At 63.7% G+C, this 54,510-nt stretch carries 57 protein-coding genes and 1 riboswitch (1 of these 58 only partly in view); of the genes, 16 read left to right on the plus strand and 41 right to left on the minus strand.

The features are described 5' to 3' along the window. Positions 1 to 161 precede the first annotated feature (161 nt). The 3 genes from ACIQUG_RS05190 to ACIQUG_RS05200 all read right to left on the minus strand — a co-directional run bounded on the left by ACIQUG_RS05190 (position 162) and on the right by ACIQUG_RS05200 (position 1,837). A complete protein-coding gene (locus ACIQUG_RS05190; protein WP_402318142.1) occupies positions 162 to 602 on the minus strand; it encodes a thioesterase family protein in 441 nt (146 codons plus the stop codon). After that, a complete protein-coding gene (locus ACIQUG_RS05195) occupies positions 599 to 1,273 on the minus strand; it encodes a class I SAM-dependent methyltransferase (RefSeq protein ID WP_402318145.1) in 675 nt (224 codons plus the stop codon). The genes ACIQUG_RS05190 and ACIQUG_RS05195 overlap by 4 nt, the downstream gene beginning before the upstream one ends. 72 nt (positions 1,274 to 1,345) lie before the next feature. Beyond that, a complete protein-coding gene (locus ACIQUG_RS05200) occupies positions 1,346 to 1,837 on the minus strand; it encodes a MarR family transcriptional regulator (RefSeq protein WP_402318148.1) in 492 nt (163 codons plus the stop codon). Between the two features lie 199 nt (positions 1,838 to 2,036). On the opposite strand from ACIQUG_RS05200, the gene acpP reads away from it, so the two are divergent. Beyond that, entirely contained in the window at positions 2,037 to 2,291 is a 255-nt protein-coding gene (gene acpP / locus ACIQUG_RS05205) for an acyl carrier protein (RefSeq protein WP_402318151.1), read from the plus strand. A 335-nt stretch (positions 2,292 to 2,626) separates the two neighbouring features. On the opposite strand, the gene ACIQUG_RS05210 is transcribed toward acpP, so the two are convergent. The 5 genes from ACIQUG_RS05210 to ACIQUG_RS05230 all read right to left on the minus strand — a co-directional run bounded on the left by ACIQUG_RS05210 (position 2,627) and on the right by ACIQUG_RS05230 (position 7,257). After that, entirely contained in the window at positions 2,627 to 3,484 is an 858-nt protein-coding gene (locus tag ACIQUG_RS05210) for a transporter substrate-binding domain-containing protein (RefSeq protein ID WP_402318154.1), read from the minus strand. Between the two features lie 64 nt (positions 3,485 to 3,548). Continuing rightward, positions 3,549 to 4,325: an ABC transporter ATP-binding protein gene (locus ACIQUG_RS05215; protein WP_402320577.1), complete on the minus strand. Its 777-nt coding sequence runs from the start codon at positions 4,323 to 4,325 to the stop codon at positions 3,549 to 3,551. Between the two features lie 2 nt (positions 4,326 to 4,327). Beyond that, positions 4,328 to 5,050: an ABC transporter permease gene (locus tag ACIQUG_RS05220; protein WP_402318157.1), complete on the minus strand. Its 723-nt coding sequence runs from the start codon at positions 5,048 to 5,050 to the stop codon at positions 4,328 to 4,330. Then, the gene (locus ACIQUG_RS05225) at positions 5,050 to 5,769 is read right to left on the minus strand and encodes an ABC transporter permease (protein WP_402318159.1); all 720 of its coding nucleotides are present in this window, start codon (positions 5,767 to 5,769) and stop codon (positions 5,050 to 5,052) included. The genes ACIQUG_RS05220 and ACIQUG_RS05225 overlap by 1 nt, the downstream gene beginning before the upstream one ends. Positions 5,770 to 5,802: 33 nt before the next feature. After that, positions 5,803 to 7,257: a M20 family metallopeptidase gene (locus tag ACIQUG_RS05230; protein WP_402318162.1), complete on the minus strand. Its 1,455-nt coding sequence runs from the start codon at positions 7,255 to 7,257 to the stop codon at positions 5,803 to 5,805. 271 nt (positions 7,258 to 7,528) lie between these two features. On the opposite strand from ACIQUG_RS05230, the gene ACIQUG_RS05235 reads away from it, so the two are divergent. Next, positions 7,529 to 8,185 (plus strand): GntR family transcriptional regulator, encoded by a 657-nt coding sequence (locus ACIQUG_RS05235; RefSeq protein ID WP_402318165.1) that lies wholly within the window; start codon positions 7,529 to 7,531, stop codon positions 8,183 to 8,185. 24 nt (positions 8,186 to 8,209) lie between these two features. On the opposite strand, the gene ACIQUG_RS05240 is transcribed toward ACIQUG_RS05235, so the two are convergent. Both ACIQUG_RS05240 and ACIQUG_RS05245 read right to left on the minus strand, forming a co-directional pair. Next, on the minus strand, positions 8,210 to 8,854 hold the full coding sequence (locus tag ACIQUG_RS05240) for a VIT1/CCC1 transporter family protein (RefSeq protein ID WP_402318168.1): 645 nt from the start codon (positions 8,852 to 8,854) through the stop codon (positions 8,210 to 8,212). A gap of 83 nt (positions 8,855 to 8,937) precedes the next feature. Next, positions 8,938 to 9,828 (minus strand): LysR substrate-binding domain-containing protein, encoded by an 891-nt coding sequence (locus tag ACIQUG_RS05245; RefSeq protein WP_043619755.1) that lies wholly within the window; start codon positions 9,826 to 9,828, stop codon positions 8,938 to 8,940. Between the two features lie 112 nt (positions 9,829 to 9,940). On the opposite strand from ACIQUG_RS05245, the gene ACIQUG_RS05250 reads away from it, so the two are divergent. From ACIQUG_RS05250 to ACIQUG_RS05265, 4 genes are all read left to right on the plus strand, one after another. Further along, the gene (locus ACIQUG_RS05250) at positions 9,941 to 10,219 is read left to right on the plus strand and encodes a hypothetical protein (protein ID WP_052201885.1); all 279 of its coding nucleotides are present in this window, start codon (positions 9,941 to 9,943) and stop codon (positions 10,217 to 10,219) included. Positions 10,220 to 10,318: 99 nt separating this feature from the next. Then, positions 10,319 to 10,522, plus strand: a complete 204-nt coding sequence (locus ACIQUG_RS05255) for a hypothetical protein (protein WP_043619754.1) — start codon at positions 10,319 to 10,321, stop codon at positions 10,520 to 10,522. A gap of 884 nt (positions 10,523 to 11,406) precedes the next feature. Then, positions 11,407 to 12,411: a GlxA family transcriptional regulator gene (locus ACIQUG_RS05260; protein ID WP_034788530.1), complete on the plus strand. Its 1,005-nt coding sequence runs from the start codon at positions 11,407 to 11,409 to the stop codon at positions 12,409 to 12,411. Positions 12,412 to 12,827: 416 nt separating this feature from the next. Further along, positions 12,828 to 13,427 (plus strand): YdeI family protein, encoded by a 600-nt coding sequence (locus ACIQUG_RS05265; RefSeq protein WP_402318174.1) that lies wholly within the window; start codon positions 12,828 to 12,830, stop codon positions 13,425 to 13,427. 161 nt (positions 13,428 to 13,588) lie between these two features. Here ACIQUG_RS05265 and ACIQUG_RS05270 read toward each other — a convergent pair whose 3' ends face one another. The 6 genes from ACIQUG_RS05270 to ACIQUG_RS05295 all read right to left on the minus strand — a co-directional run bounded on the left by ACIQUG_RS05270 (position 13,589) and on the right by ACIQUG_RS05295 (position 19,042). Then, entirely contained in the window at positions 13,589 to 14,023 is a 435-nt protein-coding gene (locus ACIQUG_RS05270) for a DUF805 domain-containing protein (RefSeq protein WP_402318177.1), read from the minus strand. A gap of 211 nt (positions 14,024 to 14,234) precedes the next feature. Next, on the minus strand, positions 14,235 to 14,711 hold the full coding sequence (locus ACIQUG_RS05275; RefSeq protein ID WP_043619793.1) for a VOC family protein: 477 nt from the start codon (positions 14,709 to 14,711) through the stop codon (positions 14,235 to 14,237). A gap of 122 nt (positions 14,712 to 14,833) precedes the next feature. Then, positions 14,834 to 16,126 carry a diguanylate cyclase gene (locus tag ACIQUG_RS05280; protein ID WP_246764997.1) on the minus strand — a complete coding sequence of 431 codons (1,293 nt, stop codon included), beginning with the start codon at positions 16,124 to 16,126 and terminating at the stop codon, positions 14,834 to 14,836. 284 nt (positions 16,127 to 16,410) lie between these two features. Then, a complete protein-coding gene (locus tag ACIQUG_RS05285; protein WP_402318181.1) occupies positions 16,411 to 17,244 on the minus strand; it encodes a response regulator in 834 nt (277 codons plus the stop codon). A 185-nt stretch (positions 17,245 to 17,429) separates the two neighbouring features. Then, positions 17,430 to 18,503: a cyclic nucleotide-gated ion channel gene (locus ACIQUG_RS05290; RefSeq protein ID WP_402318184.1), complete on the minus strand. Its 1,074-nt coding sequence runs from the start codon at positions 18,501 to 18,503 to the stop codon at positions 17,430 to 17,432. 128 nt (positions 18,504 to 18,631) lie between these two features. Beyond that, entirely contained in the window at positions 18,632 to 19,042 is a 411-nt protein-coding gene (locus tag ACIQUG_RS05295; RefSeq protein WP_402318187.1) for a GFA family protein, read from the minus strand. A gap of 130 nt (positions 19,043 to 19,172) precedes the next feature. Here ACIQUG_RS05295 and ACIQUG_RS05300 point away from each other — a divergent pair, with 130 nt between their 5' ends. Both ACIQUG_RS05300 and ACIQUG_RS05305 read left to right on the plus strand, forming a co-directional pair. Further along, positions 19,173 to 19,589 carry a nuclear transport factor 2 family protein gene (locus ACIQUG_RS05300; protein WP_402318190.1) on the plus strand — a complete coding sequence of 139 codons (417 nt, stop codon included), beginning with the start codon at positions 19,173 to 19,175 and terminating at the stop codon, positions 19,587 to 19,589. A gap of 110 nt (positions 19,590 to 19,699) precedes the next feature. After that, a complete protein-coding gene (locus ACIQUG_RS05305) occupies positions 19,700 to 21,109 on the plus strand; it encodes an adenylate/guanylate cyclase domain-containing protein (RefSeq protein ID WP_402318193.1) in 1,410 nt (469 codons plus the stop codon). Positions 21,110 to 21,150: 41 nt separating this feature from the next. Here ACIQUG_RS05305 and ACIQUG_RS05310 read toward each other — a convergent pair whose 3' ends face one another. The 11 genes from ACIQUG_RS05310 to ACIQUG_RS05360 form a co-directional block, all read right to left on the minus strand. Then, entirely contained in the window at positions 21,151 to 22,908 is a 1,758-nt protein-coding gene (locus ACIQUG_RS05310) for an adenylate/guanylate cyclase domain-containing protein (protein ID WP_402318196.1), read from the minus strand. Between the two features lie 162 nt (positions 22,909 to 23,070). Continuing rightward, positions 23,071 to 23,832, minus strand: a complete 762-nt coding sequence (locus tag ACIQUG_RS05315; protein ID WP_402318198.1) for an MBL fold metallo-hydrolase — start codon at positions 23,830 to 23,832, stop codon at positions 23,071 to 23,073. Between the two features lie 156 nt (positions 23,833 to 23,988). Beyond that, complete coding sequence (locus tag ACIQUG_RS05320) at positions 23,989 to 25,545, minus strand: caspase family protein (protein WP_402318201.1); 1,557 nt, start codon at positions 25,543 to 25,545, stop codon at positions 23,989 to 23,991. Positions 25,546 to 25,846: 301 nt separating this feature from the next. After that, positions 25,847 to 26,125, minus strand: a complete 279-nt coding sequence (locus ACIQUG_RS05325; RefSeq protein WP_034788099.1) for a hypothetical protein — start codon at positions 26,123 to 26,125, stop codon at positions 25,847 to 25,849. 167 nt (positions 26,126 to 26,292) lie between these two features. Then, a complete protein-coding gene (locus ACIQUG_RS05330; RefSeq protein WP_402318205.1) occupies positions 26,293 to 29,070 on the minus strand; it encodes a mechanosensitive ion channel domain-containing protein in 2,778 nt (925 codons plus the stop codon). 126 nt (positions 29,071 to 29,196) lie between these two features. After that, positions 29,197 to 29,757: a DUF924 family protein gene (locus ACIQUG_RS05335; protein WP_402318207.1), complete on the minus strand. Its 561-nt coding sequence runs from the start codon at positions 29,755 to 29,757 to the stop codon at positions 29,197 to 29,199. Positions 29,758 to 29,849: 92 nt separating this feature from the next. After that, positions 29,850 to 30,917, minus strand: a complete 1,068-nt coding sequence (locus ACIQUG_RS05340; RefSeq protein WP_402318210.1) for a FecCD family ABC transporter permease — start codon at positions 30,915 to 30,917, stop codon at positions 29,850 to 29,852. Positions 30,918 to 30,920: 3 nt separating this feature from the next. Then, complete coding sequence (locus ACIQUG_RS05345; RefSeq protein ID WP_402318213.1) at positions 30,921 to 31,874, minus strand: ABC transporter substrate-binding protein; 954 nt, start codon at positions 31,872 to 31,874, stop codon at positions 30,921 to 30,923. Next, positions 31,871 to 32,674, minus strand: coding sequence for an ABC transporter ATP-binding protein (locus ACIQUG_RS05350; RefSeq protein WP_402318216.1), 804 nt, complete (start codon positions 32,672 to 32,674; stop codon positions 31,871 to 31,873). The genes ACIQUG_RS05345 and ACIQUG_RS05350 overlap by 4 nt, the downstream gene beginning before the upstream one ends. Positions 32,675 to 32,696: 22 nt before the next feature. After that, positions 32,697 to 33,110, minus strand: a complete 414-nt coding sequence (locus ACIQUG_RS05355) for a DUF1636 family protein (RefSeq protein WP_402318219.1) — start codon at positions 33,108 to 33,110, stop codon at positions 32,697 to 32,699. A gap of 104 nt (positions 33,111 to 33,214) precedes the next feature. Then, a riboswitch (cobalamin riboswitch) is annotated at positions 33,215 to 33,431 on the minus strand. A 184-nt stretch (positions 33,432 to 33,615) separates the two neighbouring features. Continuing rightward, on the minus strand, positions 33,616 to 34,092 hold the full coding sequence (locus tag ACIQUG_RS05360; RefSeq protein ID WP_402318221.1) for a RidA family protein: 477 nt from the start codon (positions 34,090 to 34,092) through the stop codon (positions 33,616 to 33,618). 485 nt (positions 34,093 to 34,577) lie between these two features. Here ACIQUG_RS05360 and aspT point away from each other — a divergent pair, with 485 nt between their 5' ends. From aspT to ACIQUG_RS05380, 4 genes are all read left to right on the plus strand, one after another. Then, positions 34,578 to 36,266: an aspartate-alanine antiporter gene (aspT, locus tag ACIQUG_RS05365; RefSeq protein WP_402318224.1), complete on the plus strand. Its 1,689-nt coding sequence runs from the start codon at positions 34,578 to 34,580 to the stop codon at positions 36,264 to 36,266. Between the two features lie 57 nt (positions 36,267 to 36,323). After that, on the plus strand, positions 36,324 to 37,976 hold the full coding sequence (locus ACIQUG_RS05370) for a bifunctional aspartate transaminase/aspartate 4-decarboxylase (protein ID WP_402318227.1): 1,653 nt from the start codon (positions 36,324 to 36,326) through the stop codon (positions 37,974 to 37,976). A gap of 177 nt (positions 37,977 to 38,153) precedes the next feature. Beyond that, entirely contained in the window at positions 38,154 to 39,833 is a 1,680-nt protein-coding gene (locus ACIQUG_RS05375; protein ID WP_402318230.1) for an aspartate:alanine exchanger family transporter, read from the plus strand. 175 nt (positions 39,834 to 40,008) lie between these two features. Further along, entirely contained in the window at positions 40,009 to 40,224 is a 216-nt protein-coding gene (locus ACIQUG_RS05380) for a 4-oxalocrotonate tautomerase family protein (RefSeq protein WP_402318232.1), read from the plus strand. Here ACIQUG_RS05380 and ACIQUG_RS05385 read toward each other — a convergent pair. From ACIQUG_RS05385 to ACIQUG_RS05405, 5 genes are all read right to left on the minus strand, one after another. Then, the gene (locus ACIQUG_RS05385) at positions 40,221 to 40,700 is read right to left on the minus strand and encodes an SRPBCC family protein (RefSeq protein ID WP_402318235.1); all 480 of its coding nucleotides are present in this window, start codon (positions 40,698 to 40,700) and stop codon (positions 40,221 to 40,223) included. The genes ACIQUG_RS05380 and ACIQUG_RS05385 overlap by 4 nt on opposite strands. A 211-nt stretch (positions 40,701 to 40,911) precedes the next feature. Next, complete coding sequence (locus tag ACIQUG_RS05390) at positions 40,912 to 41,190, minus strand: hypothetical protein (RefSeq protein WP_402318238.1); 279 nt, start codon at positions 41,188 to 41,190, stop codon at positions 40,912 to 40,914. Positions 41,191 to 41,241: 51 nt separating this feature from the next. Beyond that, a complete protein-coding gene (locus ACIQUG_RS05395; protein ID WP_402318241.1) occupies positions 41,242 to 43,017 on the minus strand; it encodes an SLC13 family permease in 1,776 nt (591 codons plus the stop codon). Between the two features lie 209 nt (positions 43,018 to 43,226). Beyond that, positions 43,227 to 44,453, minus strand: a complete 1,227-nt coding sequence (locus ACIQUG_RS05400; RefSeq protein WP_402318244.1) for an RDD family protein — start codon at positions 44,451 to 44,453, stop codon at positions 43,227 to 43,229. Between the two features lie 86 nt (positions 44,454 to 44,539). Continuing rightward, complete coding sequence (locus tag ACIQUG_RS05405) at positions 44,540 to 45,784, minus strand: RDD family protein (RefSeq protein ID WP_402318247.1); 1,245 nt, start codon at positions 45,782 to 45,784, stop codon at positions 44,540 to 44,542. Positions 45,785 to 46,068: 284 nt separating this feature from the next. Here ACIQUG_RS05405 and ACIQUG_RS05410 point away from each other — a divergent pair, with 284 nt between their 5' ends. Next, positions 46,069 to 46,371: a hypothetical protein gene (locus tag ACIQUG_RS05410; protein WP_043626645.1), complete on the plus strand. Its 303-nt coding sequence runs from the start codon at positions 46,069 to 46,071 to the stop codon at positions 46,369 to 46,371. Positions 46,372 to 46,389: 18 nt separating this feature from the next. Here the strand turns inward: ACIQUG_RS05410 and ACIQUG_RS05415 are convergent, their stop codons facing one another. Beyond that, complete coding sequence (locus ACIQUG_RS05415) at positions 46,390 to 47,283, minus strand: LysR substrate-binding domain-containing protein (protein WP_402318251.1); 894 nt, start codon at positions 47,281 to 47,283, stop codon at positions 46,390 to 46,392. 141 nt (positions 47,284 to 47,424) lie between these two features. Between ACIQUG_RS05415 and ACIQUG_RS05420 the strand changes: the two genes are divergently transcribed. After that, positions 47,425 to 47,817: a RidA family protein gene (locus ACIQUG_RS05420; RefSeq protein ID WP_192446452.1), complete on the plus strand. Its 393-nt coding sequence runs from the start codon at positions 47,425 to 47,427 to the stop codon at positions 47,815 to 47,817. Position 47,818: 1 nt separating this feature from the next. After that, entirely contained in the window at positions 47,819 to 48,931 is a 1,113-nt protein-coding gene (locus ACIQUG_RS05425; protein WP_402318254.1) for an NADH:flavin oxidoreductase, read from the plus strand. Between the two features lie 71 nt (positions 48,932 to 49,002). Here the strand turns inward: ACIQUG_RS05425 and ACIQUG_RS05430 are convergent, their stop codons facing one another. After that, positions 49,003 to 49,968 carry an MBL fold metallo-hydrolase gene (locus tag ACIQUG_RS05430; RefSeq protein ID WP_402318257.1) on the minus strand — a complete coding sequence of 322 codons (966 nt, stop codon included), beginning with the start codon at positions 49,966 to 49,968 and terminating at the stop codon, positions 49,003 to 49,005. Positions 49,969 to 50,042: 74 nt separating this feature from the next. Continuing rightward, positions 50,043 to 50,876: an alpha/beta fold hydrolase gene (locus ACIQUG_RS05435; RefSeq protein WP_402320580.1), complete on the minus strand. Its 834-nt coding sequence runs from the start codon at positions 50,874 to 50,876 to the stop codon at positions 50,043 to 50,045. Positions 50,877 to 51,177: 301 nt separating this feature from the next. Here ACIQUG_RS05435 and ACIQUG_RS05440 point away from each other — a divergent pair, with 301 nt between their 5' ends. Further along, positions 51,178 to 52,206 carry a GlxA family transcriptional regulator gene (locus ACIQUG_RS05440; protein ID WP_402318259.1) on the plus strand — a complete coding sequence of 343 codons (1,029 nt, stop codon included), beginning with the start codon at positions 51,178 to 51,180 and terminating at the stop codon, positions 52,204 to 52,206. Between the two features lie 108 nt (positions 52,207 to 52,314). Here the strand turns inward: ACIQUG_RS05440 and ACIQUG_RS05445 are convergent, their stop codons facing one another. The 6 genes in view from ACIQUG_RS05445 to ACIQUG_RS05470 are tightly spaced (at most 26 nt apart) and all read right to left on the minus strand, a layout consistent with a single transcriptional unit that may run on beyond the window. Further along, the gene (locus tag ACIQUG_RS05445) at positions 52,315 to 52,689 is read right to left on the minus strand and encodes a DUF1515 family protein (RefSeq protein ID WP_402318262.1); all 375 of its coding nucleotides are present in this window, start codon (positions 52,687 to 52,689) and stop codon (positions 52,315 to 52,317) included. Next, entirely contained in the window at positions 52,676 to 52,879 is a 204-nt protein-coding gene (locus ACIQUG_RS05450) for a hypothetical protein (RefSeq protein ID WP_402318265.1), read from the minus strand. The genes ACIQUG_RS05445 and ACIQUG_RS05450 overlap by 14 nt, the downstream gene beginning before the upstream one ends. Further along, the gene (locus ACIQUG_RS05455; protein ID WP_402318268.1) at positions 52,812 to 53,054 is read right to left on the minus strand and encodes a hypothetical protein; all 243 of its coding nucleotides are present in this window, start codon (positions 53,052 to 53,054) and stop codon (positions 52,812 to 52,814) included. The genes ACIQUG_RS05450 and ACIQUG_RS05455 overlap by 68 nt, the downstream gene beginning before the upstream one ends. After that, a complete protein-coding gene (locus ACIQUG_RS05460; protein ID WP_402318271.1) occupies positions 53,054 to 53,257 on the minus strand; it encodes a hypothetical protein in 204 nt (67 codons plus the stop codon). The genes ACIQUG_RS05455 and ACIQUG_RS05460 overlap by 1 nt, the downstream gene beginning before the upstream one ends. Continuing rightward, complete coding sequence (locus tag ACIQUG_RS05465; RefSeq protein ID WP_402318274.1) at positions 53,254 to 54,087, minus strand: hypothetical protein; 834 nt, start codon at positions 54,085 to 54,087, stop codon at positions 53,254 to 53,256. Before ACIQUG_RS05465 ends, ACIQUG_RS05460 begins: the two co-directional genes overlap by 4 nt. 26 nt (positions 54,088 to 54,113) lie before the next feature. Continuing rightward, positions 54,114 to 54,510, minus strand: the 3' portion of a protein-coding gene (locus tag ACIQUG_RS05470) for a hypothetical protein (RefSeq protein ID WP_402318277.1). The gene runs 92 nt beyond the window's last position; only the last 397 of its 489 coding nucleotides appear in the window; the start codon falls outside the window, past its right edge; its stop codon occupies positions 54,114 to 54,116.

Here is a 54,510-nt window from a genome sequence, read left to right on the forward strand (position 1 = left end):
TCGATTGGACAAGACCTTTGAGGCCGCAGGCGATTGGTCAATCCGCTTGGCGGCGACCGGAAGCTCCCTACAGGCAGCATGGCCCGATCGGCATTGGGCTACCCGACAAAGAGGGTACACTTCGGTCGCTCTGAACCGACTGTAGATTCCCAGCGCCTTCCTCACCGCCCGATCGAGGCGGACTTTTCCTTCAGCCGCTCCATGAACCGGCCATAATCGATGATGGTGCGCTGGTGGGTGCCTTCGCCGATGAGGCCGGCTTCGTCGCGGCAGGTTGCCTTGAACGACAGCGCTCGTCCTGAAATCTCGACAAGCTCGATTTCGGCCGTGACTGCCATGCCGACCGGTGTGGCTGCAACGTGCGAAACATTGACGGATGTGCCGACGGTTCTCTGGTGCGGGGCGAGATAGGGGCGCAAGGCCCGCACGCAGGTCTCTTCGATGAAGGCGACCATCATGGCCGTTGCGAACACCGGCGGCATGTCGCGGAAGCCCGGCCACGTGTCATCGATTTCCGGCACCGTGTGCAGCGCCACCACCACCAGGGTTTCGGCATGCAGCAGACCGGCGGTGAGCACCGGAGGCTGGTCGATCTCAGTCATATCCGCCCCAATCGCATCTTGATCGGCCACGACACGGGGCGCTTCTTCATCGGATCGCCCCAGATATCCGAGAGGTCGCGAACGAAGATGTCGAGAATGTCGTCGCGCCCGGCCTCGTTGACGCGGCGAACCGCCGACCAGGTCGAGAGATAGCCGAGGAATTCGCCGAAATCCCAGGCCCGCTCGATGTTCATGTCCGGGTAAGCCATCTCCTCGAACGGGAATTCGATGCCGGCATAGCCGCCATCGACCAGCTTGCGCTCGGGCGGCCAATAGGGGCCGATCTCGTCCGTGTAGAAGGTTGCAAACCGCGCCTGCAGTTCGGCCGGCTCCAATTGCAACACGCCGTAACTGACGAGCGCAATCACCGCACCCTCCGCCGCGATCCGGCGCGCTTCCCTGTAGAAGGCCGACCGGTCGAACCAATGGGCAGCCTGTGCTGCGGCAATGAGGTGCACGCTCCGAACGGCAAGGGGAAGGCGTTCCGCGGGCGCGCAGACGTATTCGACGTGTCGATGCGGCGTCGCATGCGCGATCTGGTCCTCGCTTGAATCGATCCCGACGACCGTGGTGAAATGGTCGGCGAGTTGGCAGGTGAGTTGGCCGTTGCCGCAGCCGACGTCGACCGCGCGGCCCTGCCCCTTTACCGTGCCCGCCAGGAACGTCGCCAAGCCCGCAGGTATTCCGGCCGGAACAGGGCATAGGCGCTGCCTCCGGCATCAAACCAGTTTCTGGTCCCGACTTCAGCGGCCATCGGAAACCTCCTTCTCCTGACGGTGCGAGGCCGCCTCCAGGCGGCTCGCGAACCCTTCCCGCTCGAGCGCCGCCCCGAGCGCCTGCAGCACCTCGAGGACCGGATAACCGATTTCCTCCTCGAGGCCCCGGATCGCCAGAAATGTCGTCTGCCAGTGCGGCTCCAGGAGTTTCAGGAGCGCCGCGCCCTTCTCCGTCAGCCGCAGGCCAGTCTTCCTGCCATCGTCGAGGCCGTGCCGGGCAACTAGCCTGTCCTTCAGCATCAGGCTCACGGTCTGGCTGATCGCGCCCTGGGTGAGACTGCTGCTGCTGGTGATCTCGGTGACGGTCTCGGCGCCCGCGGCAAGCGCGCGCAACACGGGCGTATAGCGCGGCCGGTAGTCGATCTTCAGGGTTTCATATCGCTCGGCCGCTCCCTGGTCGACGAGTTCGCCGACATATCGCAGGAGTTCGCCGAGCCCGGGTTTGTGTTTCGTGCTCATGTCATCGAAATACATTAGCGCTAATGTAATTTCAAGTGCGTTTCAAAATGCCGGGTGAGGCACCGATAACGGCCGGTCAAGCTTCCTGACCGAAGTGGCCTAACCCATTTGGATCATGGCGAAATCGGCGAATGATCCGATAGGCCTAGACGGTTGTTCACCGACCTTTGTGTTATGCTTTATGGGAGGGAGTAGATCCATGGCACCCACACGATCCGATATTTCCGAACGCGTGAAGGCGATCCTCGTCGAGCTGCTCGGCGTCAAGCCGTCCGAAGTGACAGACGATGCCGAGATCGAAGACGATCTGGGCGCCGACTCGCTCGAAGTGTCTCAATTGGCGATGCTGGTGGAGGAGGAGTTCGAGATCTACCTGACCGACGACTCGGCCGAAAAGCTCATCACGGTCGGCGACCTGGTCGACTTCGTGCTGGCGTCGAAAACGCTGAAGTGATCATCCGGCAATAAAAAAGGCCGGGGCGAAACCGCACCGACCTTCCTCATCATCGCTCTTACACCAGTGCCAGTACATCCGTGGTCAAAAGTCTAAAGCGACGCGACAGTTGCGAGCGGCGAACACATTCAGCGCTCATAAGCAAACGTCGACAGATGGGCTTGTACGCAGCGATTGTGTCCGAAAGATGACCGCACGCGCTGCGCGCTGCTATAAATAGAACAGCCCGACCAAACCGCTTCGCAAGCACACGAGCACCGGACACTCCGAACACCAAAAGCGCCGCGCGTTGGCGGAACACGCGGCGCTTCGGTTGAGGGGCGAACCGACCCGGCTTATTGCGGTGTCAGGTCGAATCCGAACCACTTCTCCGACAGGCGCTTGATGGTGCCATCCGCCTTGGCAGCTGCAATCGCATCGTCGAACAGCGCCTTCAGTTCCGGGTCGGTCTTGCGCAGGCCGACGGAGCTGCCGGCGCCGAGGAAGCCGCCCTGGAAGCGCGGACCGGCGATGACCATGTCGGCATTGGCGGGCTTTTCGACCGTGGTCTTCAGGTAGCCCATCGAGGCCATGACGAAATCGACGCGGCCGGCGACGAGATCGAGATCGTGCTGCTCGGTGGTCTTGTATTCACGCACCTCGACGACGTCCTTCAGGTATTCGTCGATGAAGCGGGCGGCGATCGAGGCCGTCTGGACGCCAATGGTCTTGCCTTCGATCAGCGGCTTCAGCTCGTCGACCGCCTTGCGCGCGCCGGCCTCGTTCGAGGCGAGCGAGAACAGCTGACCCTTCATCGGCAGGGTTTCGAGGTCGCCACCCTTCAGCGTCGCGAAGGCCTGGCCGGTGCTGCCATAGGAAATCGAGAAGTCGATAACTTCCTTGCGCTTCTCGGTGGCCGACATGCCGGCCATGATCGCGTCGAACTTGCCGGCGTTGAGCGCCGGGATCATGCCATCGAAGGATTGCGCGATGACGGTGCACTCGACCTTCATGTGGTCGCAGAGGATCTTGCTGAGCTCGATCTCGTAACCGTCGAGCGTGCCGTCGGCCTTGGTCAGGTTGTAGGGCGGAAAGGCGCCTTCGGTGGCGATGGTCACCTTCGTCCACTTGTTGTCCTCGGCCTGCGCCGGCATGGACATCAGCCCCGCGGCAACGGCAAGCGCCGATGCCATGATTGCGGTGGTCTTTTTCATTACAGCATTCCCCTTTTGTGGATGTTGGTTGCTTTGTTTTTCGGCCCGCCGATCACGGCAGGCTTCAACTCTTGATGAACTGGCGGAAGCGCTCCGACTTCGAATGGGTGAAGACCTCGTGCGGCGGCCCCTCCTCCTCGATCGTGCCCTTGTGCACGAAGACGACGCGACTGGAGACGTCACGGGCAAAACCCATCTCGTGGGTGACGACCAGCATGGTGCGCCCCTCCTCGGCGAGCCCGCGCATGACGCGCAGCACTTCGCCGACGAGTTCCGGGTCGAGCGCCGAGGTCGGCTCGTCGAAGAGCATCGCCTTCGGGCGCATGGCCAGCGCCCGGGCGATCGCGGCGCGCTGCTGCTGGCCGCCGGAGAGATGCGAGGGATAATGGTTGCGCTTGTCGGCGATACCGACCTTGGCAAGCAGGGCTTCCGCCTCCTCGATCGCTTCGGCGCGCGGGCGCTTCAGCACATGCACCGGCGCCTCGATGATGTTTTCAAGCACGGTCTTGTGGGACCAGAGATTGAAGCTCTGAAACACCATGCCGAGTTCCGAGCGGATGCGGTCTACCTGCTTCTGGTCAGCCGGGCGGCTGCGCCCGTCACTCGACGCCTTCAGCCGGATCGCCTCGCCCGCCACCTCGATGGTGCCCGAATTCGGCACCTCCAGCATGTTGATGCAGCGAAGCAGCGTCGACTTGCCGGAGCCGGAGGATCCGAGGATGGAAATCACCTCCCCTTCGCGCGCATCGAGCGACACGCCCTTCAGCACCTCGACCGGGCCGAAACTCTTGTGAAGGTCGTGCACGCGGATCGCGACCGGTGCGGTGACCGAAGCGGACATGTTCAATGGGTTTCTCCCTTGAGTTCGGCGGCGATCGGCAGCGGCGCGCGCAGTTGCGGGTTGAACCGGTGTTCAGCCAACGCAACGAGCCGGGTCAGCGCGAAGTTGATGGCGAGATAGATGAGACCGGCGACGACGAAGACCTCGATCACCCGATAGCTCTCCGAGATCAGCTTGGCGGCGACGCCGGTGATTTCCATCAGCGTGATGATCGAGGCGAGCGAAGTGGCCTTCACCATGGAGATCATCTCGTTGCCATAGCCCGGCAGCGCCTGGCGCAGCGCCTGCGGCATGACGATGCGTCGGAAGATCATCAGGCGACCCATGCCGCAGGCCCGCGCTGCCTCCACCTGCCCGTGCGGCACCGAGAGCAGCCCGCCGCGAATGATTTCGCTGGCATAGGCGGCCGTGTTCAGCATCAGCGCCAGCACGGCGCACCAGTAGGGCTCGCGCAGGAGCGGCCAGAAGATGCTGTGGCGCACGGCCGGAAACTGGCTGAGACCGTAATAGATCAGGAAGATCTGCACGAGCAGCGGCGTTCCGCGGAAGAGGAACACATAAGTGCGGGCAAAGAGATCGAGCGCGAGGATGCCCGACAGACGCGCGAGCGCCAGGCCGAGTGCCAGCACCGAACCGAGCGCGATCGAGGTTACGGCGAGCTCCAGCGTCAGCGGCAGGGCCGCCGCCAGGCTCCAGAAGGTTTCGAGGGCAAATTTGATATCCATCAGCCCCTCCTGACGCCGCGCGAGAACCGACGCTCGGTGACCTGAAGGATGAGGCCCGAGACGGTGGAAATCGCGAGATAGATCATCGCTGCTATAAAGAAGAAGTCGAAGGGACGACTGGTCGATCCGGCACCGATCTGCGCCTGGCGCAAGAGTTCGACGACGCCGCTGACCGAGACCAGTGCGGATTCCTTCAACACCACCTGCCAGACATTGCCGAGGCCCGGCAGCGCATAACGCAGCGTCAGGGGCGCGGTGATGCGGCGGAACTTGAGGAGCCGGCCCATGCCGCAGGCGGTTGCCGCCTCCAGCTCGCCCGGATGCACGGCGCGAAAGGCGCCGCGATAAACCTCGGTCTGCTGGGCGCCGGAGGTGATGCCGACCGCAAGCGCGCCGGCGATGAAACCTGGAAAGCTGACGAAACCCTCCGCGCCGAACAATTGGCCGACCGCCGTCACCACGGCGCTGCCGCCGAAATAGAAGAGATAGATGACCAGGAGGTCGGGAATGCCGCGAAGGACGGTGGTATAGGCCTCGGCGCAACCGCGAACGACCGGGCCGCCGGAGATCTTCGCCCAGGCGCCGAAGGTACCGATGAAGCCACCGATCGCAAAACCGGCGACGGCGATCAGGATCGTCATCCAGGCGCCGGCGGCAAGCGCCGCCCCCCAGCCGTCCGACCCGAAGCTGATGATGTCAAGGAAACCGGGCTCAGTCATCGCAGCGCCTCCCTTCGCTTATCGATCGATGACTTAACCATGGGCTGCCCCGGGGATCGGCGCTTTCACGTCGCCAACCCCGGGGATCGGCGGATCGACATCGTCAGGAATGGGATTGACGAAGGGCGTGCCCTCCAGCCTTGCAGCATGATCTGCCTTGGCCTCAGCGATCAACGTGGGATCGAGGATAAGCTCGACCGCCGTGCTCGCCATCACCTTGGCCGCATGCTCCATGCCCTTGTGCGCGGCCGGCAGCTTGCCCTGCGCAACCAGCTGCCAGGAGTGGCCGGGCGTGCCGATCGCGTAAGTCGCGCCGCGCATCTGCACGGTCGGCACCACCCAGCTGACCGTCCCGACGTCGGTCGAACCGACGAGCGTTCCCGCGCCGTTTTCCGGCGGGAAGATCGTGTCGCAGAGGGAGATGCCGCGGCGCAGCTTCAGCCCGAAGCGCTCGAAGGCAGAGGCGATATCCTCTTGCGTGAAGGTGTCTTGAAACTTGGCCGCCATCCGCCGGTCGTCCGCGTCGAACTCAGGCGGTCCCAGACGTTCCAACTGGCGATGCATTAGCGCTTCCAACGGCGTGTTGCCGACAAGGTTGGCGTCGCCGCTGACGATTTCGTCGGTGACCGTGGTGCCGGTCATCATCGCGGCACCCTTGGCGACGCTGCGGACGCGTTCGACGAGATCGAGCAGTTCCGGCAGGCTGCGGGCCCGCACGAGATAGCGCGCCTTGGCGCGGGCCTGGACCACGTTCGGCGCATTGCCGCCCGTATCGGTCACCGCATAGTGGATGCGCGCCGATGACGGCATGTGCTCGCGCAGATAGTTGACGCCGACATTCATCAGTTCGAGTGCATCGAGCGCGCTGCGGCCGAGATGGGGGGCGGCCGAAGCGTGCGACGCCCGGCCGCTGAAGCGGAAGTCGAGTTCGTTGCAGGCCAGCGAGATCGGGTTGTTGACGCCGGCAAAGGGTGCCGGGTGCCAGGAGATCGCGATATCGACATCGTCGAACACGCCGGCGCGCACCATGAAGCCCTTGGACGATCCGCCCTCTTCCGCCGGGCAGCCGTAATAGCGCACCCGCCCCTTGATGCCGTTGGCAGCGAGATAATCCTTGACGGCGGCCGCCGCCATCATCGCGCCGGCGCCAAGCAGGTTGTGGCCGCAGCCATGGCCGTTGCCGCCGTCGACCAGCGGCCGCTCCTCGGCAATGCCTGCTTCCTGGCTGAGGCCCGGCAGCGCATCGAACTCGCCGAGGATGGCGATGACCGGTCCGCCCTCGCCCGCCTCGCCCATGACGGCCGTCGGCATGCCGGCTATGCCGCGCGACACGTGGAAACCTTCGGCCTCCAGCAACGCGGCGTGTTCGGCCGATGAGGAAAACTCCTCGTAATTGGTTTCCGGCGTATCCCAGACCCGGTCGCTGAGCACGAAAAACCGGTCGCGCTTGGCTTCGAGCAGGTCCCAGACGTCACAGGCATTTTTCATCGTTTCTTGACTTCCGCAACAATAGTAACCAGAATTGGCGCCAATTTATGATAACATTTTTGGATACACAAGAGGGCCCTGAAACATTTCGCACAATGTGCACAACGGCGAGAGGCAGGCTCGCAACGCCGCTCTCGCGCATTGAATTGTTCGGGACGGCATCATAGTTTCTCCAAAAATGGAGCCAATTCCGCCGCAGCAGGCAGCCTGGGACATGCATCAGAACCATGCGGCAAGCCGGCGACAGGCGGAAAGAGAGTGTAAGGCAGGAATGAGCGACGATCTGACGGAAATGCTGGCGCCCGAGGAAAAGGCAGGGGACAAGAGGGACGTTACCGACCTCCTGCTGCACGACATTCTGACAGGAACCCTGCCGGCCGGCGCCTGGCTGAAGCAGATCGACCTGGAGCGCCGCTACGACTGCACGCGGCCGGAGGTGCGCCGGGCGCTCGACCGGCTGTCACAGCGCCGGCTGGTGCAGCACAATCCCAACCGCGGCTATCAGGTCTACGAACTCGACGACCAGCGCACGCAGGAAATCAGCGACATCCGCGTGATTCTCGAAACCGGCGTCGCCGACCGCATGGTCGCCAATGCAACGCCCGCCACCATCGCCGAGTTGCGGCAACTTGCCCGGCAGTTCGACGAGATGTCGTTTCGCGGCTCCATCATGGAGCATTACGACGCCAACCTCGCCTTCCACCGCGCGCTTCTCATGCTCGCCGGCAATTCCGAACTCGTCGACGTCGTCGCCGAGATCCGCCAGCGCACCGTATCCGCCCCGGTGTCGCAATGGCGCACCCGCGCCCGCATCGAACAATCGGCCCGCGAGCACCACTTGATGGTCGACGCGCTGGAAGCCCGGGACCTGCCCGAATTGAAACGGCTGATCGAGATCCATATCCGCCAGGCGCCGATCAAGATCTGAGCCTTGGCGGCACCCTGGACTTGACTATCCGCCGAAGAGGATCGTCACCGCCACCAACACGGCGCCGATCGCCGCCATCGCGAAGGCCATTGGCCAGGGGCTGCGGCCCATGTAACGGCCAAGGCGCGCGCCAATGACGAAGAGCATGGCGAGCGCGATGGCGTTGGAGGCGCGCATGGCGAGCGCCACATTGTCCGTCAGCAGGAACGGAATGCTTGGCGGCAGGGTCGAGGCGACGACGAGCAGGAAGATCGCGACGGCCGCCTTCAGGTCGCGCGCGGTCACCACCCTGTGCCTGGGATCGGGGGAAAGCGCCCTCACCCGGACGAGCAGCGCTTCCGTTTCCTTGGGCGAAGAGACGCGACGCACATCGTCGGGCAGGCTTTCGAGAAACAATTCGCGGGCGCGATCGAGCCGCTCATGCCTGAGCCGATCGAGGAAACCGCGCCGTCGGACGCGCTCCACCACCGTCGTCAGCACATACATGACGCCGTCGACGATGCCCCAGGCGATGTTGCAGCCGAGCGCGGCAACCAGCACGGCATTGACCCCGCCCTCGCCGCCCGAAACCGAACTCATCGTTCCCGTGAAGGACAGCGCCATCAGGAGCCCGAAGATGATCTCCGACAGGCGATCGATCGGATCGAGAATGCGCGACCGCTCGCTCATGCCCGGGCACTCGCTGAACGTGACCGGGACGACAGGGAGGCGTCGGGCAGCGACCGGGAAGCGCGCAACCGCGATACCTCCCCTTACTGGACCTGCAGATCGGCGAAGGCGTCACGCACATGGTCGGCAACCGCCAGCACCGGCGCCGGCGCATCCGAGATCACCTGCAGGCCGATATTGTAGTGGCCGAGATCCGGCAGGCCGTCGCGCTCGCCGAGTTGTACCATTTCCCCCTGGACGAGGTAACGCGGCAGCGGCGCGATCGCGAGACCGGCAAGCACGGCGGCGCGCTGCCCGGTGGTATAGGCGCTGAGGAACGCGATACGGAACTTGCGGCCGGCCCGCGCCAGCTTTTCCACCGCATCCGCCCGCCAGACGCAGCCGTCCTCCCACATCGACACCGGCAGCGGATCCTTCAGGTGCGCGCTGCCGCACTTGGCGCCGGCCCAGACCAGTTTCTCCTGCATCAGGATTTCGCCGTTGCGCGGCACACCCTCGGTCAGGCTGTTGAAGATGGCGATATCGAGCCGGTGCTCGTCGACCTTCTTGCGCATGGCGTTGCTCATGCCGATCGACACATCGACCGTGACGTTCGGGTAGGATTCGGCGAAACGCTTCAGCACCTCGGGCAGGATGCGCTCACCCACGTCCTCGGGCGCGCCGACGCGCACGACGCCGTTCATGTCCGGCAACAGGAAGCGCGACACCGTTTCGTTGTTGAGCGACAGCAGCCGGCGGGCAAAGCCGAGCAGTAGCTCGCCCTTGGGCGTCAAGGTGACCGAGCGCGCGTCGCGCAGGAAGAGCGTGCAGCCGAGCATCTCCTCGAGCTTCTTGATCTGCATCGAGACAGCCGACGGCGTGCGGTAGACAGTTTCGGCGGCAGTGGTGAAGTTGCCGGTCTCGGCAATCGCGATGAAAGTCTTCAGCACGTCCATTTCGAGAAGCGGAAGCGCATGGCGCATCAGCATGTTCATGGCGTCAACCTCATTCAAAAAAACTGAAAGAAAGCTTCACTTCATTTCGTTTGATTGAACATCAGCGATGATCGATAGTCAAGCTCAAGGACGACGCAGGAAGGAGAAACGCATGTCCACCGCAGCCCTTGTTATCGCCGCTTCGAAGAGTTCCCTCCGTAACAGCTGCCTGCCGCAGGCAGTGGTAAAAAAGGAGCATAGCAGGAGCAACGACATGGTCCTCAACGCCCTCAACCAGATGATCGCCGTCCTCGACGGTGTTGCACGGCAACGACGCGAAAAACAGATCGCGCGGAATCGGGTGGAAGCCCGGCGCGAACTCGCCAAACTGCCCCAGAGAGTCCGTGACGACGTGATGTTTGCGGACCCGCTAATCAATCACCATGTTTGATGGAAGGCATCAAACATATTCGTTGGAATGATAAGTCAGGTTAGGCCATAAATATCATCATGGTCGCGACCTGCTGAGACACTCAGAAGGAGCCATGAAATGTCCAACACTCATCTTTCATCGGCCTCGGAACGGGCATCCTCCCACTCGTCCCTTCCGGGTCTCTTCAATCTGCAGGTTCGTGCCTGGGCAGCGTGGAAGCGTCATCGCCAGGAACGGGCTCTCGAAAACCTGTCCTATGACACGCTGAAGGACATCGGCTTCCCGTCGGTGGACGATGCGGTGCATAAGACCGAGCAATGAATGACGGCGTGACCTGTCTCTTCTGAGCGTCACGTTAACGATCGATCGAAGGGCATCGCCGAGGAGGCGATGTCCTTTTCGTTTGCGCGGATGGTTCTGGTATGGCCCCAACCGTTGTCACCATATTGCCTGTGACAACTGCACCGATCTCTCTCGTGATCATAAGTTGTGCATCGGGGGCGCCCGCGCTTGCAGCGAAACTGCCGACCCATCACAATTGCCGGATGCAACAGAAGCACTCGGATTTCCTTGCCTGTGAGATAGACGCTGTCCACCTTGACGCGTGGTCAGACCTCCTGCCCGTACCGTGCCGTATCTTGCGGGCTAACCTTTTCGGAGATGTGTTCCTCGCGGATGCCGCTGGAGCAATCCACATGTTGGAGGTCTCCGCTGCCTCGATCGCGCTGATCGCGGCTTCCGAGGACGAGTTCCGTCAACGTTGCATCGACGACGCTGAAGGGTGGCTGCTACGCCGACTGGTGGATCGATGCTTTGCCGATTTTCAGTCATGCGCTTCGAGCCGTTGCTTCCCAATGGGCCCAAGCGGGGAGCAATCGTCAGCGCGCAGCCCCCGGACTTGTCTCTTACCGACACCCGCAGTATCCGCGAAAAGAGTCGCAATCGGCAAACACAACCCTTGCGCGCACTTTGCAGATGTTGCGTATCTCTGGCAGTTCTTGTCCGATAGCGTCAACGGCACAGTAAAAACTGTCGCTTTCCTTACAAAAGCCGGAAAGCGGGGCCGAACCGCCTTTTGCCGCGCGATGTCGCAATGCGAAATCTCTTTGCGGTCGCTGCTATCCATGCGAATGTCGCAAACAGACAAGCCGAAGAGTATCTTCCAAGCGACGAATATACCCGCATCGCCAAGCATGGGAAGCCTCATGAACAAGCCACTGACCAAAAAGCGTTCTCTCGTCTTCTTCCTGGTGCCGAACTTTTCCATGCTGCCCTTTTCGGCGGCGATCGAAACGCTCCGCATCGCCAACCGCATGCTCGGCTACGAGGCCTATTCCTGGCGCCTCGCTTCGTCGGACGGCGAAAAGGTCCTGTCGTCGAGCGGCATCGCCCTCGAGGTCAATTCGTCGCTCGCCGACGAGCGCAAGTTCCTGGGCGGCGAAAACCGCCCCTCGATGGTGCTGGTCTGTTCCGGCATCTACGTCGAGGACTTCAACAACAAGTCGGTCAATGCCTGGCTGCGCGAGGTTTATAACCGCGGCGTGGCCGTCGGCAGCCTCTGTACCGGCGCCCATGTGCTGGCCTCCGCCGGTCTTCTGACCGGCAAGCGCTGCGCCATCCATTGGGAGAACCTGCCGGGCTTTTCCGAAAGCTTCCCGCAGGTCGACGTCTATGCCGATCTCTACGAGATCGACAGCAACATCTACACCTGCGCCGGCGGCACCGCCTCGCTCGACATGATGCTGAACCTGATCGACCAGGATTTCGGCGAGAGCCTCGTCAACCGCGTCTGCGAACAGGCGCTGACCGACCGCGTGCGCGGGCCGCATGACCGCCAGCGCCTGCCGCTGCGCGCCCGCCTCGGCGTACAGAACGCCAAGGTGCTGTCGATCATCGAGTTGATGGAGGCCAATCTCGCCGAGCCGCTGTCGCTCTTGGAAATCGCCGAGGGCGCCGACCTTTCGCGGCGCCAGATCGAACGCCTCTTCCGCCAGGAAATGGGCCGCTCGCCCGCCCGCTACTACCTGGAGATCCGCCTCGACCGCGCCCGGCACCTGCTGATCCAGTCGTCGATGCCGGTGGTCGAGGTGGCGGTTGCCTGCGGCTTCGTCTCCGCCTCGCACTTCTCCAAGTGTTATCGCGAACTCTACAACCGCTCGCCGCAGCAGGAGCGCGCCGACCGCAAGCTGACGCTGCAGATGGCGCGGTAACGGCCGATAGAAGGAAACACTCAAAGGGCGGAGCGATCCGCCCTTTTCGTTTGCCTTTCGCGTACAGGCAGCGTTGCTCGCAGACGCTTCCTCTTCCTCGCTGTCATGCTCGGGCTTACCCCAGCATCGGCTAGGCGCGAGTATCCAGGCGCCAAACCGTCGCTCGGCATGGATCCTCGGGTCGAGCCCGAGGATGACGAATCGAGAGGTCATCACGCGGGTTGTCGTCTTGCTCACAGCCTGCCTTTGATTGTTTGCGGTTCCGCTCCGTTTGCCGATACCACAACCGGCACGGCGTGCATGACGGAGCTTGCACCCGCACAACTTAGATAGGAATGTCGGTGCGCACCGGGAATCGGCGTGTCCGTCACATGCCGCGACCAGACCCGCCGCCATCACCACGAGCAGGAGCCGACATGGCACCCGTTGAAATCGATCCCGCCAAGGTCCACGAATTCAAGGATTTCCAGAGCTTCTACAACTGGCTCGCCGCCCACCACCAGAGCGAAACAGAAGTCTGGATCAAGACGCACAAGGTCGGCTCCGGCCTTGCTTCGATCACGCCCAAGGGGGCAATCGACGCGGTGCTCTGCTGGGGCTGGATCGACGGCGTGCGCAAGGGGTTCGACGACAGGAGCTTCCTGCAGCGCTATACGCCGCGCGGGAAGAAGAGCATCTGGAGCAAGATCAATGTCGACAATGTCGCGCGACTGATTGCCGAAGGCCGCATGACCGAGCATGGCCTGGAACAGGTGGATGCCGCTAAGGCCGACGGCCGCTGGGACCGTGCCTATGCGAGCGGCAAGGAGATGAAGATCCCCGACGACCTGCAGACGGCGATCGACGCTGAACCCGAAGCCCGAGACATGCTCGCCAGACTCAGCGCCCAGAACCGCTTCGCGCTCGCCTTCCGCACCCACAACATGAAGACCGAAGCGGGCCGCAAGAAGAAGATCGAGACCTTCGTCGAGATGCTGAAGCGCGGCGAGACGATCTATCCGCAGAAACTGAAATGACGGTGTACGAGTGACGCGAAAGCCGTGTGCACCGGCGCACACTCAAAACGGCTCTGCCGGATCATGCCGGCCCCGCCACGCGCTCGGCACGTGCAGGGGTGAAAATCAGCGCGACGACAACGCGCAAGCGGCGCCGTAGCCTTTTGACCTAGCGCCCGGCTTCACTGACCGGCGCGGCCGAAGCGCTGTGCATCGTCTCCGGCGTAGCGAACGGCCAGCGGGCCGAACCGATTGTCACCCTCCTCGCCTGCGAGAAAGCCCAGCATAACGAGGCCCAGCAGCGGCCCGACCACCGGGACGAACAGCGCAAGGTTCCACCATCCGGAACGGCCATGGTCGTGCCAGCGCTTGGTGTTGACCGTGAAGCTGAAATAGAGAGTCGCGGCGATGATGATGGAGGCAAGCATATGCATAAGGCTGAAGCCCGCGGCATAATTGTCGACGCCCGAAAGCGCCAGCAACGCCGCGCCCGCGAAGCCAGCGACCACTGCCGCAACGCAGATAACGATCTGCGCCAACCACCAGGCCTGACGTCCGATGCGGCCATCAGCACTCGTAAACATCTGCAAATTCACGTCGTTTCCCCCAACAACCAATGCGCTTCCAAGCGCCCTCGCGCAGGCCAGCCTTGTGATCCTATAAACGCTTCGCTCACAAACGGGTAGATGTCATGGCGACCAAAAAACGCCCCATGGTTGCGCCGATGGCGGGCTTGTGCGTGACATCCTGAGCGTCGTCGGAAGCGGGCCAAAGCCCGCTTGCCGCCCCCGCCGCTCACGGGCCCCGCACCCACGAGACAGCCATCCCCTAGCCGTGGAACGCCCGCTCCAGTTCGGCGATGTCGAGCTTGATCATGCCGAGCATCGCTTCCGTCACGCGCTTGGCGCGCGCACGGTCGGAATGGGCGACCATGTCGCCGAGCACCCGTGGCACGATCTGCCAGCACAGCCCCCAGCGGTCGCGGATCCAGCCGCATTGTTCGATCTGTCCGCCGTTTTCGCTGATCGCGTTCCAGATCCGGTCGATCTCCTCCTGGGTATCGCACTGGATCATGATCGAGAATGCATGGTTGAACGGATCGAGCGGCCCGGCTTCCAGCGCCAGGAATTCCTGATTGCCGAGCGTGAACTCAATGGTCGTCACGCTGCCGGGTGGCCCACTCGGGCTTTCCGCCGGCAAGGTGGTGACGCGGATGATCGCCGAATTGGGAACGAGCGAAATGTAGAAGTCGACCGCTTGGCGCGCCTCCTTCGCAAACCAGAGATTTGAAACGACATTGGTCATGATTTGGTCCTCCTCGTGCCGCCTGATCATGTGCGGTAACCGAAGGACGATCGACTTCGTTCCAAGCCGACAGGTGGCAGATCTTTATTTCTGAAGGTGGGCCCGCCGGCTTGCCCGGCAGTTTACGACGCCAGCGCGTCGAGCAGCGCCAGTTCGGAAATCACCCGGTTCCGGCCGGCATGCTTGGCCATGTAGAGAAACTGGTCTGCGGCGTGCAGGTAGTTCTCGAAGGCTTCCGAGCTCTCGATGGTGGCAAGGCCGATCGAGACCGTGATCGTCAGTTCTTCGTCGTCGGCGACGATGCGGGATTTTGCGAGTTCGAGCCTCAGCGCGTCACAAAAGGCGAAGGCGCGCCGCACGTCGCAGCCGTTAAAGAGGATGCCGAACTCCTCGCCGCCGAGGCGGGCAAGCAGATGATCCTCGCCGACAAGCGCGGACAGGCGCTTGGCCACGTGCTTCAGCACGATGTCGCCGATCTCGTGGCCATAGGTGTCGTTGAGGCGCTTGAAATGATCGATGTCGAGCACGGCTATTGCCGTCGGCTCGCCGCGCCTGAGGCACTGCTCGACCACCCGCGGACCCGCCACGAAAAAGTGACGCCGGTTGTAGAGGTCGGTGAGATAGTCGCTGGCCGCCTGCCGCTGCAGTGTCTGCAGCCGCTTCTGCACGCCTGCGGCCTGTGCAATGCGCCCGTTGAACTCCGCTTCGAGGAAGGGCTTCTGGATGAAATCCGTACCGCCTGCTTCCAGGAAACGTGCGCCGGCGCGCCGGTCGCCACTGTCGGAGAGGCCGATGACCGGCACCGCACCATCGCCCCGCCGCCGCTCCACCTCGGCAAGCAGCGCTGCGCCGGACATGTCGGAGAGATCAAGGTCGGTGACGACAAGATCCACGGCTTCGCCGCTATCGAGCACCTGCAGCGCATCGGCGGCGGACGCGACCTCGCAGACGGAAATCCGCTGCCGCCTCAAGATGCCGGCCAGTTCGCTGCGTGAGGCGGAATCGGAATCGGCAAGCAGCACCGTCGTCTTGCCGTTGGTCAACGCCCGGTCGACGGCGCCGATCAAAAGATTGATCGATTCCGGCTGGTGCTTGATGACGCAATCGAGCGCGCCGCGCCTGAGGATCTCCTCGCGCGTATGGTCGTTGAAGGCCGCGGTGAAGACGACGGCCGGAACCTGGTTGTCGAGGATGAAGTCGAGCGCCTCGCAATTGGGCGCATCCGGCAGATTGAGATCGAGAACGGCGAGAGAGAAACTGTCCGGCGCCTGTTCCAGCGCTTCTCTCAGCGCCGCCAGCGAGCTGCAATGGGTAACGCGAATGCCGTGGACGGATTCGAGCCCGTACTTCAGCGCCGTCGCGAACATCCGGGAGTCCTCGACAAGCAGCATGCGCTTGTCGCTGTGCTTTTGCACAGAATTCACCCGGCCTGGCGTGCGGCGCAATCTCACGTCCCTGCAACCCCTCTCGAGCCGCAGGCGTGCTTCCCTCAAGGGGTGACGCTGGCTCCCGATATCTTCAACCCGGCCACTTGCCGCGCCTGGCCGGCGTGATCCGTGTGACCGGGCTCCCCGCTCCTGCTGCGGCGGATTGAAGACCGATCGGATTGCAATTTCGTTAATGCAGCAACCTGTGCGCGGCATTTTTGATGCACGCGCCCAATAATTCTAAGGGGTTTTCGCCCTTCTTGTTTTGATGGTTAAGCAGGAACCCTAACTTTTTCACTGAGTGTGCGGATCTTCGTCAGCGTGTCCAGGTTCTGGTTGACGCGGCAGTAGAACTCCTCGTTGACGAAGGGGCGAACGACGAAGTCGTTGCCGCCGGCTTTGAGGAACCGCGCCGACAGAAGCCGGTTGGTCGACGACGAAACGCCGATGATGCGCAACTGGTGCGGCCCGTAGGAACCGCGGATGCGCCGCGTCAGCTCGAAGCCGTCGATATCGGGCATGTTGTAGTCGGTGATGACGAGGCCGATATCCGGATTGTTCTTCAGAAGCTCCAGCGCCATCGCGCCGTTTTCGGCCGAGCTGGTGCGGAAGTTGTAGCGCTTCAGCTGCGTCGTCAGCAGTGCGCGTGCGGTCGGGCTGTCGTCGACGATCAGCACGTGGTGCTTGTGGTTGGTGAGGAAGCGGCAGACGGATTCCGCCAGCATGTCGACGGCAAAGACGCTGTCCTTGATGACGTAGTCGACGATCTCCTTGGCAAGAATCTTCTCGCGCGTCGATTCCTGGAACGAGCCGGTGAAGACGACCGTCGGCACGCTCATCTCGATCAGATAGTTGAGCGCCTCGCCGTTCTCGGCCCCCGGTAGGTTGATGTTGGAGATGGCGAGCGAAGCCGGGAATGTCGCGTTTTCAACGGCGAACTGCAGATCGTCATAATCGCGGCAGACGATGACATCGATGTCGAACAGCTCTTTCAGCCGCTTCGAGACCATCGAGGAAAAGAGGTTGGAGTCCTCGGCGAGCACGATGCGGTGCTCGGCAAGGGATTCGCCGGAATAATACATCCCGGAAACGCCAAAAAATGACATTGAACGCCTATGTAAAAGAGTGTCCCCCTACAGCTCCGCGCGTTCTTCATGCCCGCCTAGTCGCTGTAACTTGCAGGTTCCATGCTAGAGGAGAAAGGCTTTCTTCGGTGTTAATGGGCGGCCGGCGAATTAATGAGAAGGGCGTGCCGCGTTGAGACGCCAACGGCTCCGGACGCCTGCATTCCTCATGCCTCCGGGGTTCGGCCACGCCGCGTCTCGGCGGTCCGGCGGATGACCTCGGCGATCTCCGGATTGCTGCTCGACAGCATCTGGAAATCCTCCGAATAGAGCGACAGCAAGGAGACCTCGGTGGCGGCGGTGACGGTCGCAGAGCGCGGCTCGCCCGATATCAGCGCCATCTCGCCGAAGAAACTGCCAGGCCCGAGCTCGACCGGCGTCGGCGACGGCGTTGCGATCGTCACACGCCCTTCTACGATGAAGTACATCTGGTCGCCCGGCTCGCCCTTGCGGCAGATGATGCTCCCTGCCGGCACCACGCGGGAGCGCAATGCCCGGACGATCTCGACGAAGGCGGCCGAGCCGAGCTTTTCGAACAGCGGCACCGCCGCGACCAGCTGCCAGTTGCGCACGAAATCCTGCCGGCGCACTTCTTCGAAAAACCCGGTGGCGAGAATACCCGCCCAGAGCGCGAAGATGCCGATGCCGCTCATCATCACCAGGCCCGCAAGCACCCGGCCGGCCAGCGACTGCGGGATCTCGTCGCCGTAGCCGGTGGTCGACAGCGTCACCACCGCCCACCACATGGCCTGCGGAATGCTGCCGAACTTATCCGGCTGGATGTCGCGCTCGATCAGATAGGCGACCAGCGATGCACCGAAGAGCACGATGCCGAAGAGCGAAGTGACGCCGACGAGATTGGGCGCGGCGCGCGCCACCACCCGGCCGAGCAGCCGGAAGAAGGTGGAATGGCGCAAGGGCTTCAGGAGCCAGACGCCGCAATAGAGGCTCTGGTCGCGCGGATCGGCGAACAGGAAGGCGGCCAGCGGAACGACGACGGCCACCGCATCGATGACGAGATGCGGCATCAGCGCGCGGCGGTCCGCCGTGGGCCAGGCGGCAAGCGTATCGGCCAGCTGCAGCACATAGAAAAGCCAGAGGCCGCCAAGCACCAGCTCCAGCGACAGTCGCGTCGTCGCGCCGATATTGCGCGTCGTCAGCGCCGCGACGGCGGCAAGGCCGAGCGCTGCCAGCAGCCCGTTGAGCGGCGTGGAAATTCGTAAGGAAAGCCGTGCCGACATTCACTCCCCCAGCATCCGCTCGCCGACGACGTCTCGGCCAGATGGGCGGCAACGCTTTGATCTAAAGCACAATTCCTTGCATGAATCGATGCTCATTTAAGGGGTTTGGAATTTGTGGCGAAACGCCCCTAGTAGCGGGTGCCGGCCGGCCCGTCATTGCCCGCGCGCACGCGGTCTTCCTGGTACTGCGCAGCCCCTTCGACCGGAGGCAGCCACGGCTCCCGGCGTTTGACCCAGAGTTCGTAGCTCGGCTTCAGCGGCGTCGGCGCCTGGGAGAGCACACCGAGCTTGACTTCGGCCTCGTGTGCATCGACCGAAAAGACGCGCGAGCCGCAATGCGGACAGAAGCACCGACCCTGGAAGTCCGAGATTTCACCCGAATATTCAAACTGATCCGCCGGCCAAATGCCGTAGAAGGTGAACGCCGAACCACTCTCCTTGCGGCAGTCCATGCAGTGGCAGATGCCGACCCGGATCGGTTCGCCGCGCACCGAGAGCGTCACCTGACCGCAAAGGCATTTTCCCGAGAGGGTCGTCATAGGTGGCCATCCTGCTTGAAAAACTGTTGAGCCTGGAAAACGGCGCAGGCAGCTCACGAGTTCCCGTCGATCTGCCGGAACCTTTGGCCGTCCGCGGACTTTTGCCTGATGTAAACGGAGGGTTCGAACAATGGTACATGCCGACGAACAGCAGATCATCGATCTCGAACAGGAATTCTGGCGGACCATCATGGAGAAGGATACCGACGCGTCGGTCGCGATGCTGCCGGACAGGTCGATGGTCGTGGGTGCACAAGGTGCAGCTCTTCTCACCCGCGACGACTATCGCCGGATGGCCGACCAGGCCGAAGGATCCTGGAAGCTCAAGTCGTTCCGCCTCGACGATGTCAGCGTGATGTTTCCGCGCGCGGACGTCGCCGTCATCGCCTACACGGTGACCGAGGAGATGGACGTCGACGACCAATCCCTGACCTTGAAGGCGGCCGACGCAACCACTTGGGTGCGCGAGGACGGTGGATGGCGAGCCTGCCTGCATACGGAATCGCTGCTCGGCGATCCTTTTGGCCGCGACCGCACGGCGGCGTAGGCCGGATCGGCACAGCACAAGGGCAGGAAAGTGACAGCACCTGCCCCGCTCGAGATCAAGCGCCGATAAACCGTCTGCCCCGGCGCTCGTTTTCGGTGTAGGATGCCGGCATGAGTGAAGCCCAGCCTCTGTTCGATATGCTGCGCCAGACCGTGCAGCCTGAAATCGCCGGCGTATTGGAGCGATTTGTCCGGGAAGCGCCGGACCGCAAGCTCGGCCGCATCAACGCACTCGCCTTTGCCGCCGAGCACGGGCTCGACGAGGAAAAGGCGATCGCCGCCTTCCTGCATGCCTCCCGCCTTGGCCTTTTCGAGCTTTCCTGGAATGTGCTTTGTCCCGGCTGCGGCGGCGTGCTCGATGCCAACACGTCGCTGAAGACCGTGCAGAGCGAAACCTATACCTGCTCGCTTTGCGCCGCCGGCTATGAGCCGACGCTGGACGAGATGGTGGAGGTGACCTTCACCGTGAACCCGCGCATACGCCACATCGAGGCCCACAGCCCGCACGAACTGCCGCCGCTCGAATATTTCCGCCAGATCTACTGGGGCTCGGGCATCGAACTGCCCGAGGAGGGCTACGAGGCCCAGGTCGACGACTTCATGATCGAGGCGCTGGAACTGCCGCCCGGAGAAAAGGCGGTGATCTCGCTGCAGATGCCGGCGGAATTCATCATCATCTTCGAGCCGGTGACCCATGCCGCGCAGTTCATCGACGTCAAGGGCGAGCCGACCAAGGAGCGACGCACGCTGTCGCTGGTCTTCGACCGCGGCCATCGCCACGACGAAGCGCTGACCATGCAGCCAGGCCCCCTGCGCATCCAGGTGGAAAACCACACGGATGTGCGCACCCTGCCCTCGGTCTGCATCGCCAACGACGCGCTGCACGGTATCCTCGGCCGGCGCCGTCCTTTCCTGACCGCCAAACGGCTGCTCTCCAACCAGACCTTCCGCGACATCTACCGCACCGACACGATCGACGTGGACCAGCGGCTGAAGATCACCAGCCTCACCTTCCTGTTCTCCGACCTGCGCGGCTCGACCGAGCTTTACGAGCGGGTCGGCGACCTCGCCGCCTTCGATCTGGTGAAGACCCATTTCAGCGTCGTCAACGAGATCGTCGCGGCGGAAGCAGGCGCAGTCGTCAAGACGATCGGCGACGCCGTCATGGCCACCTTCCCGACGCCGGACCGGGCGGTCGCCGCCGCCATGCGCATGCGCGACGCCATGCGAAAGCTGAACGACGACCGCGGCTCGGAAGACCTGCTCTTGAAAATCGGCATCCATGAGGGACCGTGCATCGCCGTCAGCCTCAACGAGCGGCAGGACTATTTCGGCCAGACGGTCAACATCGCCTCTCGGGTCCAGCATCTGGCCAGCTCGCGCGAAATCTTTGCGACCGGTTCGGTGCTCGACGATCCGCGCGCCTCAAGCCTGCTCAGCGATCGCGGCCTCAATCCGCAATCGCACAATGTCGCGCTGCGCGGCATCACCAACGAGATCAGCATCTTCTCGATCCCGTGAAGCTTGCCGGAAACGCAACGCGCATGTCGCGCAAGCGGCGGTCAGCGTTCGGGCACTCCGGATTGCCGGAGCCCCTCGGCCATCCGATCCCGCCACTGCGGTATCCTCTGAAACCAGGGCAGCGCCCGATACCGCTCGATCGTGAACCCCACCTCCGCTGCCAGCAGCTTCCGCGCCGCCCATCGGGCGGTCTCCATGTCCCCTGCTAGCGCCGACCAGGCCGCGAGGTGGCGATAGGACCAGGTCACATCAGGATAAGTGTTGACGACGTCGTGGGCTATCGCGATGGCTTGCGGGAGATCCCCTTGCATCGCCATGGAAAAGGCCATCCCCAGTCTCATGTTGAATGCGAGTGGGTCCCTCGGGCTCAGCGTCATCCCACGCCGGAAGCGCTCCGTCGCACGCGCGGGATCGTCGGTGAAAAGCGCGAGCCAGCCGAGGCGCGCCCATGCCCAGGCATTGTTCGGATCGAGCGCCAACGCCTTTTCGATAAAGGTGGCGGCGCGCTCCTGATCGCCGCAGATGCTCATTGTCGCACCAGCCGCAGTCAAAGCCGTCGGATCGTCGCTGATCGCGCCCGCGCCTTCGATCGCCGCCCGTGCCAGGTCCAGTTCGCGCTCCGGCTGGTCGGTCCACAGATAGGAAGCGCTCGAGGCATGGCACCAGGCCAAAAGCGCATGGGCGCGGCCGTAGCCGGGATCGACCAAGATCGCTTGCCGAAGCAGTTCGATCGCCTGGTTGTTGGTTTCCTTGCGGCGCCCCCAGAGATTGGGGAAGGCGCGCATGACGAAATCATAGGCGCGCAGGCTGGCCGGCGGCTTGCGCCTGGCAAGCTCGATCTCGGCATCGCGGATGGCCGGGTGGATGGCGCCAGCCACCTGCGCGGCGATCCGATCCTGGAACTCGAAAATATCCTCGATGGCGCCCTCGTAGCGATCCGACCAGGATTGGGTCCGGGTCTCGGCGTCCACCAGTTGCACGGAAATGCGCAGCCGGTCGCCGCCGCGTCGCACGGTGCCTTCGACCACATAGGTGACGCCGAGCTCGCTGCCGACGTCCCGCACATCGACGAAGCGCCCCTTGTAGGTGAAGGCGGACTGGCGCGCGATGACGAAGAAGTCGCGGACGCGCGAGAGCGCCGCAGTGATTTCCTCCACGACACCATCGACGAAGTAGTCGTCGCCCGGCCCGCTCAGATTGTCGAAGGGCATGACCACGAGCGACGGCTGGTCCTTGCTGCGACCGACCGGCGGCACCCCGTCGAGGATGCCGCCTCCGACAGCGACCTCATCTTGCCAGTCGACCCGGAAAACCAGAATGGGCCGCGGGATGTTCTTCAAGTTCCGCTCGCCGAGGCTGGTCAGCGCGAAGGGCACCTTGCCGTCGAGATGTTCGCGCACCGCCCCGGAAATACAGATGCCCGACGGAGCGGCGATCTCCTGCAGGCGCGCGGCGATATTGACCCCGTCGCCGAGCAGATCGTCTCCCGACACGACGATGTCGCCGAGATTGACGCCGATGCGAAACTGCAGGCGGCGTTCCGCGGGCAGATCCTCCATGTCGAGAAGACCGCGCTGGATTTCCACCGCGCAGCGCACCGCCTGAACCGGGCTTGGAAACTCGGCGACGAGACCATCGCCGGCACTGCCGAAGATGCGACCGCCATGGTCACCCACCAATTCGGCAATCCGCCCCCGGCACCGCTCGAGCGCGCGAAGCGTGTTTTCCTCGTCGAGCGCTGCGAGGCGACTGAAGCCGGCGACATCGGCCGCAAGGATGGCTGCGAGCTTTCGATCCACAACGGTGACCGCTCCTGCGGCGGAGGATTTCGCTGAGCCTAATATGCGCGAATTCTAGAATATTCACAGATGCCAGTGGCAAGCGAGAGCGGATGACAGCCACCGCCGAGCGATAACGCGCTCCGCAGTGTGAAGGCTTGCCCTGCTGCAATCTGCCGGCCCCTAGACGACAGGTGGTATCAACGTCAGCACGTCGCCATCATCCGGAATGAGCAGCCTGGTCAAGGCGATGCCGTGGGCGCTGGCGGCGGCGCGCAGGTCGCCTCGGCTGACCGTCGCATGGTCGAGCGCCTCCATGTGGGTCGCAACCACGATGCTCTTCTTGGAGGCCTCGCAGACCGCGATCGTCTGCGCCGCATCCATCACGATCAGGGCGCCGTCCCAGCGCGCGCCGCAGGAATGGGTAACGATCACATCCGGCTTCGTGTCGTGGATGGTCTTTTCGATCGCCGGATAGAGCACCGTGTCGCCGGCCCAGTAGACCGTCGGTTCGCCCTTGGCCTCGAGGCTGAAACCCATGACCGGCCCCATGTCCTGAACGACAGGGCCAAGGCCGTGGCTGCCGTCGCGTCGGGTAAGCTTCAGGCCCTGCCACTGCGCCTTGCCGAGAAGCGGCGTGACGTCGCGAAAACCGGCCCCGCGGATCGCCTCCTCGTCACCCGGCTGACAGAAGATCGGCAGTCCCTTCGGCAAGCGATGCTTGGCAGTGTCGTCGAAATGGTCCTCGTGCAGATGCGAGACGATGACGAGCTCGACGCCGGCAAGGATCGTGTCGGTGTCGAACGGCAGCTCGACCAAAGGATTGGGCGCGCGCCCGGCAAAGGACGGCAGGCTGTCCTTCGGCCCAAGAAAGGGATCGATCAGCACGGTATGGCCGCCATAGTCGAGCTTGAGGGTAGCGTTGCGGATAAGCTGGAGTTTCATCGAGTTTCTCCCTTGCCGGAACCGGCCTTGACCGTAGCGCCGATCCTTGCGCATGCAGCGATGAAATCAAGCCCTGAATTGGCGCGCAAGGGTTGAGAAAGGCAGCCGCCCAGTAACGCCACCCCCGTTCGATGACGGTGGCACGCGTCGTCCGCCTCACCGCCAGCCGCAATCCCACGGCTGCCCCCGCGCCGTGCGGTGGCAGGCATAGGCGCGGCCGCAGGAGTGGGTGGCGGAAATCGTCATCCGGCCTCGGCCCGAGCCGCGGGAGAACATCTGCCGGAAGGCAACGTTCGCGCTCTCGGGGCAACTCGAAAAACTCTTTTTCTGCAGTTCGGCCGGCGGGTTGATCGCACGGGTGCCGGTGTTTTTCTGCGGTGTCTTGATCGTGCCTTGCGTCTCGCTCGGCTGCGGCAGTTTCGCCTCGCGCTGGATTGTGACGCAGCGACCGTCTTTTGCCTGTTGGTTGCGGCCGCAGGCAAGCGGGCAGATCCGCGCCTTCTCCGACTTCAGGCGATCGAGCACGTCGCTGGAGGGTTCGAGCGTCGCAAGGTCGACCTTGCCGAACTTGGAGAAGGCTTCGAGCGCCTTGCGACTACCTTCGCCCCAGACCCCGTCTTCGCTACCGGCGCGACAGCCAAGCCGGTTGAGCTCGACCTGTACGGACCGGGCCAATGTCGTGTCATCGGCATTGGGTGCAGCCAGCGCCGGATCGATGGCCGCCACGGCCTGGCCACCCGCTCCGTCGGGCACGCCTTCGGATGACGGTGCTGAAGCCCGCTCGATGATCTTGATCTTTGCCCTGGCGAGCGAAGCGAACGCACCGTCGGGATATTGCTGCAGGTAGGCGTCGAAGAGGTCGCGGTCCGTCGCATCCTTGATCGTTTCCCAATAGGCAAGCTCGGCCGCCTGCCCTGTCGCGGGCGCCTCCGCGGGCGCCGGCGTGCCGTCGATTGCCGGCTTCAGCACCACCTCGCCGGTCAGCGAGGAATTGTCCCAGGGCACCTGCTTGCCGCCGGTTGCCGCCAGCACGTCGCGGCGCACGTCGATCAGCTCGCGGGTGATGTCGCGACCCGGCTGGCCGAGATGTTTCAACAGCGCCGATGTGAATGGCGAGTTCCGCCCCGATCCGTCAAGGGCGACATTGCCGGGTTGCGTGGAAAAGGCGATCAGCGTGCCGATGCCGGTGCCGACCTTGGCAAGGCCGCGGCCGACCGAGGCGGAACGCGTGCCCATCGAACGGGCGAGATTGACCGCCAGAGGATTGTCGCGGCAGGCGTCGAGCAGGACGATGTTGACCCGCGTGCTGCGCTCCATCGCCGACAGGATCAGGTTCATCGGCACCGCCTCGAATTCGAGATCGACCGAGGAAGCAAGCGTCGCATCGACGGGGGCGAGGTAGTTTTCGCCGTTCACCTGCAGGCCGTGGCCGGCATAGAAGAACAAGGCGAGGTCTGCACCGTCGAGCCGGCCGACGAAGTCGCGCACTGCGCGACGCACCCCGGCAAGGTCGAGATCCGCACCTGTCACCACCTCGAAGCCCAGACCTTCGAGCTTTGCCGCCATGTCGTGTGCGTCGTTGCCGGGATTGGGCAAGGTGGCCACATGCTGATAGGCGGAATTGCCGATGACCAGCGCCACGCGCTTTTCGGCCAGCGCCTCCGATGCGAAAAGCACCAGCAGAACGGACAAGGCGATGCGAAGGAATGGCATGGCTCCCCCCGGCAATTCGCGGATGATCGCGACCACGCGTCAGCCCCAACGCCCAAGCGTGCTACCGGCAATGCGGCCTGTCAATGCAAGGAGGGTGTCCGGCGGCTCTGACGGGACCTTGCCCGCCCGAAGGAGTGAGGCGGTCGCCGCCCTCGCCCATCCCTTGGGATTAGCAAGAGCCGCCGCGATCGCTCGCAAGGGCTTTCGGGCGCCATCAGCAACGGCGCCTGCGCGAATGTCGAATGAAGGATGGACGCCGGTCAGCGGCGCGCCTGTCGCGCCGCTTGAGCGGAATGGAAGGTTACTTGACGACGACGTTGCCGTTGACGATCTCGACGTTTTCGTCGCCCTGCAGGCCAATGCGGTCACCACTCGGCGCGGTGACGAAACAGCCGCTCGGGCAGATCATTTCAGTCGCTCCGGATGCGATCGCCACTTCCACACGGCTTTCGCCCTCGACGACGATCAGAACGGCGGTCTCGCTGTCCTTGTTCGTGACAGTCGCGGCACTGGCAGCACCCGCCATCGGCGCACCGGCCATCAGCAAACCGGAAAGCAAAGCAATCACAAATTTCTTCATCGCCCATCGACGCCAGACGCGCCGCCCTCTTGCCGAGCCGGCCGCCCCGTCGGTTCGCGACGCTGCGCCGGCCACCTCTTCAGCCGATGACCAGCGTAGTCGGTCACCAGAAGAATTGCATGCTTTTTATGGCAGGCCGGCTGAATAGTGGCTGAACGGTCCGTTTATCAGCGGTTTGGGGTTGTCCGGCGGCTGGCCACCCGGCGACTGCCCGTTTCCTCCGCGTCGCGCTCCTCGTCGAGCGGCGCCGCAGCGGCGGTCTTCTTGTCCGAAGCGGTAGACTTGCCCGCGGCCCTTGCCTCGGCCGAGGTGGCGCCCTTCGGCTCGCCCACCTCTTCCGGGTGATGGCTTTCGATGCCGGTCTGGTCCTCGACCGGCACGTCCTCGATCTTGACCGGGAACGGCGCACCGATGCCCTCGTCGCGGAAACGCTCGTAGATCGAGACGCGCAGGTCGTTGCGCACGCCGCCGCCGGTGAGGACGTCGGCGACGTAGATGCGCAACTCGAAGGTCATGCGGTCATCGCCGAAAGCGGTGAAGCCGACGCTCGGCGACGGGTTTTTCAAGACCATGGGATGGGCCGCGGCGATCTCGGAAAGCAGTTCCATGATCCGGCGCGGCTCGCTGGCATAGGTGACGGTGATGGCGATTTCGGAGCGGCCGAGCTTGTTGCGATGCGTCCAGTTGCCGACCGACGCGTTGATGAGCAGCGAGTTCGGCATCATGATCGACTGGTGCTGGAAGGTCTCGATTTCGGTCGCGCGCACCGAGATGCGCTTGACGAAGCCCTCCGTCGTGCCGCTGACGATCCAGTCGCCCACCTTGAACGGCCGTTCGACGAGCAGGATCAGCCCCGAGACGAAGTTGGAGACGATGTTCTGCAGGCCGAAACCGACGCCGAGCGAGAGAGCACCGGCGACGAGCGCGAGGTTGGAGAGGTCGATGCCCGCCGCCGACAGGCCGATCAGGCCGGCAAGGCCGACGCCGGTATAACCGATACCGGTGCGGATCGAGTTGCGCACGCCGGCATCCACACGGCTGCGCGCCATGATATTGCCGTCGATCCAGCGCTGCACGAAGCGAGTGACGACATAGCCGAGCGCGAAGAACAGGATGCCCGCGAGAATGCCGACCAGCGATATGGTGATCGAGCCGATCTTGATCTCGGTGACCATCCGGTAGGCCCAGGACTCGATATCGGCAACCTGGAAGCCCCACTGAAGGAGGATCAGCGGGATGAAGAACATCACCACGAGCGCGTAGATGCTGAGGCCCGCGACAAGGCCGATCTGGTCGAGCCCCACCTGTTCCAGATTGTAGCGCCGCTCGAGATATCGCCCGGCGGAGGTCTCGGCGAAGGCACCCTGCTTGGCGACCGCCCGGCCGGTGAGGATACCGATATACATCGTCACCAGGATCGCGCCGGTGATGATGATCTGCGTCGCGATGAAGCGGGCAAGACCGACATAGCCGGACACGGCGGCGATGATTAGCAGGGCGCCAGTCGCAAGCAGCGCGAAGGACACCACTTTCGGCCAGGCGCGGCCATGTGCATCGAAGGACTCGTCTTTTCTGAGCGTCGGCTTGATCCACGCCGACGCCATGATGATGAGGCCGATGACGATCGAGGCGATATAGCTCTTGACGACGGTGAGGACGACGGGAGAGCCGAGCGCCTCGCTGACGCCGCCGAAGAGGAAATCGAGGCCGTTGACCAGCGCCATGGCGAAGATGGCGATCATCAGCATCCGGGCGCCGCGATCGGACACCCGCACCAGCCGCCAGCGCGCATCGCGTGGCGACAGCACCGCCTGGGCGAGCCTCGTCACGAAGAACACCACAACCGCCACCCCGAGCGTGATGGCGATGATCGGCGCGATGTCGGACCGCAGCACGTTGAAGCCGCGCAGGAACAGGAAGCTCGATACCGCGAAGGCGGCCGAAGCGATCGTCGGGATCAGCGTCGACCAGAACGCGACAGAGAGCCGCCGGAAGTAGCTCGGCTCCTCATCGGTAATGTCATGCTCGATCAGCGGACGAAAGAGCCTGCGGCTGCCGGAAAGGAACACGAGCGCCGCCAGCATCGACAGGAAAAGCGCCGTCAGGAGCGGCACGCGCTTGTAGTTCCAGGCGAAACTCAGCCAGCTCCCGACGCTGCGCGACAGAACCCGGGTTTCGTCCGCCGTAGCGGCCAGCGCGTCGTCGAACATTCCGGTCGACACTTCGGTGTTCTTCAAAAGCGTATTGGAAAACAGCGCGCGACGGGTCGCGGTAATGGCGTTGGACAGCTTCGTCGCCTGCACCGACAGGCCTTCGGCCTCGCCGGTCAGCGCGTTGATCGCACCGCGTTCGGCGACCAGCCGTTTGCGCTCGGCAGTCACGATGTCGGCTTCTGCCGGCTGCCCCTCGGCCGGCGGATCGCCAAGTTCGGTCAGCCGCGCCTTGATCTCGTCGAGCCGCGGACGCGTCGAAACCGAAACGCCGATGATCTGCTTGGCGAGCGCGTCGACCTGAACCTTGAGATCGGCCAGGCTGATGTCGTCGTCCTTGGCCTTCGCGACGAGATCCGTCAGCTTTTTGAGCTCGTCGCCCGCCTTCGCGAGTTGCTCCGCCGCCTGGTTTTCGGCAGGCGCGGCCGCCTCGGCCTGAGGGGCTGCCTGCGCGGGAGCCGGAGCGTTCTGAGCGGGCTGCGTGGTGGTGGCGGCATCGGGCGTCGTGTCGGCCGCGGCGGGCTGTCCGTTCTCGTCGGTCGCAGGCTGGCCCGCCGGTTGCGACGGGGTCTGGGCCGATTGTGCGGATGGCGCCGGCTGTGCCGACTTCTGCCCGGCCTGTGCGATTGCCTGTGCCGGTTGCGCCGCCTTCTGGGCCATGACCGGGCCGCCCACGGCAAGCGCCAGCAGGCAGACGAGAATGGCGGGCAGTTTTCCGACAGAACGCAATTTCATGATCCTTGCAGATTGAGACCGTGGCCCGGAATCGCTCCGGCCGTCTTCACGTTTCGATGTGAATACGAAAGACGGCGGAAAGATGCAAAGAACGGCGATAAATCGTCGCCGGCGCCCGCTTTCCCGTTAAAAACCCGCGCCGGGCTGCGCCAGATAGGCAAGTTCGGCCTCCGTCGAGGCGCGCGCCAGAAAGGCGTTGCGATGCGGGAAGCGGCCGAACTGCTCGATCACCTCGCGGTGCCGGATGGCGTAGTCGAGATAATCGGCATCGCCGAGTTCGGTAAAGAGCTTCACCGACATGGTCTGGTCGGTAAGGTTTTCCGAGTGCTCGAAGGGCAGATAGACGAAGGCGCGCCATTCCGGCTTGATCGCCATGTCAGCCCCGGTGCCGACGGCAAGCTTCGCCTCGTGCAGCGCCAGGCAATCGGTGGCAAAGGCGAGCGGCGTGCCGCGAAACATGTTGCGCGGCATCTGGTCCAAAAGCACGATCGCCGCCAGTCGGTTTTCCGGGCTCGCCCGCCAGATCTCGTCGACGCCCCGGGCCAGCGCCAGGTGCGACGCCTGGAAGCGGCGGATGCAGGCCTGGTCGAGCTCGTGGCTCGTCCCGAACCAGTCGTCATAGGTGAGTTCGCCAAACCAGAAGTCGAGAACGTCCTGCGGCGTGCAAATGTCAGCTTCGTTCGCCATATGCTCCTCTTGCGGCCCAATGGCCGATCGCCCGGCCCCCGCTAACACATAGGCCGGAACCGGCCCTTGTCCATAACTTGTTGCTACCCGCCTTACGCGCGTCGCTTCAGGATGGCAATGAAGGCGATGCCGCCGACGAGACCGGTGACGACGCCGATCGGCATGTCCTCCGGCGCCATGATGACGCGGGCCGTCAGATCCGCAAGGATCAGCGTCAGCGCCCCGAAGAAGGCCGAAAGCGGAATGACCCTCACGTTGTCGCTGCCGGCCAGGAGCCGCACGAAATGCGGCACCATCAACCCGACGAAACCGATCGCGCCGGAAAAGGCGACCATCACCCCGGTCAGAAGTGCGGTGACGACGAACAGCGTCAGCCGGAAGCGGCGCACGGGAATGCCGAGCGTCATCGCCGTTTCGTCGCCCATGGCGAGCGCATTGATCTCGCGCGCCCGGATCATCAGCCAGGCGAGCGAGACGAAGAGCACCCCGCCGGGATAGACGAGCTGCGACCATTGCGCCAGACCAAGGCCGCCGAGCATCCAGAAGATGACCGTATGGGTCGCCCTCGGATCCCCAAGGAAAATCATGAGGTTGCCGACGGACGTTAAGACGAAGGCGACCGCGACGCCGGCGAGCACCAGCCGGTCGGCGCTGCTGCCGAGCACGCGGGAGACGTAGGCGACCAGCACGGTTGCGAGCAGCGCGCCGGCAAAGGCAAAGAGCGGCACCGTGGCAAGGCCGAGGATCATGCCGGTGTGCAGCAGCGCCACGATCGCGCCGAGCGCGCCACCGGAGGAAACGCCGAGCAGATGCGGATCGGCGAGCGGATTGCGCGTGACCGCCTGCAGCACGGCGCCGGTCAGCCCCAGCCCAGCCCCGACGAGGCTCGCCAACATCACCCGCGGCAGGCGCACGTCCCAGACGATGCTCTCGCGGCCCGCCGACCAGAAGACCTCGACGCTACCGGGCGAGATCTTGCTGGCGATGATCGACCAGACGGTTGCAACCGGGATCTGCGCCGAGCCGAGCGATACGGCGGCCGTCACCGTCAGGAGAAGCAGCAGCAGGCCCGCGGCAAGGCCGAGACCGCTGCGGGCCACCCGTTGAGACGCGGCACGCGAAACCGCAACGGTGTCAGCCGACGTATCCTCAGCCAGCATCGGTTACAGGCCTTCGCCGTGAAAGGTCTTGGCGAGGCGGGCGATGGCGTCGATGTTGCGCGGCCCCGGCGTCGCCTCGACATAGTCGAGCACGACGAAGCGATCGTTCCTGACGGCATCGACATTCTTGAATGCCGCATTGGTCTTCATGAAGGCGATCTTGTCCTCGGCCTTCACCTCGCCGTAGTTGACGACGACCACCACTTCCGGATTGCGCTCGATCACCGGCTCCCAGGAGATCTCCACCCAGCTCTTTTCAACATCGTCCATGATGTTGGCGCCGCCGGCGGCCTCGATCATCGCCGTCGGAATGCCGAAGCGGCCGGACGTGAAGGGCTTTTCCTCGCCTGAATCATAGACGAAGACCCGTGTCGGCTTTGCCTTGCCGGCGTTCGCCTTGGTGATCTCGGCAAGTTGGCGGCGGTAGCCGTCGACCAGCGTCTCGGCGCGATCCTCGACGCCGAAAATGCGGCCGAGATTGAGAAGATCGACGAACATGTCGTCCATCGTCGGCTTTGCCTTGGCCATCACGTGGATGCAGGATTCGGTCAGCTCGTAGACGCCGATCTTGAAGGGCGCCAAGGTTTCGGGCGTGACCTCGCCGCCGACCTTCATGCCGTAGTTCCAGCCGGCAAAGAAGAAGTCGGCATCGGCGTTGAGCAGCACTTCCTTGGTCGGATACTTCTCCGAAAGCTCCGGCAGTTCCTTGACGCCTTCGCGCAGCTTCTCGTCCAGCGTCTTCCAGCCGGAAACGCCGGTATAGCCGACCATGCGATCCTGCAGCCTCAGCGCCAGCATCATCTCCACCAGGTTGACGTCGTTGGCGATCGCGCGCTGCGGCGCCGCGTCGAAGGTCACTTCGCGGTTGCAGCTCTTGACCGTGACCGGATAGGCGAGCGCCGGCGTGGCGGCGGCAAGCACGAAAAGAAGGGAAAACGGGGCAATATTGATCTTCATGAAATAGATCCCTGTCGAGGAAGTGAAAAGGAAAAGCGGGCGCCGCCGGCGGCGGCATTGTGAACGGTGGCAGTGACGCCGAAGGCGGCCGAAAGTTCGCCGGGGCTGAGCACCTCTTCGGGTGTGCCGAAGGCCGTCAGCCGCCCGGCGGTCAGGATCGCGACGTCGGTCGCAAACTCGGCGGCGAGATTGATGTCGTGCAGCGTCGAGACGATCGTCAGCTTCAACGTCTGCAGCAACTCGAGGATTTCGAGCTGGTGACGGATGTCGAGATGGTTGGTCGGCTCGTCGAGGATGATGATGCGCGGCTCCTGCGCCAGCGCACGGGCAATCAGCACCCGCTGCTTCTCACCGCCCGAAAGCGTGGAGAACTGGCGACCGGCAAGATGCGCGAGATCGAGATGCGCCAGCGCATGCTGCACCCGATCGCGGTCGAAATCGCTCCAGCCGCTCAAGCCTTCCCGCCGCGGAATGCGCCCCATCATCACGACGTCGCGCACGCTGAAGGGAAAGTCCCCGGGCATTTCCTGCAGGACGACGGCGATCGTCCTTGCCGCCTCGCGCGCCGAGATCGACCAGAGATCGATGCCATCGACCGAAACACGGCCGGCGTTCGGCTGCACCGCCCGGTAGAGGCAGCGCAGAAGCGAGGTCTTGCCGGCACCGTTCGGCCCCAGGATCGCAAGCCGGCTGCCCGCCGCGATCGAAAAGCCGATGTCCTTGACCAGCGTCAGCCCCGCGCGTGGCCCCCAGTGAAGGCCCTCGACCTTGAGTGCCGCTCCCGTCGCCGTGCAGCTCATGGGTTGATCCCTCCCTGCGCCCTCATTGGAAGTGCCCGCCGAGGTCTTCGGAAACGAGCATCGCTGCGGGGATGCGGGCAAGTGTCTTGCCTTTCAGCCCGCGTGGCCGCTCGGCCGCCCGCGTCATGCCATCGCCACGCTCCGCATAGGTTGTGGCAAAGCGTACGAGATCTTCGATATCCTCTTCCGGCGAGACGTCGCCGAAGAGATAGGTTGCCTTCCCCGTCGCCTGGAAGGCAATGGTGCAGGGCCGCGTGCAGGCCGCCATGCACACCGTGCCGGCAATCGAGAAGTCACGATCGAGCGGCGCGCCAAGCGCGGCAATGCTGCCGTTCAGCCGCTTGATCAGCTCGGCACCGGGCGCGCAGGGGCCACCGGTGAAGCGGCAATCGGTGCAGACCGTTATCTTGTGCTGTCGGAAATTCGGCTCAGCCATTCCTGCCCTCCGCCGGACTGACGGCAAGAGATGGCGAAACGGCAGAAGGACGGATAGCCGTCGTGCGAAAGCCAGTTCTTTTCCATCGGAACACCCCGTCCGTTGTGGTTGATCGGTTCGATGGCAGGTCTCCTGGCTCGCGGGTCGTGGCGCATCCACGTCTTCCCGGCTTATCGCCAGTGACATGGTGTGAATGCGCTTTCCGCTCACAGTTGCGGGGGCAGCCACGGTCTCGGCCCCATCAGGGTCGTCCGTTCCGTGTTCCCTTTTCAGCCGCCTCCGCATTGTCGCGGACGCAGCACCATCACCGCCTTCCTCGCATGAATCGGCAGGGGAGACAACCGCACGGCACAGGCGGGAAGGATCTATCAACATGCGGCGTATCGTCATGCGCAGTTTGTTATTAAATAACATTACATAACGCAAGCCGAAAATTGAGCGCCGGACACGATCCGACGCCCAACAGACGAAATCCGCCTTACGGCCGGCAGGCGGCCGTGCCGCCTCAGAACTCCGGCGGAAAGAGCTCGGCCGTCAGCGTCACCGCCACCGCTGCGTTGCCCGGCAGGTTGCGCACGCCGCAGACGGAGCGGATATGGCCCGCCCTTTCGCCAAAGGCGGCAGCCAGAAACTCGGAGGCGCCGTCGAGCACCTTCGGGTGGTCGAGGAAATCCTCGGTGCAGGCGACATGCCCCTCCAGCCGGACGATCTGGCGAATGCGCTCGAAACGGCCGAGATGTTCGTGGATCTGCGCCAGCGCATTGAGCACCGCCAGCTCGGCCGCCTTGCGCCCCTCGTCGATCGTCACCTCGCGCCCGAGCAGCCCCGTATGGACGAAGCGCCCGTCGAGCAGCGGCCCCTGCATCGAGACATGAAGCATCTCGCCCGCCTCGATCACCGCGCGGTAGGCGCCGAGCGGCTTCGGCGGCGTTGGAAGCTGAACGCCTAGCGCCCCCAGCCTACGGATAACCTCATCCATCATTGCTCCCCCCTCCTCGTCACCTTACGAACCGGCCGCGCTTGCGCAGACGATGCCGCGTTTCATCTCGACCCTCGAAGTTCTGTCGCCCCTATCGCAAGCAGAAAGGCCCACCGTTCCTTGCGCCTCCAGCCGTATGTTCAAGCATAGCCAAGAGAAAGCGCCTCATGCCTCACGTTGCGAGATAACATTACGAATTACAACACCAGAGTTGAAGTGCCGGCGCGACCCGGCCGCGCGCATCCGTGTTTCGATCGCATGCGGGGGACGCATCGCGGCGCCCGCCAAGCGCGCAGCCCAAGTAAAACCGCTGAAATGTAACATACGTTACGCTCACGTAACCCTATGGCGGTTGAGAATTTCGACGACCGAGGCAACAATTGCCGGGATTAAGATTGGGCATCGACACGATCCGGAAACAAGCTCAACTTAGCCGCGCAGATCCCAAAATGAAGTGATGGCAATTCAACTTTCTGAAGGGGACAGCAGTGAATCCCATCGATTTCTTCGTCGACACGCTTCGGACCTATCCGCCCGTCGCCATCTTCCTTGCCCTCGGCATCGGTTTCCTGATCGGCCCCATCAAGGTCGCGGGCTTCAACCTGGGCAATGTCACCGCCACGCTTCTGGCGGGTGTTCTCATCGGGCAGCTGGGCATCCAGGTTTCCGGTGATCTGAAATCAACCCTGTTCCTGATCTTCCTGTTCGCCGTCGGCTATGGCGTCGGCCCGCAATTCGTGCGGGGCCTTAGCACGGACGGACCCAAGCAGATCGCCTTTGCGCTCTCGGTCCTCGTGCTCTGCCTCATCGTTCCCTATCTCTGCGCGCTAATCGCCGGGCTTCCGCTCGGCTACGGCGCCGGCATGTATGCCGGTTCGCAGACGATTTCGGCGGCTATCGGCGTCGCCACGGACCAGATCAACTCGCTGGGGCTCACACCGGAACAGGCCAAGACCTTCTCCGACCAGATCCCGATCGCCTACGCGGTCACCTATATCTGGGGCACGATCGGCTCGGCGATCATCCTCGCCCAACTCGGTCCGAAGCTTCTCGGCATCGACCTGCCGGCGGCCTGCCGGGAATACGAGGCCAAGCTCGGCGGCGGCACATCCAGCAGCGAGCCCGGCATCACCAGCGCCTACCACGATTTCGGTCTTCGGGCCTATCGCGTCGACGAGGCGAGCGGGCTCACCGGAACGCCCGTGAAGGACATCCTTCCCGGCATCCGCGTCTTCGTCGAGCGCCTGCGGCGCGGCAGCCAGATCATCGAGGCCGATGGCAACACCGTGTTGCTGCCGGGTGACGTCGTCGCCTTCTCGGGCCGACGTTCCCTGCTCGTCGAGAATCTCGATTCGAAGCTTGTCGAGGTCGAGGACAAGGAACTTCTGAACGCCGAAGCCGAAGTCCTCGATGTCTACGTCACCAGCAAGGCGCTCGCCGGCAAGACGCTTGCGGAAGTCAGCACGATGGACTGGGCGCGCGGCGTCTATGCCCGCAAGATCATCCGTTCGCTGGTCGAGATCCCGGTCTTGCCCGGGACCACCGTCGAGCGCGGCGACATCGTCACCATCGGCGGGGCCAAGCGGCATGTCGAAGCGGCGATCAAGGCGCTCGGCTTTGCCGATCGACCTGTCGAGACGACAGACATCGCCTTCCTCGGCTGGGGGCTTTTCATCGGTGCAATGGTTGGCGCCCTGACCATTACGATCGGCGGCATCCCGATCGGTCTTTCGACCTCTGGCGGCGCACTGCTGGCCGGTCTCGTGCTCGGCTGGCTGCGCACCACCTACCCGGCCTTCGGGCGGATCCCGTCGCCGGCGCTCTGGCTGATGAACACGCTCGGCCTCAACATCTTCATCGCCGTCGTCGGCATCGGCGCCGGCCCGGGCTTCGTCGCGGGTCTTCAGGAGGTCGGCATATCGCTGTTCATCTGGGGCGTGGTGGCAACCTCGATCCCGATGATCGCCTCGGTGCTCATCGGCCACTACGTCTTCAAGTTCCACCCGGCGATCCTGTTTGGCGCCTGCGCCGGGGTCAGGACGACGACGGCAGCGCTCGGCATGATCCAGGAGGCCGCCAAGAGCAAGGTGCCGGCACTCGGCTACGGCATGCCCTACGCCATCGGCAACACGCTGCTCACCATCTTCGGCCTCGTCATCGTCATCATGCTCGCCTGAGGCGGGCGACAGTCGGGACCATCGATCACAATTCACAGATCACAGGGAGTGTGGATCATGTTGGACAGAAAATTCTACGACAGCATCTCCGATCTCAGCCCGTTCGAAATCAAGGACGAACTGATCAAGCTCGCCAAGACGAGCTCCCAGAAGGCCGCCAAGGCCTTCCTCAATGCCGGCCGCGGCAACCCGAACTGGACGGCGACGCGCGCCCGCGAAGCCTTCTTCCTGCTCGGCCAGTTCGCGCTGACGGAAGCCAAGCGCGCCTATTACGATCCGAAGGCAGGTGTCGCCGGCATGCCGCCGCAGGACGGCGCCCATGCGCGGTTTGAGAAGTGGACGAAGAAGCTGCTTCAAAGCACCGCCGACTGGGACGAAGAGGACGAAGGCGTTCCGCCGGCAAAGACGCTCTCCGACGCCGTCAACTACGCCATCACAACCTTCCGCTTCGATGCCGACGCCTTCGTGCACGAGCTGACGGATTCGATCATCGGCGACAACTACCCGGTGCCCGACCGCGCGCTGCACCACAACGAGATCATCACCCACGAATATCTGATGTGGGCGATGTGCGCCGGTCACCGGCCAAAGGCGCAGTTCGACCTCTATCCGGTCGAAGGTGGCACCGCCGCCATGTGCTACATTTTCAAGGCGCTGAAGAACGCCCGCCTGCTCAACGCCGGCGACACGATCGCGCTCGGCACGCCGATCTTCACGCCTTATCTCGAAATGCCGGAACTGGAGGACTACGACCTCAAGACCATCAATGTCAGCGCCGAGCAGGAGGACCGCTTCCAGTTTACCGACGAAGACATCAAGGCACTCGAAAACCCCAAGGTGAAGGCGCTTTTCCTGGTCAACCCCGGTAACCCGTCCGCCGTTGCGATGGACCCGGATTCGATCAAGCGCCTCGTCGACCTGGTCAACAAGAAGCGCCCCGACCTGATCGTGCTCACCGACGACGTCTACGGCACCTTCGTACCGGGCTTCCAGTCGCTGCTCGGCCATCTGCCGCGCAACACGATCGGCGTCTATTCCTACTCGAAGTATTTCGGCTGCACCGGCTGGCGCCTCGGCGTCATCGCCGTGGCGCAGGACAACATCTTCGACGAGAAGATCAAGGCCCATGGCGAGCCCATCCAGAAGCTCTTGGAAAAGCGCTACAAGGCGATGACGCCGAAGCCGCGCGACGTGAAGTTCATCGACCGCATCGTCGCCGACAGCCGCGACGTGGCGCTCAACCACACCGCCGGCCTGTCGCTGCCGCAACAGGTGATGATGTCGCTCTTCAGCCTGGTCGAGCTGATGGATGTCGACAAGGTCTACCAGAAGGCCTGCATCGCCATATGCACCAAGCGGTTCTGGAACCTGATCGAGGGCATGGGGGTCGATTCCAATCCGGGCATCTATTTCGACCACTATTACGGCATCATCGATTTCGAGTTCTGGCTGCGCAAATATGTCGGCGAAGACGTCGTCGCCTGGGTGAAGGAAAACATCCACCCGCTCGACATCCCCTTCAGGCTTGCCGAGGACCACGGCATCGTGCTCTTGAACGGTTCCGGCTTCGACGCGCCGAGCTGGTCGGCGCGCGTCTCCTTCGCCAACCTCAATGACGATGCCTACTCGCAGATCGGCCGCGCCGTGCGCTCGGTGGCGCGCGGCTACGTCCAGACCTACCAGGCGGCGAAAGGCCTGAAAATCAGCTGACCACCGAGGGCGGCCGGCAAAATGTCGGCCGCCCTCTCCAACACCTGGCCGGCGTTTCCTTCGCCCGGCAAGCATCCCCGCATTTCCGGCTGGCGACCGTCTTCCGCCGGCCCAGCAACCAGCGCATCATCCAGCTGAAGCGGCATCCTTCGGCTTGGCACCGAGAGGAAACGCCGCGTGATCGATCACCTGTTCAGCATTCTGCGCGCGCATCCGGAACTCGCCCTGTTCCTGGCGCTCGGCATCGGCTACGCGGTGGGCAAGATCACCGTCTTCGGGGTCACCATTGGCGCGGTCACCGGCTGCCTGCTCGCCGGCGTGCTGATCGGCCAGACCGGAGCCGAGCTTTCCAACGACGTGAAGCAGGCCTTCTTCCTGCTCTTCCTCTTTGCCATCGGCTACCGCACCGGCCCGCAATTCTTCCAGAGCCTCAACGCCGATGCCCTGCCGCAGATCGCCGTGACCGTAACGCTCTGCGTCGTCGCCCTCGGCGTGGCGATCGTGCTTTCCATGCTCTTCGGCTTCGACCTCGGCACGGCCGCCGGCGTTCTTGCCGGCGGTGCGACGGAATCGGCGACCGTCGGCGTTGCGATCGACACCTTCCGCAAGACGGCACCGACGCCGGAGGCGGCAAGCCAGTTCGAATCCGCCGTGGCGACGGGCTTCGCGGTCGCCTATCTCGTCGGCGTCGTCACCGCCATCCTCGTCCAGTCGCAGCTGGCGCCGCGGATGTTCGGCCGCAGCCTGAAGGACGCCTGCGCCGAGCTCGAAGCGGAGCTCAAGATCGCCCCGCAAAATGGCGGCGATACCGCGCGCCGCGAGATCGAGGCGCGCGCTTTCGTCATTGCCGACGCCCTGGTGGGACTGACTGTTGCCGAAGCGGAAGCCAAGGTCCCCGAAAACCAGAAGGCCTATATCGAGCAGATCCGCCGGGGCGAGGCGATCATCACCCCAGCACCCAAGGAGCGCCTGCAGGCCGGAGACGTCATCGCCGTTGCCGGCCTTCGCGGCTTCCTCGTCGAATATTCCAGCCGGATCGGCACCGAAATCGACGACCGCACCCTTCTCGACATTCCCGTCGAAGTGCTGGACGTGGTGGTGACGAACAAGGATGTCGCCGGAAAACGCCTGTGGCAGCTGCGGCAGCAGCCGGAATCGCGCTCGGTGTTCCTGCGCAGCATTCTGCGCGCCGGCCAGCCGATCCCGATCTTTCCCGGGCTGACGGTGCGCCGCGGCGATGTGATGTCGATTGCCGGCGCCAGGCGCCATGTCGAGGAAGCGGCCACGCTTCTGGGCTATGCCGACCGTGAGACGACGGCGACCGACATGGTTTTCGTCGGCGTCTTCATCTTCCTCGGCGGCCTCGTCGGCATCCCCGCCCTGAAGCTCGGCGCGCTCGAAATCGGCCTCGGCGTCGCAGTCGGCGTGCTGATTGCCGGCCTTTGCGCCGGCTGGCTGCGCTCGGTGCGGCGCACCTTCGGCTTCGTGCCGGAGGCGACGCTCTGGTTCTTCGACAGCGTCGGGCTCTGCGCCTTCATCGCCTGCGTCGGCATCTCCGCCGGCCCGAGCTTCGTTGCCGGCCTCGTCCAGTCCGGCCCGGCACTGGTCATCGCCAGCTTCCTGATCTGCGCGATCTCGCATGTCGCAGCGCTCGCGCTTGGCCGCTGGGTCTTCCGCATGAACGAAGGCGTGCTCGCCGGCACCTGCTGTGGCGCCGGCACCTCGGCACCGGCGCTTGCCGCCGTGCAGGAGGCGGCCGGAAGCAAGGTCCCGACACTCGGCTACGGCCTCGGCTACGCGATCGGCAACGTGCTGCTCGCCCTATGGGGCGCGATCCTTGTTACGGTGCTGGGTTAGGCGCCTGACGCTGCCTACAATGATTGCCGGCCATACCCCATCACCATAGGCTGCGACAGTCTCGCTTGCGCCGAGTGCTGGAGGACTCGACGGGGATGGCAACTCTGCGCCGGACCAGTCATCATCGGCCGCCGTCATGAGACGGGAGCGGATCTGGAAACGCGGAGGTTAGCAGTTGCCCTACGTAAAAATTGAGATCGCAAAAGGGATCGCGACCGTCGATCAGAAGCGCGCCGTTATCCGAAGGATGACAGAAGTTCTTGTCGAAGAGCTGGGCCGCAACCCCGAATACGTATTTGTCGTGATCGATGAAATAGATACCGACAATTGGGGCCGGAAAGGCGTCACACTGACCGACTTGTGGCAAGAGGCCAAGACGGACACACCCTAGACCTCTTTCAGATAATAAGCCTTCTGCGAGGGGTAGTAGTCATCGAATGACGGCAGGGACTTGCCGGCGCGCGCCGCGACCAGCATGTCGAGGTAGTATTCCCAGCCCGGCCCGACGTCTCCCGCGAGTTTCGGGTCGCTCAGCGTCTGCAGCAGCTGCAACTCGGTCTCATCGCCCTTCTGCGTGAATGTCAGCTCGATCCTCCACGCGCCGGCGTCATCCTTCATCACCACGACCAGGCGGTGCGGCGCAGCGCATTCCTCGATCAAGACATCCGTCCATGGCTGGCTTTTCTCATGGAGCAGTTGCAGCCGCACGGTCTTGCCGGGGCCGGCTTCGCCTTCCCAGCGCCCGAACCACAGCGCGGTGCTCTCGGACCTTGTCACGCTCGTCCAGACGTCGTCGATGGGGGCACGAAACGTGCGCGTCAGGATCAGGTCGTTGCCACTGACGTGGCCGGTGGGCTTGGGGCTCATACCGTCTTCTCCCTTTGGTCCTCACGGATAGGCAAGCCTGCGGCGGTACTACCGCGCGTCTACCTGTACACGGTAACCGCTATTTCTGCGAGAGCACGCGTGTGCGCGGCAGCCACACATAACGCAGCGGCCAGACCGGCATCAGCACCGGCTGCTGACAGTTGCCGGGTCGTCATCAGGCAGCCGGCGGGCCGATTTTTCCGCACCCCGGCTAGCGACTACGTGGAGACGGATGTGGCGCAGGGAAAGCTTCGGAGGCCGCCGACCGGCTGTCGTCCCAGGACAATAGCGCGCGACCTGCATCGGTCCAGCGTCCAAATCGCGCGCCGAACTCCGACACCTCCATGTACCCGAATGCCGCAAGCGCCTCGATTGCACTTTCGCCAGCCGACATAGCGTAGCTATCGACCGAACCATCGGAACGCTCCTCAAGATACTGCTGCACCATCAGTGCAAGTGCCTTGAGGGTCAGCATCTGGCGATCTTCCATGGTGTCACTTTCCGAAGGTGAGGACTGCTGCGAACCGCGTACCGAGACCGCCTAACGCAGCGGCCAGACCAGCATCAGGGTCGGGATGCTGACGATCACGATCACCAGCGACAGCGGCAGGCCGAGGCGCGGATAGTCGCTGAACTTGTATCCGCCCGGCCCCATGACCAGCGTGTTGCATTGGTGGCCGATCGGAGTGAGGAAATCGCAGCCGGCACCGATGGCAACCGCCATCAGGAAGGCTTCCGGCTTGTAGCCGAGCGCACCGGCAAAGCTGGCGGCGATCGGCGCCATGACCAGCACGGTCGCGGCATTGTTGAGGAACGGCGTCACCGCCATGGCGGCAAGCAGGATGATCGTCAGCGCGCCGGCCGGCGGCAGACCGGCGGCAACCGTGCCGAGCCACTGCGCTATGACATCGGTCCCCCCGGTCGTGCGCAAGGAATCGCTGACCGGGATCAGCGCCGCCAGCATCACAAGGATCGGCCCATCGACCGAGCGATAGAAGTCGCGCAAGGGGATGATGCGGAAGACGACCATGGCAAGAGCCGCCGCAAAGAAGGCGATCGGCACCGGCACGAGACCGACCGCCGTCGAGCCCATGGCGGCCGCCAGAACCAGAAGCGGAAGCGGCGCCTTGCGGGTGGTGCCGAGCAGGATCTCGCGCTGCGCCAGCGGCAGGCAGCCGAAGTCCTGGAGGAAGTGCGTCAGCTCGCGCCGTGCACCCTGCAGCACGATGATGTCGCCGGCCCTTAGGCGAATGCTGCCGAGCCGCTGCTTCAGCCTCTCGCCCTGGCGGCTGACGGCCAGCAGGTTGATGTTGTGGGTGTTGAACAGCGCCAGGCGCTGCGCCGACATGCCTTCGAGCGGCGAACCGCTGCCGACCACGGCTTCGATCGCCTCGATCTCGTCACCGGCCTTTTCCCGCCCATGCGGCGCGCGGTCGCCGGCAATCTTCAGCTTGCCTTGCGAGACGATGCGATCGAGCGCTCCGGGGCCGCCTTCAAAAAGCAGGATGTCGTCGGCCTCGAGCGTCACGTCGGGCAGCGGCGCCAGATGCAGGCCCCGGCGAAAGATGGCGATGACGACGGCACCGCCGTCGCCGAGCTTCACCAGATTGCTGAGTGCCTTGCCGATCGCCGGTGAACCGGCGGCGACCACCGCCTCGGAGGTATAATCGGTGATCTCGATCGCCGAATGCACGGAAATCTGCTGGCTGGTGCGCTGCGGCACCAGCTTGTAGGCAAACAGCAGAAAGATGCAGCCGACCAGCGCCAGCGTCGCGCCGACGGGTGTGAAATCGAACATCGTGAAGCTCTCGCCGGTCAGTTCCTGGCGCACGCGCGACACGACGATATTCGGCGACGTGCCGACCTGGGTCATGAGCCCGCCGATCAGCGAGCCGAAGGCCATCGGCATCAGGAAGACCGAAGGCTGAACATTCGACCGCCGGGCAAACTGGAAGGCGACCGGCAGCATGATCGCCAGCGCCCCGATGTTCTTGATGAAGGCGGATAGCACCGTCACCGTGATGACCAGCAGGGCGAGCTGTGCGCGGACCGAGGAGATGTTCGGCAGGAACCGCTGGATGGCGGCGTCGACGATGCCCGAGCGCGCCACCCCGGCGCTGACGATCAGGGCGCTGCCGACGATGATGACGATGTCGTCACTGAAACCATCGAAGGCGTGATCGTAGGGCACGATGCCGACGGCGACCGCCAGCATCAGCGCCGAACAGGCGATCACGTCGTATCGAAACCGCCCCCAGATGAAGAAGGCCATCATGGCGCCGATGACGATAAACGCGAGGGACTGATCGGCGGTCATGCAATATCCGGGTTCGGCGAAGGGACTGGGCGGGACGGAACGTGCGGCTGGCAAAGGCCGAAACGCGCGATCCGCCCAGAAGTTCACACAAGACGTAACCCATGTTTCGGCAAATCGGAATTCACCTCAGCGACAAATCTGGGCATGAGTGCGAAGCGCATCGATCGCGCGGCCGCGTCCGAGGGCGAGGTGGACGTCCTGCCGCCTCGCTACTCGATGGTCCTAAATACGGCCGCCTCCAGCGCGGCGAACGCCTCGTCCCGCTTCTTACCCTCCATCAGAAAGGTAACCATCCGCCAGGCGTCTCGCCCACGCAGTGCAATGGTGATCTCCGCGGTGGTGTCCGGTTCCTTGATCGACTTCATCGCCAGGCGCATCGTCCCTTGGCCGTTGATCATCACCGGCGCCCAGTCTGCGCTCGCCTCGTATCCCGCCCTTGCCTGCAGCTCGGCGAGCACCTCGGCATATTGCCGTTCGTCCATTGTTGCCGGGATTTGCTCGTGCCCGAAATAGATGCCGCCGCCTGCCTGGTCCGAGCTGATCGCAAAGAGCATGTTGTCGCGCGAGAGATCCTCAACGACCCAGGCCGCCTCGAACGTCGTCTGCCTGCTGGTCACCGGATTGACGAAGGTCTGCATCGGTGGCGGCGGGGTCAGAGCGGACACCATCCAGGTCGCCGCAGGGTCCATGGCCTTGCCCAATGCGACCGGAATAACCAACGCCACCACGACACCGACGGCAAAGCGCGTCCCCGAAATCCGGCGCCCCTCCACACGGGCCCGTCCCCGGTCATGACCGGCAGGCTCGCCGTGCGCGACACGGCTGTATTGCAGGATGAGCGTGACGAAAACCAGCGGGAAGATATGCAGCGCCAGGCCCTTCAGCCACATCATCAGCTCGCGGGTCAGATGGAACAGCCCTCGGGGCTGCACGTTCAGCTGCACCACACGAACGCCGAAAAGCGCCTTTCCGGGCGACGTGCCGAACAGCGCCATGATGAACGCGCGCAGCACAACGGCGATCGTGGCGCTCGCGAATACTGCCGCCGCAAGGATGGCGATGCGCCACTCCTGATAATAGAGTTGCAGAACTGGCCAGGGAAGAAGAAGAAGGACCGCGAACGTGAGCATGAGGTTCGCCGCATAGAACAGCAGGGCGAGGTCCAGCGACGTTGCCCAGAATCGCGCCCAGGGCCGTGCCAGCGGCAGGCTCGGGATCGGCGGCAACGTTTCGTGCCGCTGTTCGCTCGCCGGCTGCTCCGGCTCGAGCTCCACGATCAGCTCGGGCGCATCGGCGATGCGCCTCCAGTCGCCGCTGCCCGACCGCCAGACCAGCGTGTCAAGCGCCAAAGCGCCCGTCCTGACGAGAGCAAGGAGCTCCGGTTCGTCAATCGGACCCTTTTCCTCGCTGCCGACGGCATAGTGCCAGAGCGTCATTTCTTCCCCCAAGACCTCACGCGCCCGTGCGCGAATAAATTCATGCGCTGCGAACCGGAAAGCCCGTTCGCGCAAGGCGCCCCATTTCAATCGATCGTTTCAAACAGCGCCGTCACGTTTCGCTCCATGTCGAGATCGGCAAGTTTTGCAGCACCGGCGTAAACGACAATTCTCCAGGCCCCTGCTTCGGTTAAAACGAAGGTCAGCTCGATATCCCCCAAGGCATTGCCCACAGACGCGGCCGATGCGCGATAGGCACGCTTTCCGTCGATCGTCAGAGGTCGCCAGGGCGATGTAACGGTGAAGAACTTCTGCAGGTCGGCGTCCCAGAGCTTGGCATATTCTGCAGAGCCGACGGCTACGCCGACGTCGGTGTCGTGTTCGAAGAGCATGGTGACCGACAGGTCCTGCGCCTCAAAATAGGTATTGACGTTTCCGGCGCCTTTGACCGTGTCGGCCTTGAAGGGGCGATCGAAGCGGGCTTCGCCCAGTGTTTCCGGGTTCATCCATCGGGTCGACGCCACGACGTCCAAGTCCTTCTTGGACATAGGGAACTGGTTGAGACCGACCGTAAGCAATACAGCAAGGAGGATCGGTGCCAACAGTGTGGCGACAACGCCGCCGGCAAGCCGCACACCGGAGATCGGCTTGCCCTCGACCCGTGCCTTGCGCTCGTCGTAGCCGGCTGGCTGCCCCTCGGTCACGCGGCGATACTGAAGGATCGCTGTGACGATCGAGGCCGGGACGATGGAAAGCGCGAGCCCGCGCAGCCAGACGGTGAATTCGCGCTCGAGGTGAAAGCCGAGCCGCTTCTGCCCGAGAAGCGGCACGACGCGCACGCCGAAGATCAGCTTGCCGAGCGACGTTCCGAAGGCGGCCGTGATCAGCGCCAGAATGGCGAAGCTCACCAATTGTACGAGAAGAATTAGGGAAAACACCGATGAGAGATCGCCCGCCCCCGCACGCAGCACCAACGGGTTGAGATCGACGATGTCCTCCGGCAGCGCAAACGCCGCTAGGGACAAGACGAATATGGCCGGTATGTAAAGCAGCAGCAGATCGAAGACGCGCGCCAGAAAGCGCGGCCACGGGCGGGCCAGTGGATAGCGAGGCAACGGTGGCGGTGCCGCCTGTGGGGCCGGCATCGGCATCACCCGCCGCACTGCCGCCCCGATCTCCCGCGTTTCGCGTGCCGGGATCCATTCCGCCTGCCCATCCCGCCAGACCAGTACATCCGGTGAAAGCTCGTCTCGCGCGATCATCGCCAGCAGTCTGTTGTCACTGACGGGCCCGTTTCGCTCCGACCCGATCACATAGTGCCACGCTGCCATTTCACCTCCCAAAGCGCGTCCAAACCGCTCGTAACACATTCGAACTTCAGGTTGCACGCAAACCGGCCGCAACTGTGGCGATCACACTTTCCACAACTGGTACAATTCGTGAACATTTGCAAGCATTGCTTGCGGGATTCCGCATGACAGAACTTGGAATTTTCCGTTTAAGCGCTACTCTTTAGAAGAGAGTGCTGGACCGTACCGGTAACGATCGTCCAAGGCGTTTCCGCCTGACGTTTGACGCGGTGTGCGCCTGACATAGCCATCTGAGGATCGCCGACATGAAACACGCTTTTGCCGCCCTCTCCGTCGTGCTGCTTCTCAGCGGCTGCACGGCCTCGACCGGCCCCTCCAACCTCACCTACGGCTACTCGCCGAACCTCCAGCCGATTCCGGGCAGCATCACCTATGGCGGCCAGCCACGCACCAAGCTGAAGAAGGCGCCCGTCGGCAGCATCGTGCCGCACCAGTTCATCGATTCCTACGGCCGCAAGGTCTACGAGACGTACATCATCGAGCCCGACCGTTCGTTGCGCCTCACCAGCCGCCGTTGGGCGCCGGACTTCCTCGGCTTCGACGACTGAGCGAGATCACCTCACGGATCAGGCATCGCCGCTAAACTGCGCGCGTACCCAATCGCGAAGCACGCGAGTTGCAGGCCGGTCCGCCATGCGCGGACTGTAGACGAGGTCGTAGCGGTCGCTCTCGAGCGTCAAGTCGAAAGGCTGAACGAGGATGCCCGAGGCGAGTTCGTCCGCCACGAGCGTCAGGCTCAGGAGTGCGATGCCCTGCCCCGCAACCGCCGCCTGGACGGCGTGGATCTCATCGGTAAAGGAAAGTTGTGCGCTGGCATCGACATCGAGCGCGCCCGCCCGCTCCAGCCAATGCCGCCAGACGGGCGCGCGGTGATCATTGCGGCGTGACGGGCCCCAGTCGAAATGAATGAGCGTTTCCCGTTTGAGATCGGCCACACTTGCCGGCGCCAGTCTCGGCGCGCAGACCGGAGCAAAACGATCGGCAAACAATGGCTCGGTGACGAGACCCGGGTAGTGCCCGCCGCCGAACCGGATCGCGGCATCCGCATCCGCCTCCAGGTCGATCGTCCTGTTGGAGGCGTCGAGCCGCAAGGTCCAGTCCGGATAGGCCTCGCGAAACGACCCGGCGAGCGGCGCCAGCCGCTTGGCAACGAAGGCGACGGTGGAGGTGAGCCGCGCGACCTTGCCCGCCTGCTGGCGGCGCACATCGGCAATCGCCTGCTCGAAACGGTCGAGCCCATCACGCAGCACCGGAAACAGCGCCTTGCCGGCAGCCGTCAGATGCACCTGCCGCGTCTCGCGCTCGAAGAGTTTGACCTCCAAAATCTCCTCCAGCTGGCGGATCTGGTGGCTGACGGCAGTGGCAGAAACGTTCAGTTCCTCGGCCGCCAGCTTGAAGCTCATCCGCCGGGCAGCCGCTTCAAAAACCCTGAGTGCACCGAGCGGCGGCAACTTTCTCATTCCATCCTCATAGATGATTTCACCTCATCCATTGACTGAGAAATCACTCTTTGTCAGCCCATGCTCGCCCTAGCATATTGGGATCAACAGCCAAGGCAACAGCGCCAAGCTGAGAAAATCTCAAGCATGAAAGGACATCCCATGTCTCTCGAACAGGTCGTCACCCAGCCGGATCCCTATGCGCCCTTCCTGCTTTCCCAGGCGATCAAGGCCAATGGCTTCGTCTTCGTCTCCGGTCAGGCGGCAATCGGCGACGACGGCAATCTGGTCGGCGTCGGCGATTTCGACCGCCAGGCCGAACAGGCCTTCCGTAACCTCGACCGGGCGCTGAAGGCCGCGGGATCCGGGCTCGACAAGATCGTCAAGGTCACGATCTTCCTGCGTTCGATGGAAAATTTCGGAAAAATCATCGAACTGCGCCGCAAGTGGTTTTCAGCCCCCTATCCGGCCGACAGCATCATCGAGGTCTCCTCGCTTTATTCACCGGACGCGCTGATCGAGATCGAAGCGATCGCGCTCGATGGAGGCAAGTGACATGAACGCGCCATTTGGCATCGCGTCCCCCGCCTTTACCGGGACCCGTCTCAAGGGGCTTGATTTCGCCAATCGCCTCTCGGTCGCGCCGATGACCCGCATCAGCGCCTCGGCCGCGGGTGTACCCGGCGAACGTATGCGGAGCTACTACCAGCGCTTCGCCCGCGGCGGTTTCAGCCTGATCACGACCGAGGGCATCTACACCGACAAGGTCTATTCCCAGACCTATAAAGACCAGCCAGGCCTGACCGACCAGGAACAGGCCCTCGCCTGGCGGCCCATCGTCGAGGCGGTCCATGCAGAAGGCGGGCGCATCTTCGCGCAACTCATGCACGGCGGCGCGCTGGCGCAGGGCAATCCGCACCGGCCCGAGACAGTAGGCCCTTCCCCCGTGCGCCCGAAGGGCAGCCAGATGACCGGCTATCACGGCGACGGACCCTATGCCCTGCCTCGCGAGATCAGCGACGCCGAAATCGCCGAGGCGATCGAAGGTTTCGCCAGTGCCGCTCGCCTTGCGATCGAGGTTGCCGGTTTCGACGGCATCGAGATTCACGGCGCCAACGGCTACCTGCTCGACCAGTTCTTCACCGACTTTTCGAACCGGCGGACGGATCGCTGGGGCGGAGATATCGTTGAGCGTCTCGGCCTGTCGCTCGAGGTGCTGAAGGCTGTGCGCGCTGCGATCGGCCCCGACGTTCCGCTGGGTCTGAGGCTCTCGCAGGGGAAGGTCAACGACTTCCGGCACAAATGGGCAGAACGCGAACAAGGTGCTGCCCGCGTGTTCGCGGCGCTCGCCGAAAGCCCGGCGGACTTCGTGCATGTGGCAGAGTTCGAAGCCTGGCAGCCGGCCTTCGAGGGTGGCGACGCCTCGCTCGTCGCGCTGGCCCACCGCCACGCGCCGCGCCTCTTCCTCATCGCCAACGGCAGCCTGCACGATCTCGTCCGTGCCGAGGAGGTGATGGCTGCCGGAGCGGACATGATCGCGCTTGGCCGCGGTGCGCTCGTCAACCCCGACTGGCCGCGGCTCACCGGCAAACGCAGGGATCTGCGCCCGCTCGAGCTGTCCTTCCTTGCGCCGATCAGCGACATCAAGGACAGCGAACTGGCCCTCTGAAGCAAAGAAACGGGCGCGCCTCGCAGGAGGCGCGCCCGTCAACTGTCCCAGTGATGACCGGCTCCAGGCGGTCATTCCGCCGCTACGAAACGATAGGCCGCCCCGTTGCGCTCGGCCCGCCCGATACCCGGATAGGCCCAGTGATAGCCAAGCAGCGCCAGCCGCTCGGACGCCGCCCGGTCGATCAGGGCCTTGCGGGTTTTCAAGGCCAGCTCCGCATCCGTGTCGAAACCGAAATGCCAATCGGGATGCTCGAAGAAGACGATGTTGCTGGTCACCGCATCGCCCGTGATCACCAGCCCCTCATGTCCCGCGCCGTCACCGCCGGAAAGCTGAAGCGAGATATGGCCGGGCGTATGACCCCGCGTGTCGAGTACCCGCATGCCGCTGACGATTTCGTCGCCGGGCTTTACCAGGGTCAGCCGGTCCTTGACCGCGAAGAGATCGCGCTGCGCGCCCTTGGCGAAGCCATGGAGCACCTGCGGCATCGCCTTTTCGAAGTTGGGATCGGTCCAGAACTGCCATTCCCCCTCCGAGACGAAATACTGCGCATTCGGAAAGGCGAGCTTGCCATCGGCGCCAACGGTACCACCCGCATGATCGGGATGGGCGTGTGTCAGCACCACCTTCGTCACAGCGCTCGGGTCGATGCCGGCTGCGAGCAGGTTGGCGTGAAGCTTGCCGGCACTTTCCTGAAACCGAGTGCCCGAGCCGTCGTCGACCACGATCAGATCGTCGCCGCTGCGAATGACCGGAATGTTGGTGTGAAACGGCGCGCGTTCCGGCGTGCCGCCGAGACGGCGCATGATCTCCGGCCGCTCTTCCGCCGTTGCATCCGGCAGAACGATGCCGACCGGCAGCATGATGAAACCGTCGCTGACAACCGAGATATCGAAGTCGCCATGCCGCAAACGCTTGATGTCTGCGGCATGGGCGCCTTTCGGGAGAAGGGCGGCAGCGGCAACCGCACTGGTACCTGCAAGAAATTCACGACGATCTGGGCCGGAAGCATCGGTGGGATTGTGGGAAGAGGTCATGGTTCTGATCCTTGGCTGAAGCGTTTGACAAAGGGGGCCGGTGCCGCCTGCGGGGCGGCACCGGCGAACAACCATCACGCCTTGGCGAAGGCGAGCAGGTCGGCGTTGAGCTGCTCCTTGTGGGTGTCGGTGATGCCGTGCGGTGCGCCGGCATAGACCTTGAGCTCCGCATGCGGCACCAGTGTCTTCGAGGCTCTCGCCGCCGCATCGATCGGCACGATCTGGTCGTCGTCGCCATGGATGATCAGCGTCGGCACATCGAACTTCTTCAGGTCCTCGGTAAAGTCGGTCTGCGAGAAAGCGACGATCGAGTCGTAGGTGTTCTTGTGGCCGGCCATCATGCCCTGCAGCCAAAAACTGTCGATCATGCCTTCAGACGCGACAGCCCCCGGCCGGTTGAAGCCGAAGAACGGACCGGACGCGATGTCGCGGTAGAGCTTGGAGCGATCCTTGAGGCTCGCCGCCTGCAGGCCGTCAAAGACTTCCTTCGGCAGGCCACCGGGGTTCTTGTCGGTCTTGACCATCAGCGGCGGCACCGCCGAGATCAGGCCGGCCTTGGCGATCCGACTGGTGCCGTGGCGGCCGATATAACGGCTGATCTCGCCGCCGCCGGTCGAAAACCCGGCGAGGAAGATGTCCTTCAGGTCGAGCGCGTTGATCAGGTCAGCAAGGTCGTCGGCATAGTGATCCATGTCGTTGCCGTCCCAGGGCTGCGACGAGCGGCCGTGGCCACGGCGATCATGGGTGACAACGCGGAAGCCGTTGGCGGCAAGGTGGAAGGCCTGCGCCTCCCAGCTGTCCGACGACAGCGGCCAGCCGTGGCTGAGCACGACGACCGGGCCATCCTTCGGACCCCAGTCCTTGTAATAGATCTCGACGCCATCGCGGGTGATGATGCGGCTGCCCATGGTGTTTGCTCCCTTCGTGCCGGACGCGCCGGCGGTTGTTGCAGTGGTTGATGCGGCCTTGGCCGGCGTGTTGATCGCATTGACCGTGGCTGCCGTGGCGGCAGCGCCGAAGGCGGCCGAGAGAACCGTGCGGCGGGAGATGCTGTTGGAAACGCTTGCGGAAACTGCCTTTTCCTGTGTCATTGTCGTCACCTCTTCGATCTCTGTTGCCCTGCTTCCGAACCGTGGAAGCGATGGTTGAATTGATAAATCGGCGGGCCTAACCTCTCGACCGGCAAAGCTGACAACGATGGGGGCAGAAGTGACAAAACGATCGACAAGCGAACCGGCGGAGATCGGTATCGTCGTCTATCCCCGCGCCCTGATGTCGGCGATCCATGGGCTGACCGACATGTTCCAGGTGGCGAGCATGCAGTCGGTCGAACAGAGCGGCAGGGACGCGCCGCAGATCCGCATCAGCCATTGGAAGCTTCAGGAAGACGGTTCGGTGGCAAAATCGCGCGACACCCAGGAGGGGGCCTCATCAGGCCTTGTGGCGCTGATCCTGCCGCCGACGCTTGCCGATCTGCCGGTCGGCGATCGCATCGGCGCCCTGCCCGCCTTCGTGCGGGAACAGCATCAGCGCGGCACGACGATCTGCTCCGTCTGCGGCGGCGCCTATCTGCTGGCGGAATCCGGTCTTGCCGCCGGCCGCACCATCACCACGCATTGGTCGCACCAGGACCTGATCGCCGACCGCTATAGCGATATCCGCGTCGACACCGACAGGCTGCTGATCGACGAAGGCGACATCATCACCGCCGGCGGCATGATGGCCTGGATCGACCTCGGCCTGAAACTCGTCGACCGGTTTCTGGGAACCGACGTCATGCTGGCGACCGCACGCTACATGATCATCGATCCCGGCGCACGCGAACAGAGCTATTACAGCATCTTCGCGCCGAAGCTCGACCACGGCGATAGTATCATCCTGAAGATCCAGCACTGGCTGCACGGCGCCAACACCAAGGGCGTGACGCTGCAGATGATGGCCGAGCGCGCGGGGCTCGGCGACCGCACCTTCCTGCGCCGCTTCCAGAAGGCGACCGGCTTCAACCCGACCGAATACTGCCAGCGGCTGAGGATCGCCAAATCCCGCGACCTCCTTGAGCGCTCGCATCTCTCGATCGAGCAGGTTGCCTGGCAGAGCGGCTATGACGACACCAACGCCTACCGCAAGATCTTCCGCAAGATCCTGGGCCTGTCACCGAAGGAGTATCGCCTTCGCTTCTCGGTTTCGGAGAGCGGACGCGCCTTGGGCGCTCCGGCAAGCCCGATACCGGCCGTGTGATCATCGACGGGCAGAGCCCTTTAGCGCACCAAACGCAAAAAGCGCCGCGCACCCTTTCGGGTGCGCGGCGCTTTGATCAAAAAAAGGTGGGACCAGCAGCCCTGGGCGCTAGGCTTTTCCGACGATCACGAACACGACCCGCCGGATTGCTTCGGCAAAGCTCACGCCGAGCGCCATCGCTGCAATGCCCGTCACCCCGAGAGCACCGATGCCCATGAGCTTCCACCGCCTGACATCATCGGTCACGGGCTTCATGTCCGAGATCTCGGCGCCGATAGCAGAAGCCGATGCTTCGAGTTCGTTGACCCGCTCGGCAAGCTGATCCATGCGCCGGTGAACGCTGGCCTGACTGGCAGAAGACTTGTCTTCCGCCCGCCTGGCACCATCCTCGATCCTATGAATGGATTCCTGCAGGCCGCGCATACCGGCAACCAGTTCTCCCAACTGGCGATGAACGACGATATCGATTTCAGCCTGCGACATGATCGTCGCCCCCGTGCTTCGCGCATTCGGCCTTCGTCCAGATATCCGCGGCACAAAGGCCGACGGCCGTGCGGTCGATCCGGCGCTGGTCGGCCGCCGACGCTCCGCGCGCGCCGACAAGATCAGTCCCGACCACGGCGCGCAGCCCGGGAACACTGGCCGGACGCGAAGTCCCACACCCCGCCAGCATCAAGGCAGGAATCGTAATCAAGGCGCTTCTCGCGAGCGCGGCTCTGAGCGTCATTGTTCTGCCTTTCGATGGCATTGGCGTAGGATCGGGCGCCGTCCGCGCGGATCTCATGGATAAGCAAGACGAGACCCGCGAGGATAAGGCCGGCGATGAGGAGCTTCGGCCAGGCAAACATCACTTCGCCCAGCCAAGACGTCGCGCCAGCACGTACCAGCACTCGGAGAGAAGGCCCGCACAAAGGCCGATGCCCACCTCGATCAGCATCTGCACGTCCGGATCGTCGGCGAGCACCAGCCCTGCGTCCGGCGCCAACAATCCTTTGGCGACGAGCAGGCCCGCGCCATATCGCAACAGGATGCGGATGACGATGGCACTCATTTCGCCCACCGTGCAAGAAACGCGACAGCCGCCTCGATGAGACCGCGCAGGCGATTGGATTTGGCCCCTTGCGACGCGTTGACGCCTTCCGCGCCGGGCGTTTTTTCGAACGCGCCGGGCCGTAGGACCACAACGACAGCCGGATCGCTCGAAGCGCTCTCGCTCCCATAGCCGGCCGCACGCAACGCCGCCTCGAACGCGCGGCCGTAGGCCTCGATCTTCGGGCCGTTCTGCCTGATGTCGCCGTTGATGATCGCGCGCGAGGCCGCATAACGATAACCGGTCGCGACCGCCGACCGGCTATCGTCCATGTCGAAATCGGTCAGCCGCTTGCCGGTGAAGAGACCGCGCTCCATGCCGTCGAAGAGGATGCGAATGGCTGTCGCCGGATCACAGGCTCGATCAGGCGTTTCCACCAGGCCAAACTTTCCGTAATTCGCGCGACCGGTAATCTGCGCAAGCCCCCGCCCGCGAAAGACCCACCCGTCATCGTCTTCGACGTTGCCAAGTCTCCCACCATAGACCCGGTTCGCGAGCTTGCGCGGATTGCCGGCATAGGGCTCGGCGCTTGCAAGCGTCGGAAACCGGGCCGGCCACACTTGAGTAAGCCGCCTTGCCGAGTAGTTCAGGTTCTCCTCGACCGGTCGCATTGCGCCGCCCGTTTCGTGATGGGCCTCGGCGAGAATTGCGGCCAGATGGCAAAGGCTCACCGCACGCCGCCGCCCCTCCAGGACGATCGCTTCCGCGCTTTCGAACTGCTTTGAAGAATAGGTCTTGAAAACACCCGACGCGGGATCGCGCAGGGCTGCGTGAAACGCTGCTCTGTTCATGCATTCACCTCTTGGAAATTTTCCGCTTAAAGCGCGGCCGCAGCCACCCACAGGGCGTCGATCTGCGCGTCAGAAAGGCCAAGCGCCGTACCAACGGTGGCGATCAACGGATGCGTCCGGTTGAACGTCGTCGCATATTCCCACTCGATTTGCGCCTTGTCCTGATCCGGACCGACGGGCATGCCCGCGATCGCTGCGGTCACGGTCGATGGCGAGATATCGGCATTCACCAGACCGAGGCGGAATTGGCGAGCGGTTAGGCTGCGCATCCGCTGCCGCAATTCATCTTCCGTGGGCGGATCGGGAGGGATGTATGGCTCGATCTGGAAACCGGGATTGTCGCGCAGCCATTGGCGGATCAGCGGATTAACGCCGACGGAGTCATCAGGACGACTGCAGTAGTCGGTGTCATAGGACGCGCCG

Source organism: Ensifer sp. NPDC090286 (genome assembly GCF_044769565.1).
In the GTDB taxonomy this organism is placed as follows: domain Bacteria; phylum Pseudomonadota; class Alphaproteobacteria; order Rhizobiales; family Rhizobiaceae; genus Ensifer.

What these genes read in the sequence shown, in the direction of transcription:
- ACIQUG_RS05190 (WP_402318142.1), bottom strand. Translation starts at nt 602, where the DNA reads ATGACTGAGATCGACCAGCCTCCGGTGCTCACCGCCGGTCTGCTGCAT.
- ACIQUG_RS05200 (WP_402318148.1), bottom strand. Translation starts at nt 1,837, where the DNA reads ATGAGCACGAAACACAAACCCGGGCTCGGCGAACTCCTGCGATATGTC.
- acpP (WP_402318151.1), top strand. Translation starts at nt 2,037, where the DNA reads ATGGCACCCACACGATCCGATATTTCCGAACGCGTGAAGGCGATCCTC.
- ACIQUG_RS05210 (WP_402318154.1), bottom strand. Translation starts at nt 3,484, where the DNA reads ATGAAAAAGACCACCGCAATCATGGCATCGGCGCTTGCCGTTGCCGCG.
- ACIQUG_RS05215 (WP_402320577.1), bottom strand. Translation starts at nt 4,325, where the DNA reads ATGTCCGCTTCGGTCACCGCACCGGTCGCGATCCGCGTGCACGACCTT.
- ACIQUG_RS05220 (WP_402318157.1), bottom strand. Translation starts at nt 5,050, where the DNA reads ATGGATATCAAATTTGCCCTCGAAACCTTCTGGAGCCTGGCGGCGGCC.
- ACIQUG_RS05225 (WP_402318159.1), bottom strand. Translation starts at nt 5,769, where the DNA reads ATGACTGAGCCCGGTTTCCTTGACATCATCAGCTTCGGGTCGGACGGC.
- ACIQUG_RS05230 (WP_402318162.1), bottom strand. Translation starts at nt 7,257, where the DNA reads ATGAAAAATGCCTGTGACGTCTGGGACCTGCTCGAAGCCAAGCGCGAC.
- ACIQUG_RS05235 (WP_402318165.1), top strand. Translation starts at nt 7,529, where the DNA reads ATGAGCGACGATCTGACGGAAATGCTGGCGCCCGAGGAAAAGGCAGGG.
- ACIQUG_RS05240 (WP_402318168.1), bottom strand. Translation starts at nt 8,854, where the DNA reads ATGAGCGAGCGGTCGCGCATTCTCGATCCGATCGATCGCCTGTCGGAG.
- ACIQUG_RS05245 (WP_043619755.1), bottom strand. Translation starts at nt 9,828, where the DNA reads ATGAACATGCTGATGCGCCATGCGCTTCCGCTTCTCGAAATGGACGTG.
- ACIQUG_RS05250 (WP_052201885.1), top strand. Translation starts at nt 9,941, where the DNA reads ATGTCCACCGCAGCCCTTGTTATCGCCGCTTCGAAGAGTTCCCTCCGT.
- ACIQUG_RS05255 (WP_043619754.1), top strand. Translation starts at nt 10,319, where the DNA reads ATGTCCAACACTCATCTTTCATCGGCCTCGGAACGGGCATCCTCCCAC.
- ACIQUG_RS05260 (WP_034788530.1), top strand. Translation starts at nt 11,407, where the DNA reads ATGAACAAGCCACTGACCAAAAAGCGTTCTCTCGTCTTCTTCCTGGTG.
- ACIQUG_RS05265 (WP_402318174.1), top strand. Translation starts at nt 12,828, where the DNA reads ATGGCACCCGTTGAAATCGATCCCGCCAAGGTCCACGAATTCAAGGAT.
- ACIQUG_RS05275 (WP_043619793.1), bottom strand. Translation starts at nt 14,711, where the DNA reads ATGACCAATGTCGTTTCAAATCTCTGGTTTGCGAAGGAGGCGCGCCAA.
- ACIQUG_RS05285 (WP_402318181.1), bottom strand. Translation starts at nt 17,244, where the DNA reads ATGTCATTTTTTGGCGTTTCCGGGATGTATTATTCCGGCGAATCCCTT.
- ACIQUG_RS05290 (WP_402318184.1), bottom strand. Translation starts at nt 18,503, where the DNA reads ATGTCGGCACGGCTTTCCTTACGAATTTCCACGCCGCTCAACGGGCTG.
- ACIQUG_RS05295 (WP_402318187.1), bottom strand. Translation starts at nt 19,042, where the DNA reads ATGACGACCCTCTCGGGAAAATGCCTTTGCGGTCAGGTGACGCTCTCG.
- ACIQUG_RS05300 (WP_402318190.1), top strand. Translation starts at nt 19,173, where the DNA reads ATGGTACATGCCGACGAACAGCAGATCATCGATCTCGAACAGGAATTC.
- ACIQUG_RS05305 (WP_402318193.1), top strand. Translation starts at nt 19,700, where the DNA reads ATGAGTGAAGCCCAGCCTCTGTTCGATATGCTGCGCCAGACCGTGCAG.
- ACIQUG_RS05315 (WP_402318198.1), bottom strand. Translation starts at nt 23,832, where the DNA reads ATGAAACTCCAGCTTATCCGCAACGCTACCCTCAAGCTCGACTATGGC.
- ACIQUG_RS05320 (WP_402318201.1), bottom strand. Translation starts at nt 25,545, where the DNA reads ATGCCATTCCTTCGCATCGCCTTGTCCGTTCTGCTGGTGCTTTTCGCA.
- ACIQUG_RS05325 (WP_034788099.1), bottom strand. Translation starts at nt 26,125, where the DNA reads ATGAAGAAATTTGTGATTGCTTTGCTTTCCGGTTTGCTGATGGCCGGT.
- ACIQUG_RS05330 (WP_402318205.1), bottom strand. Translation starts at nt 29,070, where the DNA reads ATGAAATTGCGTTCTGTCGGAAAACTGCCCGCCATTCTCGTCTGCCTG.
- ACIQUG_RS05335 (WP_402318207.1), bottom strand. Translation starts at nt 29,757, where the DNA reads ATGGCGAACGAAGCTGACATTTGCACGCCGCAGGACGTTCTCGACTTC.
- ACIQUG_RS05340 (WP_402318210.1), bottom strand. Translation starts at nt 30,917, where the DNA reads ATGCTGGCTGAGGATACGTCGGCTGACACCGTTGCGGTTTCGCGTGCC.
- ACIQUG_RS05345 (WP_402318213.1), bottom strand. Translation starts at nt 31,874, where the DNA reads ATGAAGATCAATATTGCCCCGTTTTCCCTTCTTTTCGTGCTTGCCGCC.
- ACIQUG_RS05350 (WP_402318216.1), bottom strand. Translation starts at nt 32,674, where the DNA reads ATGAGCTGCACGGCGACGGGAGCGGCACTCAAGGTCGAGGGCCTTCAC.
- ACIQUG_RS05355 (WP_402318219.1), bottom strand. Translation starts at nt 33,110, where the DNA reads ATGGCTGAGCCGAATTTCCGACAGCACAAGATAACGGTCTGCACCGAT.
- ACIQUG_RS05360 (WP_402318221.1), bottom strand. Translation starts at nt 34,092, where the DNA reads ATGATGGATGAGGTTATCCGTAGGCTGGGGGCGCTAGGCGTTCAGCTT.
- ACIQUG_RS05370 (WP_402318227.1), top strand. Translation starts at nt 36,324, where the DNA reads ATGTTGGACAGAAAATTCTACGACAGCATCTCCGATCTCAGCCCGTTC.
- ACIQUG_RS05385 (WP_402318235.1), bottom strand. Translation starts at nt 40,700, where the DNA reads ATGAGCCCCAAGCCCACCGGCCACGTCAGTGGCAACGACCTGATCCTG.
- ACIQUG_RS05390 (WP_402318238.1), bottom strand. Translation starts at nt 41,190, where the DNA reads ATGGAAGATCGCCAGATGCTGACCCTCAAGGCACTTGCACTGATGGTG.
- ACIQUG_RS05395 (WP_402318241.1), bottom strand. Translation starts at nt 43,017, where the DNA reads ATGACCGCCGATCAGTCCCTCGCGTTTATCGTCATCGGCGCCATGATG.
- ACIQUG_RS05400 (WP_402318244.1), bottom strand. Translation starts at nt 44,453, where the DNA reads ATGACGCTCTGGCACTATGCCGTCGGCAGCGAGGAAAAGGGTCCGATT.
- ACIQUG_RS05405 (WP_402318247.1), bottom strand. Translation starts at nt 45,784, where the DNA reads ATGGCAGCGTGGCACTATGTGATCGGGTCGGAGCGAAACGGGCCCGTC.
- ACIQUG_RS05410 (WP_043626645.1), top strand. Translation starts at nt 46,069, where the DNA reads ATGAAACACGCTTTTGCCGCCCTCTCCGTCGTGCTGCTTCTCAGCGGC.
- ACIQUG_RS05415 (WP_402318251.1), bottom strand. Translation starts at nt 47,283, where the DNA reads ATGAGAAAGTTGCCGCCGCTCGGTGCACTCAGGGTTTTTGAAGCGGCT.
- ACIQUG_RS05420 (WP_192446452.1), top strand. Translation starts at nt 47,425, where the DNA reads ATGTCTCTCGAACAGGTCGTCACCCAGCCGGATCCCTATGCGCCCTTC.
- ACIQUG_RS05425 (WP_402318254.1), top strand. Translation starts at nt 47,819, where the DNA reads ATGAACGCGCCATTTGGCATCGCGTCCCCCGCCTTTACCGGGACCCGT.
- ACIQUG_RS05430 (WP_402318257.1), bottom strand. Translation starts at nt 49,968, where the DNA reads ATGACCTCTTCCCACAATCCCACCGATGCTTCCGGCCCAGATCGTCGT.
- ACIQUG_RS05435 (WP_402320580.1), bottom strand. Translation starts at nt 50,876, where the DNA reads ATGGGCAGCCGCATCATCACCCGCGATGGCGTCGAGATCTATTACAAG.
- ACIQUG_RS05445 (WP_402318262.1), bottom strand. Translation starts at nt 52,689, where the DNA reads ATGTCGCAGGCTGAAATCGATATCGTCGTTCATCGCCAGTTGGGAGAA.
- ACIQUG_RS05450 (WP_402318265.1), bottom strand. Translation starts at nt 52,879, where the DNA reads ATGCTGGCGGGGTGTGGGACTTCGCGTCCGGCCAGTGTTCCCGGGCTG.
- ACIQUG_RS05455 (WP_402318268.1), bottom strand. Translation starts at nt 53,054, where the DNA reads ATGTTTGCCTGGCCGAAGCTCCTCATCGCCGGCCTTATCCTCGCGGGT.
- ACIQUG_RS05460 (WP_402318271.1), bottom strand. Translation starts at nt 53,257, where the DNA reads ATGAGTGCCATCGTCATCCGCATCCTGTTGCGATATGGCGCGGGCCTG.
- ACIQUG_RS05465 (WP_402318274.1), bottom strand. Translation starts at nt 54,087, where the DNA reads ATGAACAGAGCAGCGTTTCACGCAGCCCTGCGCGATCCCGCGTCGGGT.